This is a genomic window from Saccharopolyspora griseoalba (genome assembly GCF_042665275.1).
In the GTDB taxonomy this organism is placed as follows: Bacteria; Actinomycetota; Actinomycetes; order Mycobacteriales; family Pseudonocardiaceae; genus Saccharopolyspora; species Saccharopolyspora griseoalba.
The window spans coordinates 278,560-336,230 of sequence record NZ_JBHTCJ010000005.1; the positions used below are offsets into that span (position 1 = coordinate 278,560).

At 71.4% G+C, this 57,671-nt stretch carries 47 protein-coding genes, 2 tRNA genes and 1 pseudogene (2 of these 50 only partly in view); 21 read left to right on the forward strand and 29 right to left on the reverse strand.

The features are described 5' to 3' along the window. The 3 genes from ACFQRI_RS12455 to ACFQRI_RS12465 all read right to left on the reverse strand — a co-directional run. On the reverse strand, positions 1-411 hold the beginning of the coding sequence (locus ACFQRI_RS12455) for a TIGR03960 family B12-binding radical SAM protein (RefSeq protein ID WP_380667884.1). Its footprint begins 1,554 nt before the window's first position; only the first 411 of its 1,965 coding nucleotides appear in the window; it begins with the start codon at positions 409-411; its stop codon lies off the left edge, out of view. A 267-nt stretch (positions 412-678) separates the two neighbouring features. Continuing rightward, positions 679-1,089 (reverse strand): nucleoside-diphosphate kinase, encoded by a 411-nt coding sequence (ndk, locus tag ACFQRI_RS12460; protein WP_380667886.1) that lies wholly within the window; start codon positions 1,087-1,089, stop codon positions 679-681. A gap of 96 nt (positions 1,090-1,185) precedes the next feature. After that, positions 1,186-2,721, reverse strand: a complete 1,536-nt coding sequence (locus ACFQRI_RS12465; protein WP_380667888.1) for an alkaline phosphatase D family protein — start codon at positions 2,719-2,721, stop codon at positions 1,186-1,188. Between the two features lie 145 nt (positions 2,722-2,866). Between ACFQRI_RS12465 and ACFQRI_RS12470 the strand changes: the two genes are divergently transcribed. Then, entirely contained in the window at positions 2,867-3,967 is a 1,101-nt protein-coding gene (locus ACFQRI_RS12470; RefSeq protein WP_380667890.1) for a zinc-binding dehydrogenase, read from the forward strand. A gap of 70 nt (positions 3,968-4,037) precedes the next feature. On the opposite strand, the gene ACFQRI_RS12475 is transcribed toward ACFQRI_RS12470, so the two are convergent. The 5 genes from ACFQRI_RS12475 to ACFQRI_RS12490 all read right to left on the reverse strand — a co-directional run bounded on the left by ACFQRI_RS12475 (position 4,038) and on the right by ACFQRI_RS12490 (position 10,365). After that, complete coding sequence (locus tag ACFQRI_RS12475) at positions 4,038-4,502, reverse strand: DUF4233 domain-containing protein (protein ID WP_380667892.1); 465 nt, start codon at positions 4,500-4,502, stop codon at positions 4,038-4,040. Continuing rightward, a complete protein-coding gene (gene folC, locus ACFQRI_RS12480) occupies positions 4,499-5,866 on the reverse strand; it encodes a bifunctional tetrahydrofolate synthase/dihydrofolate synthase (RefSeq protein ID WP_380667894.1) in 1,368 nt (455 codons plus the stop codon). Before folC ends, ACFQRI_RS12475 begins: the two co-directional genes overlap by 4 nt. 227 nt (positions 5,867-6,093) lie before the next feature. Next, positions 6,094-8,745 carry a valine--tRNA ligase gene (locus ACFQRI_RS12485; RefSeq protein WP_380667896.1) on the reverse strand — a complete coding sequence of 884 codons (2,652 nt, stop codon included), beginning with the start codon at positions 8,743-8,745 and terminating at the stop codon, positions 6,094-6,096. Positions 8,746-8,869: 124 nt separating this feature from the next. Next, positions 8,870-8,986, reverse strand: a complete 117-nt coding sequence (locus tag ACFQRI_RS27115) for an MFS transporter small subunit (protein ID WP_417750619.1) — start codon at positions 8,984-8,986, stop codon at positions 8,870-8,872. Continuing rightward, complete coding sequence (locus tag ACFQRI_RS12490; RefSeq protein WP_380667898.1) at positions 8,983-10,365, reverse strand: L-lactate MFS transporter; 1,383 nt, start codon at positions 10,363-10,365, stop codon at positions 8,983-8,985. The genes ACFQRI_RS27115 and ACFQRI_RS12490 overlap by 4 nt, the downstream gene beginning before the upstream one ends. Positions 10,366-10,431: 66 nt before the next feature. Here ACFQRI_RS12490 and fdhD point away from each other — a divergent pair, with 66 nt between their 5' ends. Together fdhD and ACFQRI_RS12500 are read left to right on the forward strand one after the other, a co-directional pair. Next, positions 10,432-11,268, forward strand: coding sequence for a formate dehydrogenase accessory sulfurtransferase FdhD (gene fdhD / locus ACFQRI_RS12495; RefSeq protein ID WP_380667900.1), 837 nt, complete (start codon positions 10,432-10,434; stop codon positions 11,266-11,268). Positions 11,269-11,329: 61 nt separating this feature from the next. After that, entirely contained in the window at positions 11,330-12,178 is an 849-nt protein-coding gene (locus ACFQRI_RS12500) for an alpha/beta hydrolase (RefSeq protein ID WP_380667902.1), read from the forward strand. 133 nt (positions 12,179-12,311) lie between these two features. Here ACFQRI_RS12500 and ACFQRI_RS12505 read toward each other — a convergent pair whose 3' ends face one another. The 5 genes from ACFQRI_RS12505 to tig all read right to left on the reverse strand — a co-directional run bounded on the left by ACFQRI_RS12505 (position 12,312) and on the right by tig (position 17,603). Next, positions 12,312-12,950, reverse strand: coding sequence for an RBBP9/YdeN family alpha/beta hydrolase (locus ACFQRI_RS12505; RefSeq protein ID WP_380667904.1), 639 nt, complete (start codon positions 12,948-12,950; stop codon positions 12,312-12,314). 196 nt (positions 12,951-13,146) lie between these two features. Further along, entirely contained in the window at positions 13,147-14,427 is a 1,281-nt protein-coding gene (clpX, locus tag ACFQRI_RS12510) for an ATP-dependent Clp protease ATP-binding subunit ClpX (RefSeq protein ID WP_380667906.1), read from the reverse strand. Between the two features lie 248 nt (positions 14,428-14,675). Further along, positions 14,676-15,305 carry an ATP-dependent Clp protease proteolytic subunit gene (locus tag ACFQRI_RS12515; RefSeq protein ID WP_380667908.1) on the reverse strand — a complete coding sequence of 210 codons (630 nt, stop codon included), beginning with the start codon at positions 15,303-15,305 and terminating at the stop codon, positions 14,676-14,678. 40 nt (positions 15,306-15,345) lie between these two features. After that, a complete protein-coding gene (locus ACFQRI_RS12520; RefSeq protein WP_380667910.1) occupies positions 15,346-15,972 on the reverse strand; it encodes an ATP-dependent Clp protease proteolytic subunit in 627 nt (208 codons plus the stop codon). Positions 15,973-16,229: 257 nt separating this feature from the next. Beyond that, a complete protein-coding gene (tig, locus tag ACFQRI_RS12525) occupies positions 16,230-17,603 on the reverse strand; it encodes a trigger factor (RefSeq protein ID WP_380667913.1) in 1,374 nt (457 codons plus the stop codon). Positions 17,604-17,776: 173 nt separating this feature from the next. Here tig and ACFQRI_RS12530 point away from each other — a divergent pair, with 173 nt between their 5' ends. After that, complete coding sequence (locus ACFQRI_RS12530) at positions 17,777-18,679, forward strand: sucrase ferredoxin (protein WP_380667915.1); 903 nt, start codon at positions 17,777-17,779, stop codon at positions 18,677-18,679. On the opposite strand, the gene ACFQRI_RS12535 is transcribed toward ACFQRI_RS12530, so the two are convergent. Continuing rightward, complete coding sequence (locus ACFQRI_RS12535) at positions 18,666-18,860, reverse strand: hypothetical protein (protein ID WP_380667917.1); 195 nt, start codon at positions 18,858-18,860, stop codon at positions 18,666-18,668. The two genes, ACFQRI_RS12530 and ACFQRI_RS12535, sit on opposite strands and share 14 nt — an antisense overlap. Positions 18,861-18,994: 134 nt before the next feature. Further along, positions 18,995-19,068, reverse strand: a tRNA-Pro gene (locus ACFQRI_RS12540). 128 nt (positions 19,069-19,196) lie between these two features. Here ACFQRI_RS12540 and ACFQRI_RS12545 point away from each other — a divergent pair. The 5 genes from ACFQRI_RS12545 (at position 19,197) to ACFQRI_RS12565 (ending at position 23,824) form a co-directional block, all read left to right on the forward strand. Continuing rightward, a tRNA-Gly gene (locus tag ACFQRI_RS12545) sits at positions 19,197-19,267 on the forward strand. A 369-nt stretch (positions 19,268-19,636) separates the two neighbouring features. Continuing rightward, on the forward strand, positions 19,637-21,100 hold the full coding sequence (locus ACFQRI_RS12550) for an MDR family MFS transporter (RefSeq protein ID WP_380667919.1): 1,464 nt from the start codon (positions 19,637-19,639) through the stop codon (positions 21,098-21,100). 60 nt (positions 21,101-21,160) lie between these two features. Continuing rightward, positions 21,161-21,787 carry a 2'-5' RNA ligase family protein gene (locus tag ACFQRI_RS12555; RefSeq protein WP_380667921.1) on the forward strand — a complete coding sequence of 209 codons (627 nt, stop codon included), beginning with the start codon at positions 21,161-21,163 and terminating at the stop codon, positions 21,785-21,787. Positions 21,788-21,827: 40 nt separating this feature from the next. Continuing rightward, entirely contained in the window at positions 21,828-23,027 is a 1,200-nt protein-coding gene (locus ACFQRI_RS12560; protein WP_380667924.1) for a GNAT family N-acetyltransferase, read from the forward strand. A 56-nt stretch (positions 23,028-23,083) separates the two neighbouring features. Further along, a complete protein-coding gene (locus ACFQRI_RS12565; RefSeq protein WP_380667926.1) occupies positions 23,084-23,824 on the forward strand; it encodes a hypothetical protein in 741 nt (246 codons plus the stop codon). 540 nt (positions 23,825-24,364) lie between these two features. Here ACFQRI_RS12565 and ACFQRI_RS12570 read toward each other — a convergent pair. Both ACFQRI_RS12570 and ACFQRI_RS12575 read right to left on the reverse strand, forming a co-directional pair. Then, entirely contained in the window at positions 24,365-25,174 is an 810-nt protein-coding gene (locus tag ACFQRI_RS12570) for an Fpg/Nei family DNA glycosylase (RefSeq protein ID WP_380667928.1), read from the reverse strand. Between the two features lie 107 nt (positions 25,175-25,281). Further along, on the reverse strand, positions 25,282-25,596 hold the full coding sequence (locus ACFQRI_RS12575; protein WP_380667930.1) for a hypothetical protein: 315 nt from the start codon (positions 25,594-25,596) through the stop codon (positions 25,282-25,284). 97 nt (positions 25,597-25,693) lie between these two features. On the opposite strand from ACFQRI_RS12575, the gene ACFQRI_RS12580 reads away from it, so the two are divergent. The 5 genes from ACFQRI_RS12580 (at position 25,694) to ACFQRI_RS12600 (ending at position 32,378) form a co-directional block, all read left to right on the forward strand. Then, positions 25,694-26,482 carry an MBL fold metallo-hydrolase gene (locus ACFQRI_RS12580; RefSeq protein WP_380667931.1) on the forward strand — a complete coding sequence of 263 codons (789 nt, stop codon included), beginning with the start codon at positions 25,694-25,696 and terminating at the stop codon, positions 26,480-26,482. A gap of 99 nt (positions 26,483-26,581) precedes the next feature. Beyond that, positions 26,582-27,133, forward strand: a complete 552-nt coding sequence (locus ACFQRI_RS12585) for a YbaB/EbfC family nucleoid-associated protein (RefSeq protein ID WP_380667933.1) — start codon at positions 26,582-26,584, stop codon at positions 27,131-27,133. Continuing rightward, positions 27,130-27,459: a WXG100 family type VII secretion target gene (locus tag ACFQRI_RS12590; protein ID WP_380667935.1), complete on the forward strand. Its 330-nt coding sequence runs from the start codon at positions 27,130-27,132 to the stop codon at positions 27,457-27,459. Before ACFQRI_RS12585 ends, ACFQRI_RS12590 begins: the two co-directional genes overlap by 4 nt. A gap of 9 nt (positions 27,460-27,468) precedes the next feature. Next, positions 27,469-31,521 carry a WXG100-like domain-containing protein gene (locus ACFQRI_RS12595; protein WP_380667937.1) on the forward strand — a complete coding sequence of 1,351 codons (4,053 nt, stop codon included), beginning with the start codon at positions 27,469-27,471 and terminating at the stop codon, positions 31,519-31,521. Next, positions 31,518-32,378, forward strand: a complete 861-nt coding sequence (locus tag ACFQRI_RS12600; protein ID WP_380667939.1) for an immunity 49 family protein — start codon at positions 31,518-31,520, stop codon at positions 32,376-32,378. Before ACFQRI_RS12595 ends, ACFQRI_RS12600 begins: the two co-directional genes overlap by 4 nt. A gap of 22 nt (positions 32,379-32,400) precedes the next feature. On the opposite strand, the pseudogene ACFQRI_RS12605 reads toward ACFQRI_RS12600, so the two are convergent. The 3 genes and pseudogenes from ACFQRI_RS12605 to ACFQRI_RS12615 form a co-directional block, all read right to left on the reverse strand. Further along, positions 32,401-32,469 (reverse strand): annotated as a pseudogene (locus ACFQRI_RS12605) (endonuclease V); the annotation flags it as partial. A 213-nt stretch (positions 32,470-32,682) separates the two neighbouring features. Next, a complete protein-coding gene (locus ACFQRI_RS12610) occupies positions 32,683-33,345 on the reverse strand; it encodes an endonuclease V (RefSeq protein ID WP_380667941.1) in 663 nt (220 codons plus the stop codon). Positions 33,346-33,443: 98 nt separating this feature from the next. Beyond that, positions 33,444-34,061 carry a mycothiol-dependent nitroreductase Rv2466c family protein gene (locus ACFQRI_RS12615; protein ID WP_380667943.1) on the reverse strand — a complete coding sequence of 206 codons (618 nt, stop codon included), beginning with the start codon at positions 34,059-34,061 and terminating at the stop codon, positions 33,444-33,446. Positions 34,062-34,287: 226 nt separating this feature from the next. On the opposite strand from ACFQRI_RS12615, the gene pepN reads away from it, so the two are divergent. Further along, positions 34,288-36,864, forward strand: a complete 2,577-nt coding sequence (gene pepN / locus ACFQRI_RS12620) for an aminopeptidase N (protein ID WP_380667945.1) — start codon at positions 34,288-34,290, stop codon at positions 36,862-36,864. Between the two features lie 111 nt (positions 36,865-36,975). On the opposite strand, the gene ACFQRI_RS12625 is transcribed toward pepN, so the two are convergent. Beyond that, positions 36,976-37,470 carry a DUF5130 family protein gene (locus ACFQRI_RS12625; RefSeq protein ID WP_380667947.1) on the reverse strand — a complete coding sequence of 165 codons (495 nt, stop codon included), beginning with the start codon at positions 37,468-37,470 and terminating at the stop codon, positions 36,976-36,978. Next, positions 37,457-37,717: an aa3-type cytochrome oxidase subunit CtaJ gene (gene ctaJ / locus ACFQRI_RS12630; protein ID WP_380667949.1), complete on the reverse strand. Its 261-nt coding sequence runs from the start codon at positions 37,715-37,717 to the stop codon at positions 37,457-37,459. Before ctaJ ends, ACFQRI_RS12625 begins: the two co-directional genes overlap by 14 nt. A 342-nt stretch (positions 37,718-38,059) precedes the next feature. Here ctaJ and ACFQRI_RS12635 point away from each other — a divergent pair, with 342 nt between their 5' ends. Next, complete coding sequence (locus ACFQRI_RS12635; RefSeq protein ID WP_380667952.1) at positions 38,060-38,311, forward strand: hypothetical protein; 252 nt, start codon at positions 38,060-38,062, stop codon at positions 38,309-38,311. A gap of 15 nt (positions 38,312-38,326) precedes the next feature. On the opposite strand, the gene ACFQRI_RS12640 is transcribed toward ACFQRI_RS12635, so the two are convergent. After that, positions 38,327-38,974 (reverse strand): HNH endonuclease, encoded by a 648-nt coding sequence (locus ACFQRI_RS12640; RefSeq protein WP_380667954.1) that lies wholly within the window; start codon positions 38,972-38,974, stop codon positions 38,327-38,329. Positions 38,975-39,240: 266 nt separating this feature from the next. On the opposite strand from ACFQRI_RS12640, the gene ACFQRI_RS12645 reads away from it, so the two are divergent. The 5 genes from ACFQRI_RS12645 to ACFQRI_RS12665 all read left to right on the forward strand — a co-directional run bounded on the left by ACFQRI_RS12645 (position 39,241) and on the right by ACFQRI_RS12665 (position 45,427). Next, positions 39,241-41,349, forward strand: coding sequence for a prolyl oligopeptidase family serine peptidase (locus ACFQRI_RS12645; protein WP_380667956.1), 2,109 nt, complete (start codon positions 39,241-39,243; stop codon positions 41,347-41,349). A gap of 137 nt (positions 41,350-41,486) precedes the next feature. Beyond that, positions 41,487-42,464 carry a mechanosensitive ion channel family protein gene (locus ACFQRI_RS12650; protein WP_380667958.1) on the forward strand — a complete coding sequence of 326 codons (978 nt, stop codon included), beginning with the start codon at positions 41,487-41,489 and terminating at the stop codon, positions 42,462-42,464. A 123-nt stretch (positions 42,465-42,587) separates the two neighbouring features. Beyond that, positions 42,588-42,962: a globin gene (locus tag ACFQRI_RS12655; protein WP_380668065.1), complete on the forward strand. Its 375-nt coding sequence runs from the start codon at positions 42,588-42,590 to the stop codon at positions 42,960-42,962. Further along, complete coding sequence (locus tag ACFQRI_RS12660; protein WP_417750620.1) at positions 42,953-44,053, forward strand: alpha-amylase family glycosyl hydrolase; 1,101 nt, start codon at positions 42,953-42,955, stop codon at positions 44,051-44,053. The genes ACFQRI_RS12655 and ACFQRI_RS12660 overlap by 10 nt, the downstream gene beginning before the upstream one ends. A 90-nt stretch (positions 44,054-44,143) precedes the next feature. Beyond that, positions 44,144-45,427, forward strand: a complete 1,284-nt coding sequence (locus ACFQRI_RS12665; protein WP_380667961.1) for an acyltransferase family protein — start codon at positions 44,144-44,146, stop codon at positions 45,425-45,427. A 168-nt stretch (positions 45,428-45,595) separates the two neighbouring features. Here the strand turns inward: ACFQRI_RS12665 and ACFQRI_RS12670 are convergent, their stop codons facing one another. The 6 genes from ACFQRI_RS12670 to ACFQRI_RS12695 all read right to left on the reverse strand — a co-directional run. Further along, positions 45,596-46,237, reverse strand: a complete 642-nt coding sequence (locus ACFQRI_RS12670) for a DUF8010 domain-containing protein (protein WP_380667963.1) — start codon at positions 46,235-46,237, stop codon at positions 45,596-45,598. Next, positions 46,230-46,652, reverse strand: coding sequence for an acyl-CoA thioesterase (locus tag ACFQRI_RS12675; protein ID WP_380667965.1), 423 nt, complete (start codon positions 46,650-46,652; stop codon positions 46,230-46,232). Before ACFQRI_RS12675 ends, ACFQRI_RS12670 begins: the two co-directional genes overlap by 8 nt. 61 nt (positions 46,653-46,713) lie before the next feature. Next, positions 46,714-51,666 (reverse strand): NAD-glutamate dehydrogenase, encoded by a 4,953-nt coding sequence (locus tag ACFQRI_RS12680; RefSeq protein ID WP_380667967.1) that lies wholly within the window; start codon positions 51,664-51,666, stop codon positions 46,714-46,716. 141 nt (positions 51,667-51,807) lie between these two features. Next, positions 51,808-53,925 (reverse strand): hypothetical protein, encoded by a 2,118-nt coding sequence (locus ACFQRI_RS12685; protein ID WP_380667969.1) that lies wholly within the window; start codon positions 53,923-53,925, stop codon positions 51,808-51,810. A gap of 273 nt (positions 53,926-54,198) precedes the next feature. Then, positions 54,199-55,875, reverse strand: a complete 1,677-nt coding sequence (gene ettA / locus ACFQRI_RS12690; protein WP_380667971.1) for an energy-dependent translational throttle protein EttA — start codon at positions 55,873-55,875, stop codon at positions 54,199-54,201. Positions 55,876-55,983: 108 nt separating this feature from the next. Further along, positions 55,984-57,671, reverse strand: partial view of a bifunctional copper resistance protein CopD/cytochrome c oxidase assembly protein gene (locus tag ACFQRI_RS12695; protein WP_380667973.1) — the 3' portion only. Its footprint extends 334 nt past the window's final position; the window shows 1,688 of its 2,022 coding nt (coding positions 335-2,022); the start codon falls outside the window, past its right edge; it ends in the stop codon at positions 55,984-55,986.

A 57,671-nucleotide genomic window follows, 5' to 3' on the forward strand; every position in this document is an offset into this window, starting at 1 on the left:
CACCGCGTGCAGCGGGATGCCGGCGAGGTCCAGCGCGCTGAGCAGGTTCGTGTAGCCCAGCTCGGTGGCGAAGCTGACGCCCAGCACGTCGAAGGCGCCCACCGGGCGGTGCGCGTCGACGGTGAACTGCGGGATGCCGTGCTCCCGCATCAGCTCCTCGAGGTCCGGCCACACCGCGTAGGTGCGCTCGGCGAGCACGTCGGACTGCTCGTTGAGGACCTCGTAGAGGATCTGGATGCCCTGGTTGGGCAGGCCGACCTCGTAGGCGTCCGGGTACATCAGCGCCCAGCGCACGGCGGCGTCGTCCCACGCCTTGACCGTCGCGTTGAGCTCGCCACCCACGTACTGCACGGGCTTGGAGACCCGCGGCAGCAGCGGTTCCAACCTGTCGAAAACGGACTGCACACCCACGCGACCAGGGTAGAGGTCGAGCTCCCGACCATTCACCCGGGGCGAACGGCACGAACCGAATCGGCTGAGCTCCCCGCGAGCGGCGCTGCAGCGGCGCGATCAGCTCCGGGCCGCCCCGGGGAACCGGCACCGCGCGGGTTCTGAGCGGCTTTCCGGGTGAGGACGCCCCGACGCCGTGTTCGGCGTGCACGAGGAGGGGACCCGCAGCCCGGAAAGCCGCTCAGGTTCGCTACCCGCACCGCCCCGCAGGAGGAGCGAGGACAGCCCTCAGAGGTTCGGGAACCAGAGCTTGAGCTCGCGGGCGGCCGACTCCGCCGAGTCCGAGCCGTGGACCAGGTTGTACTGGACCTCCAGGCCGTAGTCGCCGCGGATGCTGCCCGGCGCGGCCTTCTCGACCGGGTCGGTGCCGCCGGCCAGCTGGCGGAAGGCGGCGATGGCCTTCGGGCCCTCCACGCAGGCGGCGATGACCGGGCCGCCGGTGATGAACTCGATGAGGCTCTCGAAGAACGGCTTGCCGTCGTGCTCGGCGTAGTGCTGCTCGGCGAGCTCGCGGTCGACGTTCTTGAGCTCCAGCGCGACCAGCTTCAGGCCCTTGTTCTCGATGCGGCTGATCACCTCACCGACCAGCCCGCGCTCGACGCCGTCGGGCTTGACCAGGACCAGAGTGCGCTCGCTCACGTTTCTTCTCCTTCATGACCGTACGAGCAGGCGCGACGACTCCGCGCCCGAATTGACCGCCAGCGTATCGACGCAGGTGATGCGCCCGGCACCGGGTCAGCGCTGCGGGGCGAGCTCGCGGGTGTGGAGCGACTCGCCGCGCTGGTCGCGCAGGTCGACGGTGAGGGTGCCGGTCTCGGCGTCGATGTTGACCTCGCCGAAGTGCTGGTAGCCCTCCATCGGCGAGGTCCCCTGCCGCTGCGGGGCGTGGACGAAGTCGACCTCGGGCCCGAAGGTCGGGTCCAGCTCGTTCGGCCCGTACGCACCGGCGTGCAGCGGGCCGGAGACGAACTCCCAGAACTCGTCGAAGCCCTCGAACGCGGCGCGCTCCGGGGAGTAGTTGATAGCCGCCGAGTAGTGCACGTCCGCGGTCAACCAGACCACGTTGCGCACCTCCCGCCTGCTGATCTCCTGCAGCACCCGCGCCAGCTCGGCCTCGCGGCCGTTGGGCACGCCGGGCAGGCCGTTGGCCACGCCCTCGATGACCTCGCCGTCCGGGACGATGATGCCCAGCGGCATGTCCGAGGCGATCACCTTCCAGGTCGCCCGGGACCTGGTCAGCTCGTCGACCAGCCAGCGGGCCTGGCGCTCGCCGAGGATCCGCTCCGGGGTCGCGCCCGGCGAGTTCGGGTCCCGGTAGCTGCGCATGTCCAGCACGAACACGTCCAGCAGCGGGCCGTGCGAGACCTTGCGGTAGACCCGGCCGTCGACGGCGTCCACGCGGCGCGCCGGCTGCCACTCGTGGAAGGCGCGGAACGCGCGGGCCGCGAGCACGTCCACCCGCTTCTCTTTGTAGTCCGGGTCGTCCAGGATCTCGCCCGGGTACCAGTTGTTGGTGACCTCGTGGTCGTCCCACTGCACGAGCTGGGGGACGTTGGCCGCGAACTCGCGCGCGTTGGCGTCGAGCAGGTTGTAGGCGAACTGGCCGCGGTACTCGTCCAGGGTCTCGGCGACCTTGGACTTCGCCGGGGTCACGATGTTGCGCCACACCCCCCCGTCCGGCAGCGTCACCGATTCCTCCAGCGGCCCGTCGGAGTACACGGTGTCCCCGCTGTGCAGGAAGAAGTCCGGGTTCCGGGCGGCCATCGCGCGGTAGATGGTCATGCCGCCGACGTCCGGGTTGATGCCCCAGCCCTGGCCCACCACGTCGCCGGACCACAGGAAGCGCAGGTCGCGACCGTCGCGCGGGACGGTGCGGAAGCTGCCGGTGACCGCTTCGCTGGCCACCCGCCCGTCGAGGTCCTCGGCGGTGACCCGGTAGTGCAGCTGGTGGCCCGGGGGCAGCCCGTCCAGCCGCACCTCGCCGGTCCCGTCGGTCTCCGGGGTGAGCACCGGGCCGGGCACGCGCCGGGCGTCGCGGAAGTCGGCGTGCCGGGAGACCTCGACGAACATCCGCGCCGGGCGGTCCGCGCGGGTCCACACCACGGCTCCGTCCGGACGGGGGTCGCCCAGCTGGGCGCCGTGGGTGAGCACGGGCCGGCCGGAGCGGGCGAAGGCGGTTCCCGGCAGCAGCATCCCGGCGGCGGCGAGTCCGGCGCCGGTGGCGCCGCGCCGGAGCAGATCGCGGCGAGTCAGGTGGTTTTCGGGGCTCATGGGTGATTTTCTAGCCCGCCTCGGCGCGCGGCGATCAACCGCTGGTCGACGTCGGGGTGAAGCTTTGGTGCCACCTGCTCGCCCCTGGTGCAGGTGTGATCGGCGCGATAGTTTCCCGCCGAACCGCTTGTGACGAGGAGGTCCGATGCGCGCCGCCGTGCACACCGCCGCCCGCGAACCGATGCGGATCGAGGAGCTGGCCGATCCGGTCCCGAAGGCCGGGGAGGTCGCCATCGACGTCCTGAGCTGCGGGGCCTGCCACAGCGATCTGCACGTGCTCAAGGGCGAGCTGCCGTTCCCCACCCCGAGCGTGCTGGGTCACGAGGTCGCCGGGGTGATCGCCGAGGTCGGCCCCGGGGTGCGCGACGTGGCGGTCGGCGACCGGGTGGTCACCAGCTTCATCATGCCGTGCGGCCAGTGCGGCCAGTGCTCGCGCGGGATGGAGGAGATCTGCGAGCGGTTCTTCGCGTTCAACCGCGGTCAGGGCAAGCTCTACGACGACGACACCCGGCTGCAGCGCACCGGCGGCGAGCCGGTGTGGATGTACTCCCAGGGCGGGCTGGCCGAGCGCTGCGTGACCCCGGTGTCCGCGGTGTACCGGGTGCCGGACAACGTGGAGCTGGCCGACGTGGCCTCCATGGGCTGCTCCACGATGACCGCCTACGGCGCCCTGCGGCACGCCGCCGACGTCAAGGTGGGCGACACCGTCGCGGTGGTGGCCGCGGGCGGGGTGGGCTCGGCGCTGATCCAGCTGGCGAAGGTCTTCGGCGCTTCGATGATCATCGCGGTGGACATCAGCGACGCCAAGCTCGCCGGCGCGCGCGAGCTGGGCGCCACGCACGTGGTCAACTCCGCCGAGGTCGACGCGCCCGCGGTGATCAAGGAGCTCACCGGCGGCCGGGGCGTGGACGTGGCCTTCGAGGCGCTCGGCGCGGTGCCGACCTTCGAGGTCGCCAGGGACTCGGTGGTCGAGGGCGGCCAGGTGGTGGTCGTGGGCATCGCCGCGCGCGGCACCACCGGGGAGTTCGACCTGGCCACGATCGCCCGGCGCAAGCTGCAGATCAAGGGCTCCTACGGCGCCAAGCCGCGCCGGGACATGCCGGTGCTGCTCGACCTGGCGGCGCGCGGCCTGATCCGCCCGCAGGACGCGATCAGCAAGCACTACCCGTTCGACCAGGTCCAGGAGGCCTACGACGCCCTGGCCCGCGGCGAGATCCAAGGCCGCGCCATCATCGACATCGGGTGAGGCCGCCGGGCGGTTCCGGGCGGAACCGCCCGGGTGAACCTCGGTCGCAGTCGATGCGCGGAGCCGCCGATCAGCTGGGGTCGGTGCCCTCCGGGTGTCCCGGAGGGTGCCCCAGCTGGTCGTAGAGCAGGCCTTCACGCATCCGGCGGGCGAGGTCGTTGCGCAGGTGGAGGATGTAGCCCCAGATCAGCGCGAAGATCAGGCCCATCACCCCGACGGCGGGGTGCACGAAGAAGCACAGGACCGCCGCGACCTGCAGGGCCAGCGCGAAGCCGAGGCCCCACGACCTGCGCTGCACGAAGGCCGCGACCAGCATCAGCACCGCCAGCACCGCGACGATCGCGAAGCCCGCGCTGGACACTCCCCCGCCGAGCTGCCAGATCACCGGCAGTCCCAGCAGGAAGGTCAGGAACTCCAGCGACAGCGTGGCCGCCATGATGCCGCGCAGCCCCTTCCAGGGGTCGCGCACTCCCTCCGGCGCTTCCGGCAGGCCCTTCTCGGAGTCCTCGGCCACGACCGCTCCCGTCTCGCTCACGCCGGTTCCCGGCCGAACAGTGCTCGCGCCTCTCCCGCTGTGACCACCGATCCGGTGATCACCACACCGCCGCCGGAGACGGCCTCGCTCGGATCGTCGGTCTCCTCGGCCAGCTGGATGGCGTGCTCGACCGCGTTGTCCAACCGCGGCTCGACCACGATCCGGTCCTGCCCGAAGATCTCCAGCGCGATCCCGGCCAGCTCGTCGGGGTCCAGCGAGCGCGGCGAGGAGTTGCGGGTGAGCACCAGCTCCTCGACGACCGGCTCCAACTCCGCCAGGATGCCCCGCGCGTCCTTGTCGCCGAGCACCCCCACCACCGCGACGAGCTTGCGGAAGGAGAACTCCGAGCTCAGCGCGTCGGCCAGCGCGCGGCTGCCGTGGGGGTTGTGGGCCGCGTCGACCAGCACCGACGGCGCGGCGCGGACCCGCTCCAAGCGCCCCGGCACCAGCACGCCGGCGAAGGCGTCGCGGACCCGCTCGACGTCGAGCTGGTGATCGGCGCCCGCGCCGAAGAACGACTCGACCGCGGCCAGCCCGATCGCGGCGTTGCGCGCCTGGTGCTCGCCGTGCAGCGGGAGGAAGATCTCGTCGTAGACGCCGCCGAGGCCCTGCAGCTTGAGCATCTGACCGCCGACGGCCACGGTGCGCTCCAGGACGCCGAACTCCTGCCCCTCGCGGGCCACGGTCGCCCCGACCTCGGCGACCTTGTTCATGATCTCCTGCTGCGCCTCGGCCTGCTGCGCGGCCATGATCACGATCGAGTCGGGCTTGATGATCCCGGCCTTCTCGCGGGCGATGCCGGCCAGGTCGGTTCCCAGGTACTCGGCGTGGTCCATGGCGACCGGGCAGATCACCGCGACCTGGGCGTCGGCGACGTTGGTGGCGTCCCAGCTGCCGCCGAGACCGACCTCGACGACCGCGGCGTCCACCGGCGCGTCCGCGAACGCGGCGAAGGCCATGCCGGTGAGCACCTCGAACTTGCTCATCTGCACGTCGCTCTGGTTGTCCACGATGGACACGTACGGCGCGACGTCCCGGTAGGCCTCGACGTAGCCCTCCGGGCTGATCGGCTTGCCGTCGATGCCGATGCGCTCGGTGGCCAGCTGCAGGTGCGGGCTGGTGTAGCGGCCAGTGCGCAGCTCCAGGCCGGTCAGCAGGGCGTCGACGATGCGGGTGGTCGAGGACTTGCCGTTGGTGCCGGCGATGTGCAGGACCGGGTAGCCGCGCTGCGGCTCGGCCAGCAGGTCGGTCAGCGCGCGGATCCGGTCCAGCGACGGCTCGATCTTGGTTTCCGGCCAGCGTTCGTTGAGCGCGGCCTCCACGACGCGCAGGTCCTGCAACGCCCCCGGGTCCATGCCGGTCAAGTCCCACTCCCCAACGAACGACGAAAATGCCGAGGTCGAAGTCTACGGTCCGGGGCGCGGCACCGGCCCGAGGCCTGCCCGAAAGCCCGCCGACGCGCCGAGCCGCGCGGTCCTACCCAGAACTGTGCACGATCCGCGCCCGTTCTGTCCCGCCGCTTCCGGCGGAACCGCGCCCGGGACGCGACGAGGCCCCTCCTCGATCGGAGGGGCCTCGTGCGCTGCTCCGGTCAGGACTCCGGAAGGGTCTCCAGGCGGGACTTGATGCGGGCGATGTCCGCCTCGGCCGTCTCGCGCCGGGCCTTGATCTTGTCCACGACCTCGGCCGGGGCCTTGGCCAGGAAGGACTCGTTGCCGAGCTTCTTGTCGGCTCCGGAGAGCTCCTTCTCGGCCGCGGCCAGGTCCTTGGCCAGGCGCTTGCGCTCGGCCTCGACGTCGATCGCGCCGGAGAGGTCCAGCTCCACGGCGACCGCGCCGCCGGCCAGCCCGACCTCGATGGAGGCCGAGGAGGTGAAGCCGTCGGCGGGCTCGGTGACCTTGGCCAGCGAGCGCACCGCGGGCACGTGCTCGTCCAGACCGAGCTCGGCCACGCCGGTGAGGCGGGCCGCGACCTTCTGCCCCGGCTTGAGGCCCTGGTCGGAGCGGAACCGGCGGATCTCGGTGATCAGCTTCTGGGTCGCCGCGATCCGGTCCGCCGCACCGCCGTCGACCTCCGCGCCGGAAGCCGCGGGCCAGTCCGCGATGACCACGGACTCCCGCCCGGTCAGCGCGGTCCACAGGGTCTCGGTCAGGAACGGGATCGTCGGGTGCAGCAACCGCAGCAGCGTGTCGAGCACCTGGCCCAGCACCTGCCGGGTCAGCTCCGCGCGCTCCTCGGAACCGTCGAACTGGACCTTGGACAGCTCCAGGTACCAGTCGCAGAACTCGTCCCAGGTGAAGTGGTAGAGCGCCTCGGTGGCCTTGGCGAACTGGAAGTCCTCCAGCATCTCGTCGACGAAGACAACCAGGCCGTCCGCCCGGTCCAGGATCCACCGGTCGGCGTCGGTGAGCAGCTCGCGCCGCAGCGGCGCGTCCGGCACCCGCGCGCCGTTCATCAGCGCGAACTTGGTGGCGTTGAACAGCTTGGTGCCGAAGCTGCGCGACGCCGAGACCCACTCCTCGCTGATCGGCGAGTCGGTGCCCGGGTTGGCCCCGCGCGCGAGGGTGAACCGCAGCGCGTCGGCGCCGTAGGTGTCCATCCACTCGATGGGGTCGACGGTGTTGCCCGCCGACTTCGACATCTTCTTGCCGTGCGGATCGCGGACCATGCCGTGCAGCGCGATGGTGTGGAACGGGATGGCCTCGGCCGGGTCCTCGTCCCGCATCGCGTACAGGCCCATCATCATCATCCGCACGACCCAGAAGAACAGGATGTCGTAGCCGGTGACCAGCACGGACGTCGGGTAGAACTTCTTCAGGTCGGCGGTCTCGTCGGGCCAGCCCATGGTCGAGAACGGCCACAGCCCGGAGGAGAACCAGGTGTCCAGGACGTCCTCGTCCTGGTGCCAGCCCTCGCCGGACGGCGGCTCCTCGTCCGGGCCGACGCACACGACCTCCCCGTTCGGCCCGTACCAGATCGGGATCCGGTGGCCCCACCACAGCTGCCGCGAGATGGCCCAGTCGTGCAGGTTGTCGACCCAGTCGAAGTACCGCTTGGACATCTCCGGCGGGTGGACCGCCACCCGGCCGTCGCGGACCGCGTCACCGGCGGCCTGCGCCAGCGGGCCGACCTTGACGAACCACTGCAGCGACAACCGCGGCTCGATCGGCTCCTTGGACCGCGAGCTGTGCCCGACGCTGTGCACGTACGGGCGCTTCTCGGCGACGATCCGGTCCTGCTCGCGCAGCGCCTCGCGCACCGCGACCCTGGCCTCGAAGCGGTCCATGCCGTCGAAGCGGGTGCCGGTGTTGGCGATGCGCCCCTGCTCGTCCATGACAGTCGGCATCGGCAGGTCGTGCCGCTTGCCGATCTCGAAGTCGTTCGGGTCGTGCGCCGGGGTCACCTTGACCGCACCGGAGCCGAACTCCGGGTCGACGTGCTCGTCGGCCACGATCGGGATCTTGCGGCCGGTCAGCGGCAGCTCGATCTCGGTGCCGACCAGGTGCCGGTAGCGGTCGTCGGCGGGGTGCACCGCGATGGCGGTGTCGCCCAGCATGGTCTCCACCCGGGTCGTGGCCACCACGATCGAGGCGTCGCCGTCGCCGTAGCGCATGGAGACGAGCTCGCCCTCGACCTCCTTGTGCTCCACCTCGATGTCCGAGATGGCGGTGCGCATCTCCGGCGACCAGTTGACCAGCTGCTCGGCGCGGTAGATCAGGCCCTCGTCGTAGAGCCGCTTGAAGATCGTCTGGACCGCGCGGGAGAGCCCCTCGTCCATGGTGAAGCGCTGGCGCGTCCAGTCCACGCTGTCGCCGAGGCGACGCATCTGGGACAGGATCGCCCCGCCGTGCTTCTCCTTCCACTGCCAGACGCGCTCCAGGAACTTCTCGCGGCCCAGCTCGCGGTGGTCGATGCCCTCCTCGCGGAGCTGCTTCTCGACCAGCGCCTGCACGGCGATGCTCGCGTGGTCCATGCCCGGCAGCCACAGCGCCTCGTAGCCCTGCATCCGGCGGCGCCGGGTGAGGATGTCCATCAGGGTGTGCTCGAAGGCGTGACCGATGTGCAGGCTGCCGGTGACGTTCGGCGGCGGGATGACGATCGAGAACGGCGGCTTGTCGCTGTTCGCGTCGGCGGTGAAGTACTCGGCGGCTACCCAGCGCTGGTACAGCTCGGCCTCTACGTCGGCCGGGTTCCAGGTCGACGGAAGTTCACGGTTCGCTGCAGCTGCTTGGGTCTGTGTCACACGCGGGATTCTACGAGTGCCCGTCTCGCCCCCTTGCCGGGCATGCCCGACACCGGACGGCCGGTTCGCGACGGGCGCGCGGAGTCGCCGGGGCGGCCGCGACCGCCCCGGCGACGGGTGCCGCTCAGCCCGTGAAGAGCTGGGTCACCTTCTGGATCAGCGACACCAGGCCGTACAGGAACGGGAGGGTCACCCACAGCCAGGCGACGACGAGCAGGGTCCGGCGGTTGGCGGCGTTCATCGGGCACCTCCCTGGACCGGTTCGTGGAACTTCGGGTTGACCGGGCGGATGAGCTCGTTGGCGACGAAGCCGACCAGCAGCAGGCCGATCATGATGTAGAGCGAGGCCGAGTACAGCGCCGGACCGGTGGCCCCGGCCGCCTCCTGCGCGTCGGCGACCGCGTTGACGATCAGCGGCCCGAAGATGCCGGCCGCCGACCAGGCGGTCAGCAGCCTGCCGTGGATCGCGCCGACCTGCATGGTCCCGAACAGGTCCTTCAGGTAGGCCGGAACGGTCGCGAAACCACCGCCGTAGAAGGACAGGATCAACATCGCGCACAGCACGAACACCGGGACCCCGGACGCGCCGAACAGCAGGATCCCGAGGTAGAGCAGCGCACCGCCGCCCAGGTAGAGCCGGTAGATGTTCTTGCGCCCCACCAGGTCCGAAGTCGACGACCAGACGAACCGGCCGGCCATGTTGGTCAGCGACAGCAGCGCCACGAAACCGGCCGCCGCGCCCGCGGCCACCGGCGTCGAACTGCCCGCGAAGAACCCGGTGATCATCGGCGAGGCCTTCTCCAGGATGCCGATGCCCGCGGTGACGTTGAGGCACAGCACCAGCCACAGCAGCCAGAACTGCGGCGTGCGCAGCGCGTTGTTCGCCGAGACGTCGGCGGTGGTGACCATCGCCTTCGACACGACCTGCGGAGGTGCGCCGCTCGGCTTCCAACCGGGGGCGGGCACCCGCACCAGCAGCGCGCCCAGCGACATGAACACCGCGTAGACCACGCCGTGCACCAGGAAGGTCTGCGCGATGCCCGTGCGGTCCTCGCCGAAGGCCTGCAGCATCGACGACGACCACGGCGAGGCGATCAGCGCGCCACCGCCGAAGCCCATGATCGCGATGCCGGTGGCCATGCCGGGGCGGTCCGGGAACCACTTCATCAGGGTCGACACCGGCGAGATGTAGCCGATGCCCAACCCGATGCCGCCCACGACGCCGTAGCCCAGCACCACCAGCCAGTACTGGCCGGTGCCCGCGCCGAGCGCGGAGATCAGGAACCCGGCGGAGAAGCACACCGCCGAGACCGTCATCGCCCAGCGCGGCCCGCGCCGCTCGACCGTGGTGCCCAGCACCGCGGCCGACAGCCCGAGCATCACGATGCCCAGCTGGAAGGGCAGGGCGCTGAGCGTCCCGCTCAGCCCGAGCGAGGACTCCAGCGGCGGCTTGAACACGCTCCAGGCGTAGACCTGCCCGATCGACAGGTGGACGGCGAGCGCGGCGGGCGGAACCAGCCAGCGGCTCCAGTCCGGTGGAGCGGTGATCCGGTCGGGGGACAGCAGGCCCTGCACCACGGCGCCTCCCGGCTTCGCGACGGTGATCAGCGCGCCGAGCATACTGTCCGGGACGGGGTTGAACGAGGTAGTAGTTCAAACCGAAACAATTGCCTCGAGGAGGGCCCGATGGGACGCGTGACAGTACGCCGACCGGTCCTGAAGATCACGGCGGACGGCAGCCGCAGCAGGCCGGACACCCTGGCCGCCGAGGAACCGCTGGAGATCCGGGTCAACGGCAAACCCCTGTCGGTGACCATGCGCACCCCGGGGCACGACGTGGAGCTGGCGCACGGCTTCCTGCTCACCGAGGGCGTGATCGGCGATCGCGAGGAGCTGGCCAGCGCGCGCTACTGCGACAGCCCCGGGCCGGACGGGCGCAACACCTACAACGTCCTGGACATCGCCCTGGCCCCCGGCGTCGCACCACCGGACGCCTCGGTGGAGCGCAACTTCTACACCACCTCCTCCTGCGGGGTCTGCGGCAAGGCCGCGCTGGACTCGGTCAAGCTGCGCACCCGGCACTCCCCCGCGACCGATCCGCTGTCGGTGACCGCCGAGACGGTCATCGGGTTTCCGGAGCAGCTGCGCGCCGCGCAACGCGTGTTCGACTCCACCGGCGGGCTGCACGCCGCCGGGCTGTTCGACGCCGACGGAGGGCTGCTGGTGGTGCGCGAGGACGTGGGCAGGCACAACGCGGTGGACAAGGCGCTGGGCTGGGCGCTGCTGGAGCGGCGAGTTCCGCTGACCGGCTGCGTGCTGATGGTCTCCGGCCGCGCTTCGTTCGAGCTGGTGCAGAAGGCCGCGATGGCCGGGGTGCCGATGCTCACCGCGGTCTCCGCGCCCTCCTCGCTGGCGGTGGACCTGGCCGAGGAGCAGGGCATGACCCTGATCGGGTTCCTGCGCGGCAGCTCGATGAACGTCTACACCGGGGCCGAGCGGATTTCGACGCCCGAGATCACGTGACGATCACGTCCCGCCTTGACATGATTGAGGCAGGTGTTCGAACGCGATCCGGAGGAGAAGCTTGCCGCATCGGGAACCGATGGGCCGCGCCATGTCGCGGCGGTTCGTGCTCACCTCCGGAGTCGCCGGTCTCGGCGCGCTCGGGCTCGGCCTGAGCACCGACACGGGCATCCCGGTCAACCAGGCCATGCCCCTGGGCGGCAACGTCTCGGTGGAGCAGATCCGCTCGCGCTCCCGCGGCCGCAGGGTCGACATGGTGGTGATGCACCCGAGGGGCATCGATCCCGAGGGGCTGCCGGTGTGCCTGATGCTGCACGGGCGCCACGGCGACGCGCTGGACCTGGTCGCCGGGATGCCCACGTGGCTGTCGGAGTCGTTCGAGCGCGGGATCGTCCCGCCGTTCACCGTGCTGGCCGTCGACGGCGGGCGCACCTCGTACTGGCACGACGACCCGATGACGATGCTGCTGGAGGAGGTGCCGGGCTGGCTGGCCGAGCGCGGCCTCGGCGGCCCCGGCGGGCGCATCGCGGCGGTCTCGGGCATCTCGATGGGCGGGTTCGGCGCGCTGCTCTACGCGCGGCGCCGCCGCGAGCTCGGCGACCCGGTCAGCGCCGCCGGGGTGATCTCACCGGCGCTGTTCACCAGCTGGAAGGCGATGCGCACCCGCAACGCCTTCCGCAACGAGGCCGAGTGGGCCTCGCTCGACCCGCTGCGGCACGTCGACGCCCTGGGGGACCTGCCGCTGGGCGTGTGGTGCGGCAACGCCGACCGGTTCATCAAGGGCACCCGGCGGTTCATCCAGCGGGCCCGCCCGGACGTCGCCTCGACCACCCCGGGCAGGCACAACCGCGCCTACTTCCGCAAGGCGATGCCCGAGCTCGTGGACTTCATCGGCCCCCACCTCGCCTGAGCTCGCGACCAGCCCTTCTCTCATCGGAAGTCCCGCCGACCGAGTGCGTCGCTCTTGTCATCAAAGGTCCCGCAGCCCGGGCGTCGCTTTTTCATCAAAGGTCCCGCGGGCCCGGGCTCGCGGGACGAGCGGGTCAGGCGAGGCGCAGGCGGGGTTGGGCGTGGTTGGCCGTGTAGGGGTCGGTGTCGTAGCGGTCGTTGAGCGGGACCGTGCCGTAGAGCGTCCAGCGCAGCACCGACGGCCAGGGTCCGTAACCCGCCGGGGTGTTGAGGTGCTCGCCGTCGAGGATCACGTCCATCTCGACCTGCAGCGCCTCGGCCAACGCGTGCGCGCGGTGCATCGGCAGGTACTCGTCGCCGGTGCCCACCACCAGCCGGGTGCTGCCCGCGGCGCGGCGCAGCGCGGCCGCGTCCGCCGGGTAGGGCGTCAGGCCCCGCGCCCGCTCGTGGCGCCACTCCTGGTCCGGCGGGGCCACCACGAGCACCCGGTCCGCCCTGCGCATCCCCTCGTCCGCGGTCGCGGCGTGGTGCAGCCACAGCGCCGAACCGCACGCGTGGGTGGCCACCACCAGCTCGGCCTCCGGCGGGACCGAGGCCAGCCGCCCGCGCAGCGCGGCCAGCCAGCGGTCCAGGTCCGGGCGGTCGGGGTCCGGGAGCGCGGGGAGCTCCACCGGCACGTCCTGCTCGCGCAGCCGACCGGCCAGCCACTGCTGCCAGTGCCACGGGCCGGCACCGGTCATCCCGTGAACCAGCAGGACGTGCATATCGCTCATGAGACGTTCTCCCGGAGTCGCTGTGCGGCTGCCATCCAATATCAACTATTTTCACTCGGCCCGCAGGACGCGGCACCGAGTGTCACCGCTTTCCGGGCGCGAATTCCGGTGAACTGCACGAACCCGGGAGCAGGTGCCGACACGACTACACCCCGCGCCCAATCGGGCACGGGGTGCAATCAGGACTTCGGGCGGCTCAGGCCGACTTCTCGCGGCGCTCCCGCCGACCCGCCTGCCGGGCCACGATCGTCGGGTTGACGTTCTCCCGCACGGTCTGCTCGGTGATCACGACCTTGGCCACGTCCGAGCGGCTGGGGATGTCGTACATGACCGGCAGCAGGACCTCCTCCAGGATCGCGCGCAGCCCGCGCGCCCCGGTGCCCCGCAGGATCGCCTGGTCGGCGATGGCCTCCAGCGCGGTCTTGGTGAACTCCAGCTCGACGTTGTCCAGCTCGAACAGCCGCTTGTACTGCTTGACCAGGGCGTTCTTCGGCTCGGTCAGGATCCGCACCAGCGCGGGCTTGTCCAGGTTGGTGACGCTGGCCTGGGTGGGAAGCCGGCCGATGAACTCCGGGATCAGCCCGTACTTGATCAGGTCCTCGGGCATCACGTCGGCGAAGTGGTCGGCGGCGTCGATCTCGCTCTTCGAGCGCAGGTCCGCGCCGAAGCCGACGCTGTGCTTGCCGACCCGCTCCTCGACGATCTGGTCCAGCCCGGCGAACGCGCCGGCCACGATGAACAGCACGTTCGTCGTGTCGATCTGGATGAACTCCTGGTGCGGGTGCTTGCGGCCGCCCTGCGGGGGCACGCTCGCGGTGGTGCCCTCCAGGATCTTCAGCAGGGCCTGCTGGACGCCCTCGCCGGAGACGTCGCGGGTGATCGACGGGTTCTCGCTCTTGCGGGCGATCTTGTCGACCTCGTCGATGTAGATGATGCCGGTCTCGGCGCGCTTGACGTCGTAGTCGGCGGCCTGGATCAGCTTGAGCAGGATGTTCTCCACATCCTCGCCCACGTAACCGGCCTCGGTCAGCGCCGTGGCGTCGGCGATCGCGAAGGGCACGTTGAGCATCTTGGCCAGGGTCTGCGCCAGGTAGGTCTTGCCGCAGCCGGTCGGGCCGAGCATCAGGATGTTCGACTTGGCCAGCTCGACGGACTCCTCACCACGCGCTTCCCGCTTCTCACCGGCCTGGATGCGCTTGTAGTGGTTGTAGACCGCGACCGACAGATTGCGCTTGGCCGGATCCTGCCCGATGACGTACTGGTCGAGGAACTCGTGGATCTCGTTCGGCTTGGGCAGCTCGTCGAGCTTGACCTCGCCGGCCTCCGCCAGCTCTTCCTCGATGATCTCGTTGCAGAGATCGATGCACTCATCGCAGATGTACACGCCGGGGCCGGCGATGAGTTTCTTCACCTGCTTCTGGCTCTTCCCGCAGAAGGAGCACTTCAGCAGGTCGCCGCCGTCACCGATACGTGCCATGACCGCTGACCCCGTCCCCTCCGGCGCACCCTCCGATAGCGCGCCTGACCGATATGTGCCTTCGACGGTACCTGCCGTTCCCCGCGTTCGGGGAGACTCGCAGCGTCCGCCACCGCCGCGCGTGCTGTGACCAGCGCCGCCCTCGGCGTGTCGCGGCGAGAACCCGGGCGTGGCGCGCACACCCGTCCCCAGCCTACGACCGGGAACGTCCCCGCCCACTCCCTGGGAACGGGCGGGGACGCATCGCATCAGGTCTGCTGCGACAGCTTCCGGTACGGCACGACCTCGTCGAGGATGCCGTACTCCACGGCCTGCTCGGCGGTGAGGATCTTGTCGCGGTCGACGTCCTCGCGCACCTGCTCGGCCGAGCGGTTGGTGTGCTTGCCCAGCGTCGACTCCATCAGCTCGCGCATCCGCTGCACCTCGGCGGCCTGGATCTCCAGGTCGGAGACCTGACCGTAGATGCCCTCGACGGACGGCTGGTGGATCAGCACGCGGGAGTTCGGCAGCGCCTGGCGCTTGCCCTTGGTACCACCGGCCAGCAGCACCGCGGCCGCGGAGGCGGCCTGGCCCAGGCAGATGGTGCGGACGTCCGGGCGGACGTACTGCATGGTGTCGTAGATGGCCATCATCGCGGTGAACGAGCCACCGGGGGAGTTGATGTACATCTGGATCTCGCGGTCCGGGTCGTCGGACTCCAGGAACAGCAGCTGCGCCATCACGTCGTTGGCGGACGCGTCGTCGACCTGGACGCCGAGGAAGACGATGCGCTCCTCGAACAGCTTGTTGTACGGGTTGGACTCCTTGACCCCGTACGCGGTGCGCTCGACGAACGACGGCAGCACGTACCGGGACTGCAAAGACTGGTAAGGGTTCACGACGGGTGACTCCTCGTTACTAGGTCCGGTCGGGTCGACGTCAGGCGCTCGGCAGGTTCGCGGCGCTGGCCACGTAGTCCACGAAGCCGTAGTCCTTGGCCTCCTGGGCGTTGAACCAGCGGTCGCGGTCCGAGTCCGTGATGATCTTCTCGACGGTCTGACCGGTCTGCTCCGCGATCAGCGCGGCCATCTCGCGCTTGTGCTTGGAGAACATCTCCGCCTGGATCGCGATGTCGGAAGCCGTACCGCCCAGCCCGGCCGAGGGCTGGTGCATCATGATCCGCGCGTGCGGCAGCGCGAAGCGCTTGCCCTTGGCGCCGGCGGACAGCAGGAACTGCCCCATCGAAGCCGCCATGCCCATGGCCACGGTCGTCACGTCCGGCTTGACCAGCTGCATCGTGTCGTAGATCGCCATGCCGGCCGTCACCGAACCGCCGGGCGAGTTGATGTAGAGCGAAATGTCGCGGTCCGGGTCCTCAGCCGCCAGCAGCAGCAGCTGCGAGCAGATCTGGTTGGAGATCGAGTCCTCGACCTGGGAGCCGAGGACGATGATCCGCTCCCGCAGCAGCCGCTCGTAAACCGAGTCGTTGAGCGAGAGTCCGTTGTTGCCGCTCCGCATGGACGGCGACTGCGCGTCGGACGCCGGAACAGTCAGGTGCTGCGTCACGTCTCCCTGCCTTCTCCCACAATTGGGCCCTTTGTCCACCCTGGTCACTCCGGTCGCCTCGGGTCCGCCGGCTCCGCTTCCACAGTGGACCCGGACGAACCAGCCGGGTGTCGTCCATGACCGCAGGTGATGGTGTTGCTTTCCCTACTCGGGTGATCCGCTACAACCGACCCTAACGAACGTGGGCGGCACCAGCTTCCCAGTACCGCCCACGTTCGCTCAGAGCTTGCGTTTCCAGTTGTCCCGCGTAACCCGGGTCACTCCGCCTTGGCGGACTCCGACGCCTCCGAGGACTCCTCGGACGAGGACTCCTCCGGGCCGAACAGCTCGTCCATGTCCAGCGAGTTGCCGGAGGCGTCGCTGACGGTGGCCTGGCGGACCACCGAGAACAGCGACTTGCTGCGGCGGACGTCGGCGTACATCGCGCCGATCTGGCCGGCCTCCTGAGCCTGCTGGACGAACTGGTCCGGGCTCATGCCGTACTGCTGGGCCTGGTAGATGATCCGCTGGGTCAGCTCCTCGTCCGAGACCTGCACGCCCTCGGCGTCGGCGATGGTGTCCAGCACCAGCTGGGTGCGGACCGCCTTCTCGGCTTCCTCGCGGGTCTCGGCGTCGAACTGCTCGCGGTTCTTGCCCTGCGTCTCAAGCCACTCTTCGAAGCGCTTCTCGTCGTGGTCGAACGGGTGCACCGCGTCGTGCTGGCGCGCCTCGATCTCCTGCTCGACGACCTTCTCCGGCAGCGGGACCTCGACGGTCTCCAGCAGGGCCTCCAGGACCTTGTCCCGGGCCTGCATGCCCTGCTCCATCTTCTTGACCCGGCTGACGCGGTCGCGCAGGTCGGCCATGAGCTCTTCGGCCGTGTCGAACTCGCTCGCCATCTGGGCGAACTCGTCGTCGGCCTCCGGCAGCTGGCGCTCCTTGACCGACTGCAGGGTGACCTTGACCTCGGCGTCCTTGCCGGAGTGCTCACCGGCCAGCAGCTGGGTCGTGAAGGTGTTGGTGTCGCCCTCGCTCGCGCCGATCAGCGCGTCGTCGATGCCGTCGATGAGCTGGCCGGAACCGATCTCGTAGGACAGGCCCGAGGTCTGCGCTTCCTCGACCTCCTGGCCGTCCACCGACGCGGACAGGTCGATGCTGACGAAGTCGCCGTTCTGCGCCGGACGGTCCACCCCGCTCAGCGTGCCGAAGCGGGCGCGCAGGTTGTCGAGCTCCTGGTTCACCGACTCCTCGTCGACCTCGAGGTCGTCGACGGTGACCGACAGCTCGCCGAAGGCCGGGACGGTGATCTCCGGACGGACGTCCACCTCGGCGGTGAACGCGACCTCGTCGCCGTCCTCGATCTTGGTCACCTCGATGTCCGGGCGGCCGAGGGTGCGCACCTCGTTGGTGTTCACGGCCTCCATGTACTTGGCCGGGACCGCGTCGTTGACGACCTGGTCGAGCACGGGCGCGCGACCAATGCGGCTCTCCAGCACGCGGGCCGGGACCTTGCCCGGGCGGAAGCCGGGGATGCGGACCTGCTGGGCCAGTTCCTTGTACGCGCGGTCGAAGTTCGGCTTGAGCTCGTCGAACGGCACCTCGACGTTGATCCGGACGCGCGTCGGGCTCAGGTGCTCGACGGTGCTCTTCACGTGGTCTCCTAGTGCGAACGTGCATGGTTCCCCGGGCTAGCTGCGGGCGCGGTGGAACACCACGACCAATGCCGGGCTGACCACCGAGTCTATTGCTTTCCAACCGGGCACACGGCCCGGGGTTCGGACAAGGCCGTCAGCGGGCCGCGCGTCCGGCGTGCTTGAGTGGGGGCGTGCGCTCCACCACCGCCGAGACCACCTGCGCAGGGCTGGCACGAGCCCTGGGCGAACCGCTGCCCGGGACGGCCGCGGTCGCCACCGCCTGGCTGTGCCTCGAGCAGCGCGGACCGTGGGGCCACAACGCGCTGCTGCAGAGCCACCTGGACCCCGACCTCGGGCGCGAGCTCGACCGGCGCGCGAGCGCGCACGGCGTGCGGGTGCAGCTCGTGCGCCGCCCCGGCCCGCACGCCGACACCGGCGGCCCCCGGCAGGTGCTGCTCGGCCACAGCGCGCCGGGCGGATGGCTGCGCGAGCGCACCGTCGACGACCCCGCCGAGCTGCTCGGCCTCGACTTCGCGCGGATCGCGGCCGGTCGGCACGACGGCTGGGGCGAACCCGCCGACCCGGTGCTGCTGGTGTGCACCAACGGGCGCCGCGACCGGTGCTGCGCGGTGCTCGGGCGCGAGCTCGTCGAACGGGTCGGCGAGCACCGCCGGGAGGCGATCTGGGAGACCACGCACACCGGAGGTCACCGCTTCGCCCCCGCCGCGGTGCTGCTGCCCACCGGTTACACCTACGGGCGGCTGACCAGCCACCAGGTCGACTCCGCGCTGGCCGCCGCGGCCGCGGGCAAGGTCTCCCTCGACGGGCTGCGCGGGCGGTCCGCGTGGAGCCGAGCGGGCCAGGCCGCCGAGATCGCCGTGCGCCGCGAGCTCGGCGAGGACCACGCCGACGCCCTGGAGGTCGGCGCCGCGAGCGAGACCGACGAGCACACCGAGGTCGAGGTGCACCACCGCGACGGTCGGTGCTGGCGCGTCGCCGTGCGCGCCGAGGAGCTCGACCCGCCGCGCGCGAACAGCTGCGGCAAGGACGCCGTGCGCCCCTTCGCGCTGCGGGCCCGCGTCATCCGGCGCTAGATCCCGTCGGGGTCACCGCCGTGTGGATCGAGCCGTCCGCCCCCGAGAGGGCCGGCGCCACCGGCGGCCCCGGGACCAGCAGCGACACCGCGATCAGACCCGCGACGGCCGCGCACAGCAGCGCGCACACCACCAGGACCGACCGCGGATTGCCGGGACCCACCGCCATCGCTTCACGCATGACCGGGAAATCGACCCTCAGCAGCTCACCGTTACCGCGCACCCCGCGGCCGCGCGACGCAGGTCACGCGGCAGGGCGGCCGGTGCGGAAGAGCGAAACCGGCCGCTCGCCGCAGCGAGCAGCCGGTCACCACGTCGGGGTGGCGGGATTTGAACCCACGACCCCTCGCACCCAAAGCGAGTGCGCTACCAAACTGCGCCACACCCCGTCCGACGTGCGACACACCCGGAAGCACCGGGTGCGTTGCGAGGAGCCTATCGCGACCCGTTAGAGTGGGGCACGCAAGGTCGCCGACGCCCGCGGCAAAGCCCGGCGGGAAGAGGCGAAACCGGCAACGCGGGCGTAGCTCAATGGTAGAGCCCCAGTCTTCCAAACTGGCTACGCGGGTTCGATTCCCGTCGCCCGCTCAACCGCGGGGCGAAGCGCGCGGGCCCAGTCCGGTCCGCGGCTTCGCCCCTTCGCCTTGCCCGCGGCGGGCCGAGCCCCCGCGGTGCGGCGATCGGCCCGGCCCGCACCGGAGGCGCGACGAACCCTCGCCGCCGATCGCTGCTCAGCTCGTCCGCGCATCGCGCTCCGCCGCGCGTCCTCCCGCGAAGCTCCGCGCCGACCCTTCGCGCTGCGATGCAGTTGGTTTTGTCGTGGAATAATTTTCCGCTGGGGGTTGTCGGGGAGTTGCGGGAGACTGGAGCCCTTCCCGGGACACCCCGGACGTCGGGGGTTCCACCCCGCCCGGCTCCCGCACTCCAGCGGTCCCGCTTTCGATCTTCGGGGGTTTCGTGCTGCGGCTCGAGTACAAGTGGTTGGTCGGCATCACGTTCGTGCTGGCCTTGATCATGCAGATCCTGGACGTGACGATCTTGAACGTGGCCCTGGCCACGCTGGGTCGGGAGTTCGGGGTCAGCGCTGGCGAGCTGCAGTGGGTCCTGACCTCCTACATGATCAGCCTGGCGGTGTTCATCCCCGCTTCCGGCTGGATCGCCGACCGGTTCGGGAGCAGGAAGACCTTCCAGCTGGCCGTGGTGACCTTCACCGTCGCCTCGGTGCTGTGCGGGCTCGCGACCGAGATGTGGATGCTGGTCGGAGCCCGGTTCCTGCAGGGCGTCGGCGGCGGCATGCTGGTGCCCGTGGGGCAGGCGATGATGTTCCGGGCCTTCCCCGCGCACGAGCGGGCCAAGGCCGGCGCCGTGCTGTCGATCCCGATCACCATCGCCCCGATGCTCGGACCGCTGCTGGGCGGTTTCCTCGTCCAGTACGCCAGCTGGCGGTGGATCTTCTTCATCAACGTGCCGGTCGGGGCGGTGGCCCTGCTGTTCACCGTCCTCTTCCTCAAGGAGGAGGCCACCCGCGATCCCGGCCGCTTCGACGTGCCCGGGTTCGTCTTCGCCGGGGCCGGGCTGGCCTCGCTGCTCTACGGGCTCGACCTGGGATCGCAGGAGGGCTGGACCGGGCTCCCGGTGTGGATCGCGCTCGGCGCCGCCGCGCTGCTGATCGCCGCGCTGGTCTGGCGGGAGCTGCGGGTGCGCAAGCCCATGCTGGAGCTGCGGCTGCTGGCCAACCGCATGTTCGGCATCGGCAACGTGCTGCTGATCTGCATGACCGGGGCGATGTTCGGCGTGCTGTTCCTCATCCCGCTCTACCTGCAGAACCTGCGCGGCTTCTCCCCGCTGTCGGCGGGCCTGGTGCTCATGCCGCAGGCCGTGGTCATGCTGCTCACCACCCAGGTGGTCAGCCGGGTCTACGGGCGCATCGGCCCCAAGCGGCTGGTGCTGGCCGGCTTCGCGGTGCAGATCGTCAACGGGCTGCTGCTGCAGCTGCAGGGCCTGCACACCTCGGTGTGGCTGCTGGTCGCCGTGCTCAGCGCCCAGGGCGTGGCGATGGGCCTGCTGATGACCCCGGTGCAGACCGCGACCTTCGCGCAGATCTCGGGTGCCTCGATGGGCATGGCCAGCTCCATGTTCAACGTCAGCAGGCAGGTCGCCACCGCGCTGGGCACCGCGGTCGTGGCCACCGTGCTCACCGTGCTCACCACCCGCGGGGCGGCGGGCGCGGACCCGTCCGCACCTGCGCAGATGGCCCAGGTGCAGATGGACGCCTTCCACGGCGCGTTCCTGGTCTCGGTGGTCTTCGCGGCGCTGGGTATGGTGCTCACACTGCGGGTGCGCGACGACGATGCCGCGGCCACTCTCGACCGCCCGAACGCCACCGCACGCAAGGGTGAACCCGAGCCGTCGAATCCGTGAGATAGGTCAAGCGCGCCCCACTTCCGGACTAGTCCGGGCACTATGTGAGGGGTGACCGACATGCCACATGCCGATCAGGTTCGAAACCACACCCGCTGGCGTCCCGGTTGGCACGCCGGCCGCACCGGCTACGCCTGGGTGCTGCCGCTGGCGGAGCAGCCCGGTTTGCGCAAGCTGGTCAACGACTACCAGTACGCGCTGCGGGATCTGCCCGGCTTCGACCTGGTCCCGCTGGAATGGATGCACATTCTGGTGCAGGAGGTCGGCTTCACCGACGAGATCGACGAGTCGCGCGTCCAGTCCCTGCTGGAGGCCACGCGCAGCCGTCTGACCGAGGTGCTGCCGCTGACCCTGGCCTTCCACCACGCCGTGGTGCTGCCGGAGTCGCTGGCCCTGCCGGCCGAGCCCCAGTCCTCGGTGATGGAGCTGCGGTCGGCGGTGCGCGCGGCGACCGCGGAGGTCCTCGGCGAGGACGGGGTGCCGCCGGAGCCCGAGGACATCGACAAGCACGTCAGCCTCGCGCACTCCACCACCGACGGTCCGGCGATCTTCGCCATCGCCACCCTCTCGGCCACCCAGGTCGAGCCGGCCACCGCGAAGATCCCGGCGCTGTCGCTGGTCAAGCTCAACCGCGATCACTCCAGCACCGAGTGGGAGACCATCGCCGAGGTCCCGCTCGGCGGGTAATCCGCTCGCCGCCGTCGGTGGGAAGCGCTAGGAAGGTCGCATGGCCGACCTCGACGCCCGCGAGCTCACCGATGCCGAGCTGGACGAGTTCCCCGCCGTCTTCGGCGCGGCGTTCCTCCAGGACACCGACGACGAGATCGAGCGCTGGCGGCCCCTGGTCGACCACATCCGCCCCATCGGGGTCTGCGACGGCTCGGAGCTGATCGGCGTCGCCGGGCACTACGACGAGGCGATCGCCCTGCCCGGCGGCGTCGTCCGCCCGGTCGCCGCGGTGACCACCGTGGGCGTCAAACCCGGCCACCGGCGACGCGGGGCGGCCACCGCCCTGATGCGCCGCCAGCTCGACGGGCTGCGCGCGGCCGGGGTTCCGCTGGCCGCGCTCCACGCCTCCGAGGGCGCGATCTACGGGCGCTACGGCTACGGCCCGGCCAGCACGTCGAACCACCTGGAGATCCCGCGCGGCGCGCGGTTCCGGCCGGGTGCGGAGATCGACGAGCAGCCGGTGCGCGAGCTCCCGCTGGAACGCGCGCGGGCCGAGTTCCAGCGGCAGCACGCGCGGATCTTCCCGCACCGCGCCGGTTGGTTGGCCCGCGACGGCGACGCCTGGGAAGCCCGCGAGCGGATGCGCCGGAGCGCCGGGAACCGGCCCGACCGATTCGCGCTGCACCCGCAGGGCCACGTCGTCTACCGCGGGAAACCGGACTGGACCGGCCGCGGCCCGAACTACGAGCTGGAGATCGTCGCGCTGGCCGCCGAGACCCCGCAGGCCTACGCCGCGCTGTGGCGCTACCTGCTGGACTTCGACCTCGCCGCCGAGGTGGTCTGGCCGAAGGCCGCCGCCGACGAGCCGATCGTGCACCTGCTGGCCGATCCCCGCGCCGCCCGTCAGCAGCACTTCGACGGGCTGTGGCTGCGGTTGATCGACGTCGCGGCCGCGCTGCCCGCTCGCGGGTACGCCGCCGAGGCCGACGTGGTGCTGGAGGTCTCCGACGACTTCTGCCCGTGGAACGCGGGCCGCTGGCGGTTGCGCACCGCGCCGGAGGTCGCGGTCTCGCGCACCGAATCCCCAGCGCAGCTGACCCTCGACGTGGCCGATCTGGCCGCGGCCTACCTCGGTGGCACCACGCTGACCTCGCTGGCCGCCGCGGGCCGGGTCCGCGAGCACGAGGCGGGCGCGCTGGCCGCGGCTTCGCGGGCGTTCGCGACCGACCGGCCGCCGAACTGCCCGGACGCCTTCTAGCCCCCCGGTGCGGCGAGTACCGTCGGAAGCAACGGCTCTGCCCACGGGAGGCAGCGATGACCGCACTGGTAGTCCTGCTGATCGCGCTGGTGCTCGTCATCGGCGCGATCTGGTGGTCCCGGCACAAGGTGCTGGAGCGGCGGCGCGCGCAGTTCGAGGACGACCAGGCCGAGGCCCGGCGCTGGACCGAGCGCCTCGGCGGCCAGGTGCTCAACCTCGTGGGCACCACCGAGCCCGCCAAGCAGGCGCTGGCCGATGCCGCCGAGCGGCACGCGGCGGCGGTGAGCCAGCTCCAACAGGCCACCAGCTCCCACCAGGCCCGCCTGACCACCGAGTCCGCCCTCGAAGGCCTCTACTACGTGCGCGCGGCGCGGCTGGCCATGGACCTCGACCCGGGGCCCGAGCTGCCCGCGCTCAACGGCCAGCGCTACGCGGGATCGGTCAGCGAGTTCCGCGAGGTCGAGGTCGACGGCGAGCAGCGGGTCGCGTCGCCGGAGCCGACCGAGCGCACCCCGCACTACTACCCCGGCGGCACGGTCGCCGGGCGCCCCGTTCCGCAGGGCTGGTACAGCGACCCGTGGTGGAAGCCGGCGATGGCGGCGGGGATGTGGACCGCGGGTTCCTACGTCCTGATGGGCGCGATGTTCGCGGGCATGACCACCGTCCCCGCCGAGGCCGCCAACGCCGATGCCATGTCCGCCGGCGATCCGGGTGCGGACGGCGGCGCGGAGGGTCTCGACGGGTTCAACGACGGCGGCGGGATGGACGGCTTCGACATCGGTGGCTTCGGCTTCTGATCCATCGCGGTGGCGGGACGGGGCTCGGCCCTCCCCGCCCGCCTCGGGGCAGCGAGCCGAGCAGGTTCCCGGCGAGGGCTTCGCCGTTCTGCGCGAGTCCCTTCACGGGCGCGGTTCCGCCGCACACCACGAGGTTGCACTCGCGGTTCGGCGCGAGGTCGCGCAGCAGCACGGCGGGTTCGGCGAAGGTGCGCGGGTCGACGGCGAAGTCCCCCGGTGGGGCCGCGCAGGGACCGGGATCGGGGACGTGCTGGTCCCGCACGCCGCGCATCAGGATGCGGAAGAACTCGCAGTACAGGTCCGGGGCTGCCGCTGAACGCCCCCGGGTTGGTGGCCGTGTCGCCGAAGGCCCCGGTCCAGGACGCCGTCATGTTCAAGCTCGGGATGACGGGGTTGTTCTGGTGCAGCGCCCCGACCATCGCGTAGAGGTCGCGCGGCGCGCTCGGGATCATCTCGTGCTGCGCGGTCTGCGCGCCGGGCAGGTTCGCGCTGGTGCGCGGCTGCCCGCGGTTGGTCCAGAACAGCAGCCCGTAGCAGCGATCAGCCGGCCTGGCAGGTGGGGCACCAGTAGAGCTTGCGCCCGACCAGATCCCCGGTGCGGATCTCGGTGCCGCACACCAGGCAGGGCATCCCGGCGCGGCGGTAGACGTAGACCTCCCCGCCGTGCCGGTCCTGGCGCGGAGCCCGGCCGGTGACCTCGGGCAGGTGCTCGTCGCGGACCGTGTCGATGCGCCCGACCCGCACCCCGTCGGCCATCAGCTCGACCAGGTCGGACCAGATCAGCTCCCAGCGCTCCCGGCCCAGCGAGCGCCCCGGGGTCATCGGCTCGATGCCGTGCCGGAACAGCACCTCGGCCCGGTAGACGTTGCCGACGCCGGCGAGGATCTTCTGGTCCATCAGCAGCGCGGCGACCGAGCTCCGCGACCGCGAGATCCGCTGCCACGCGCGCTCCGGGTCGGCATCGGCGCGCAGCGGGTCCGGGCCGAGCTTGCCGCGCACCGCGTCGGCCTCCTCGGCGGTGAGCAGCTCGCAGCTGGTCGGGCCGCGCAGGTCGGTCCAGTGCGTGGGGCCCACGACGCGCATCCGGACCTGCCCGCGGGGTTCCAGGACCGGCAGCTCGGCCTCGGTGAACGTGCCGTACAGCCCGAGGTGGACGTGCACGACGCGGTCGTCGCCGTAGAAGTGGAACAGGTGCTTGCCGTGCGCCTCGGCCTTCTCGAACACCGCCCCGCTGAGCGCCGAAGCGCTCCCGGCGAAGCGCCCCTGCGGACTGCTGACCTCGACCTCGTGCCCGGCGAACAGCTCGCCGTGCACCCCGGCCAACCGATGCAGCGTGTGCCCCTCCGGCAACGACCCTCCCCGCACCGAGCGGTTCCAGGCCGAACCGCCAACGCCAAAACCAACCCGACCAGTCTAGGAACGTCCTCGCGCGGTCCGGCCCCGGGCGCGGTCGCGCCTCAGATCAGCACCCACACCACCGCGGACTCCAGCAGGTAGGCCCCGGCGCAGCACAGCGCGACCACCAGCCCCCGCCGAAATGCCCGCTCCGCGCCGAACACCAGCCCCGTGAGCAGCGAGGCCAGGACCGCGACCACCGCGCCCGCGATCAGCCACAGGCCCGCACCGAGCGCGCAGTCCGGCTGCGGGCAGGTCGACCCCGGGCCCCCGATGAGCACCGGCGACAACGCCCGGTTCAGCGCGAACAGCGCGGCCACGACCACCGCGGTCACCACGACGGCCACCAACGACGTGCGGAAACGTCCTGCGATCACGTCCCCAGTGTGGCAAACCCGCTCCTCCCCCGGCAGCGATCGAGCCGGTTCGGGCGCGGATTCCGGCCGGGCCGCCACCCGCCCTAGGCTGAGCAGCATGAGCTGGGTCGAGATCGCGGAGGGGGTGCTGGTTCGGCGGCACGAGGAGTTGGACCTCTCCACGGGTCTGGTGCTCGGCGCGGAGTCGGCGCTGGTCATCGACACCCGCGGTGATCACCGGCAGGGCGCGGAGCTGGCCGGGGCGATCCGGTCGGTGACCGGGCTGCCCTGGCAGGTGGTGCTCACCCACGGGCACTTCGACCACTGCTTCGGGACCTCGGCGTTCCTGCCCGCACCGGTGTGGGCGCACGAGCGCTGCCCCGCGCACCTGTCGGCGACCGCGCACGCCCAGCGCGAGCGCTGGGTCGAGCACTACCGGACCGCGGATCCCGAAACCGCCCGCGCGCTCGCCGAATCCGCGCCCGGAGAGCCGGACCGCCTGGTGCGCGCCGCCGTCGAGCTCGACCTCGGCGGTCGAGCGGCGCGGTTGCTGCACCCCGGCCCCGGGCACACCGATCACGACCTGGTCGTCGAGATCCCCGACGCCGCAACCGCGTTCGTCGGCGATCTGGTCGAGCAGGGCGGCCCGCCGGACTTCGAGGACGCCCACCCGCTGCGCTGGCCCGCCGCGGTGGACGCCGTGCTCGCGCTGAAAGCCCGCACGATCGTGCCCGGCCACGGCGACCCGGTGGGCCCCGAGTTCGCCCGCGGTCAGCGCGACGAGCTCGCCCGGCTGGCCGAGCTCTGCGCCGCTCACCGCGCCGGGCGGTTGACGGCGCCTGAGGCCGTTCGCGATTCGCCCTTCCCCGCCGAAACCACGCGCGCCGCACTGCTCCGTTCGGACTAGCCGAGCGCTCCGTTGAGCCGCATTCCCCCGCGGAGCGGCACCGTTCGACCGCGCCGCACGTCAAACTCGGGCGAACGGGGATTCCACGGGAGGCCGAACATGTCCGACTTCGACGCGGCGAGCTCGGAGAAGGCCGCGCGCAACGCGGCGCTGCGCAACCAGATCGACGACATGCTCGCGGACCTCCGGAGGAGAACCGCCGACATCGAGCAGAAGCAGGACGAGGCGGCGCAGCGCACCTTCGAGGTGTCCTCCGAGGACGGCATGGTCACCGCGCGGGTCGACGCCACCGGAACCGCGCAGGAGGTGCGGTTGTCGGACAAGGCGTTCCAGCGCACCACGCCGGACAAGCTGGCCGCCGCGATCACCAGCGTCCTGCGCGAGGCCGCGGGGACCGCCCAGCGCGAGCTGCGGAGCACCTTCGCGGCCGAGGCCGACACCTCGAACGTGCCGGAGGTGCCGGGCATGCCCGCGCTGCAGGGCCTGCTGCGCGGCACCCCGCTGGTCGAACCGCCGGACCCCGAGGCCGAACGCGCCCGGCGCCGCAGCGAGGAGTCCGCGGAGCACCGGCCCGCGCCGCAGGTGAGCGCGCGGCCCGACTGGGACGACGACTGGGACTGGGACAACAGCCGACGAGGGGGCCGCCGATGAGCGGGAAGATGCGGATGCAGCCCGGCGAGATCCGCGCCGGGGGCAAGAAGATCGGCAACGCAGGCGACGATCTCGACGACGTGCTCAGCACGCTCGAGTCCGCGCTCGACTCCGAGGGCGAGTGCTGGGGCGGGGACGAGGCGGGCCAGAAGTTCGGCGGCGACTACACCGAGGGCCGCGACGGCGTGCTGGACAGCGTGAAGAAGGTCGTCAAGGCGCTCGGCGACATCGACGACAACCTGAAGGCCACCGCTGACGACACCGAGCAGGGCGATGCCCGCTCGGCCTCGGGCATCCAGCGGTCCGGCTCGGACATGCCGCGGTAGGGGGCCGAGTTGAGCATCGAGATGCCCGACGAGGTCAAGTGGCTGCTGCCGATCGTCGTCGGCCAGTCCTGGCCGGAGGGCGATGAGGACGCGATGCGCCGGATGGCCGACGCGTGGCGCGCCGCCGCCGACGGCATCGAGCAGGTCCGCGACTCGGCCAACGGCGGCGCGGCGCAGGCCGGCGGCGCCATGACCGGCAAGACCGCGGAGGCCTTCGACGAGCTGTGGAAGGACATCGGCGAGGGCGGCGAAGCGGCGCTGCCCAAGCTCAAGGAGGCGTGCGAGAAGCTCGCCAAGTCCTGCGACGACGCCGCGCTCGACGTCGAGCACACCAAGCTGACCATCATCGCCTCGCTGATCGCGCTGGCCATCCAGCTGGCAGCGATGGCAGCCGCCGCACCGTTCACCTTCGGAGCCTCCAGCGCGGGTGCGGCGGCGGCCCAGGTCGCCACCCGCAGCGCGGTGCAGGTGTTCTTCCGCCAGCTGGTCATGAGCATCCTGAAGAACGTCGCCATCGAGGTCGCCAGCTCGGTGGCCATCGAGTTCGCGGTGCAGGGCGTGCAGGTCGCGCAGGGCAACCGGGACGGCTTGGACGCGGGCAAGTTCGGCGAGGCCGCGGTCAGCGGAGCCATCGGCGGTGCGGTCGGCGGCGTCTTCGAGGGCGTGGGCAAGGGCATCGGCAAGGGCGCCGGCAACGCCGTCGGCGACGCCGCCGGGGACGCGGCGCGCGAAGCGGGCACCGCGGCCGGGCGCGCGGCCGGCGACGCCGCCGGGGACGCGGCGCGCGAAGCGGCCGAGAGCGCGGCGAAGGCCGTCGGCAAGGAAGCGCTCCAGGAGGGCGCGCTCGGCGCGCCCGAGGGCGCCACGCCCAGCGCCGCCGAGCAGCTGATCACCCAGGGCGAGGTCGACTGGGGCGACGTGGGCATGGGCGCGGCGTCCGGGGGCGTCACCGGAGCGGGCATGGGCGCGGCCGGGGCCGGGCTCGGCAGGCTCGGCGGCGACGTGGACGTGCCCGACACCGACGGTTCGTCGAGCTCGGACGGCGGATCGGGTTCGGACTCCGGCGGATCGAGCTCCGGCGACTCAGGTCCCGACTCGTCCTCCGGATCGGATTCGGCCCCTTCCTCCGGCGATTCGTCCTCGGGCGGATCGGGTTCCGGCTCGTCCTCGGCCGATTCGAGCTCCAGCGACGCGGCCTCGGGTTCGTCCTCGGCTGATTCGAGCCCCACTGGATCGGACTCCGGCTCGTCGGACGCCGATTCCAGCTCCAGCGCTCCGGACTCCGGCGCATCATCGGCGGGTTCGGACTCGTCGAGCGGGTCGGGTGCGGACGGCTCCGCGACCCCCACCAGCTCGGTGAGCTCCGATTCCGGGGGCTCTTCCTCGGGTTCCAGCGACGCCGCGGCCTCCTCGAGCAGCGGCGGGGGTTCCGCCAGCACGCCCGGCGACGTCGCGAGCGGTTCCGGCTCGTCGACCGGTTCGAGCTCCGGCGCGGATTCGCCCGCGACGCCCTCCGGGGCACCCTCGTCCGGTTCGGACGGGTCCGCGGCCTCGGGGACGGGGTCGAGCAACGGCTCGGCCGATTCGAGCACGTCCTCCGGCGGTTCGGCGGCATCGACCGCCTCGGGCTCCGACGCGCCGGGCGACGGTCCGGCGCGCAGTGCCGGCGACGCCTCGTCGGACACCGCAGGCGCACCCTCGGGCACCGGGACGTCGGCGTCCCAGCCGGATTCGAGCCCCGGGTCCTCCACCTCGGACGGCGCCGGTTCGGGCGGCGCGGCCGCGGCGTCCCCGTCCGGCGGGGCGCCCTCCGGCGGAGCGACGTCGATGCGCGGTTCGCTGTCGGCCGATTCCCCGGACGGCCCGGCGACCACGTCGTCGGCCTCCGAGTCGGGAACTGCGACCGCGCCGCCCGCCGGGACCGCAGCACCCAGCAGCCCCTCCCCCGCGGCGCCGAGCAACCCGACCGGCCCGAGCGGGCCCGCAGGCGGCGTGATGGGCGCTCCGCCCGCCGGTGGCGGCGGCCAGGGCGCCGGCGGCGGCAGCACCCCCTCGACCGGCCGGTCCGGCGGGGGCAGCGGCTGGACCGGAACCGCGGGCTCCCCCGGTGCGGCGGCGCGCCCGACCGGCGAGGCGGGCCCGAGCCCCGACTCGGGACGCCCGAAGGCCGCCGCGCGCGGCCCGGAGGCGCCCGCGCGACCAGCCGGACGCACCGACCTGCCCCAGCAGCGCGCCCCGCACTCCGCGGACGCGGCTCCGCACCGGGAAGCACCCACCACCCGGCCGGAGGGCACGCGGCCGGACGCGAACCGCCCCGCCCCGGACGGCGACCAGCGGCCTCCGCGCCCGGACGGCGACGGCCCGGCGGACCAGCCGCGGACCGATCCCGATCCCCGCGCGGACGCCGAGCCCGGCACGCCCGAGCGCCAGGACCAGGTCGCAGCGGCCGAGTCGACCCGCCAGCAGACCCCGGCCGGTTCGTCGTTCCACACCGACCCGAACATGCGCGAGCTCGCGGACAAGGTCCCCGACGACGGCGTCCACCACACGGCCGACGTCCACGCGCTGCCCGACGGCCGGGTCCGCATCGGCGATCACACCTTCTCCGCGAAGGAGTTCGCCGACGTGCTCCGCGACGACCCCGATTGGGACGGCAAGCCGATCCGCCTGCTCTCCTGCGACGCCGGGACCAGCGGCCTCGCCCGGGACCTCGCCAACGAGCTCGGCGTCCCGGTCACCGCCCCGCGCGGCCTGGCCTGGACCGACGGCAGCGGCCGCGTCTTCGCCTCCGACATGGGCCCCGACGGCCGCCCGGGCTGGCCCCCGAACGGCGGCTGGGACACCCACGACCCCGACGGCACCACGACGGAAGCCAGCAACGACGGCTTCCACCCGCCCCGGGACGGGGAGGACCCGGGCCAAGCCCCCGATGACGCCGAAGCTCGGGGTCAGAAGGGCGAAGGCGACTGGCGAGATCGACCCTACGAAGGGTCCGGCAGAACTCCTCGGGACAAGGTCAACGACCCCGGTTACATCGAACGGCACTACTACGAACGTGAGAAGGGCGGCCGGGTCGAGCTCGTCTGGAGGTCGCATCGCGAGGACGTGGACTCGAACGGCAACCCCCTTCCGGACCAGCGCGACGACAACGGCGACCTGAAGCGCAAGCGCACCGACGAATACGGGGAGCCGAAGCTCGACGTCAAACTCGTTGACGGCAAACCGGTCTTGGCCGATGACCTCCCCGCTCCCGAGCCCTTCTTCCCGAAGGGTTCCGACGCCGGTTCGTACCCGCGCGACGTCCAGCAACGCATCGAGCAGCAGATCGAAGCGAACATGGAACGCCACCGCCGCGACGGCGACGACCGCGCTCTGAGCCACGAGAACCGCCCCTCGATCGCGTCCGATGCCGACCGAGCACGAGCGCGGTACGACCAGGCGAAAACCGATGCGACCGAGTCCGGGGAAATCCAGCCCAACGCGTCGAAACTCGAGATCGAACGGGCACTGGACGAGGATGTGGTCGCGGACAAGAAGTACCACGCGACGATTCGCACGAAGCTCGGCGAGGAGACCGGCGAAGCGGTTGCGGACCGCTTCAGCAGTGACTTCATCGCGCGCACGTGGGGCGAAGGCGCGGAAACCGAGCCCGTTCAGAGCAACGTCGGATCAGCCGGCGGACGCAGCGGTGCGGACGAGTTCGACCAGATCCGCGAGCCCGTCGAGGGGGAGTTCCTCGTCACCGAGGCGAAGGGACCCTACGCGTCGTACGACGCACGCTGGGACATGACCGGGTCGCGGCGAGTTCAGCAAGGGCATCCGGCCTATTTCGACACGATCCTGTCGAAGCTCTTCATCTCGGATCCAGACCTCGCCACGCGGATTTCACTCGCTCGACAGCTCGACCTCGAAGACGGCCGCGTTCCTCCGCGCGTTCAATACATCGGCGTCCAAGCAACCATCAAGGGTGATAACATCGGCTACGAGGCCACTGAGTTCGATTTGGATCCTCCTCAGATGGACCCATTGCGAAACCAGAACGATGATGCGGGTGAGCGATGATTACCGTGGACAATCACCCTGCGGACACGCAGGAGGCCGCCGAGAAGCTCCCCGCGCTCACGAGTGGATTCAGCACGCTCGCCGCGGGAATCACCAAGGTTCCCAGTCAGCTCAACACGTTGGCCGACATCTCGCTCATTCGCCTCGGGCACCAGTGCTCGGTGGATCGGAGCGCCGAACTCCTGGACACCTGGAAGGCCCTCACGATTGCCGACCAGGCGCTGTCCGCCATCTTCGCCGTGGCGACCTCCGATGAGGACTCGGTCGACTGCCTCATCGACGACACGCGCTACGAGGTGCCTGCCACCGGACCGACGCACTACAGCAACGCGGACCGCTGGCAGACCGCGCTGTGGCTGGCAGTCATCAGCCGCGATTTCAAGCGAATTCGCGATCTGTGCGATGTGGAGGAATCCACGCTGCGGGCGCGGTCCGATGATTTCGACGAGTTCGTCTACCACTGGATCAAGGCTCTGCAGGCGTATTTCCTGAACGACGACGAACAGCTGCGGGCGGAGATGGAGGAATCATCCAGGCTGCTCGCGCCTGAACACGTCTCCAAAACGCCTTCCTCTTACCTGAGCAACATCTTCTACCCGCAGTTCATCGCCTTCCTGCGGCTTGGCGCTCGGGACAGCGACGGCTTCAGCCAAGCGCTCGCCGATTCCTTGCGTTCGCATCGGGAATTCTGGACCAGCTCGGATGATCAGGCGGCGAACCCGGTCGGCCAGGTTGCGCTCGCACCACTGGCATTCGCGTGCCTCGCGAACGATTCGGGGCTTCCGGTTGAGGTGTCCTCCGGCTACCTGCCATCCGGGTTCGTCGCGGGAGCGAGGACCGCCGAGTACCAGTTCTGACCGCCAGGCGGGCGAGGCCGAAGCGGCGCGGGTGGGCCAGGCCCTGGCCGTCGCAGACCAGCACGTCAAGCGCGACCGAGAGCCGCTGCAGCGATCCCGCCGAAGGACCCGGTCCCGGCTACGTTCAACCCGACCGCCACCCCGACAGGCCCGGGCAGCCGATCATGCGAAACTGCGAGCCTCGGCGGACGGATCTCGACCAGCGCGGGTCGATGATCAGGCAGAACACCTGGGCCGAAGATGACTTCCCTGCTCGAGCCCCGGATTGCTTCCGAGGGCGTCGGGCGGCGGAGCGCTGAGGAGCTCAACCGGCTCGGCGTCCCAATTGGTCCGCTGCTCGGGTGGTCTCCGGAAGGCGGTACTTCGGGGCCAGGCCGAGCACGAGGTCGCAGGCGGCGTCCAGGGCGTAGCGGTGGCCCACCGAGACGAAGACCGGTTTGACGTGCTCCTGCGTGCGCAGGGCCCTGCCCACCTCCTCGCCGTCCATCTCGATCGACGTCCAGGCGCCGCGCGGTTCGCCCGGCGGGTCGAAGCGGCCCATGGGGGTCTTGCCGACCCCGATGGCCGGGAGGTCGGTCAACACGCCGAGGTGGCAGGCGAGACCGAAGCGGCGCGGGTGGGCCAGGCCCTGGCCGTCGCAGACCAGCACGTCCGGCACGACCGAGAGCTGCTGCAGCGCCGCCAGCAGCGGCGGGGCCTCGCGGAAGGCGAAAAGACCCGGGACGTAGGGGAACTCGGCGCGTCCGCGGACGACGGTGCTGTCCACGACGGACAGCGCGGGCACGTCGAGGACGGCCACCGCGGCCACCAGCTCGTCGGAGGACTCGTCGTAGGCGACGTCCAGCCCCGCCGCGGTGCGGACCTCGGCCGGTTGGCCGTCGAAGCGCACCAGCGGGCGCAGGCGCTGCTGGACGGCCACCGCTTCCGACACCGTGGACGGCCGCTCGTGCTCGCGGACCTCGATCACGCGCCGAGCCCGGCCGTGCGCGCGACCGCGGTTGCCGCGCGCACGGCCGGCCCGCTCGGGAAAGCCGGGAAGAACCGTGACCTCCCCGTCATGCGCGGTCACCAGTCGAGCTGCGGGCTCTCCGTGCGGCTGCGCTTGAGCTCGAAGAAGTACGGGTAGCTGGCCATGGCGACCGCACCGTCGAAGATCTTGGCCGCCTCCTCGGGCTCCGGGACGCGGGTGATCACCGGGCCGAAGAACGCCACCCCGTCGACGTGCAGGGTCGGGGTGCCGACCTCGTCGCCGACCGGGTCCATGCCCCGGTGGTGGCTGGCCCGGAGCTCCTCGTCGTGCTCGGTGCTGCTCGCGGCGCGAGCCAGCTCGGCGGGCAGCCCGACCTCGGCCAACGAGTCCGCGATGACCTGGTCGTAGTCCTTCTCGCCCTTGTTGTGCAGGCGGTGGCCCAGCGCGGTGTACAGCGGCTCCAGGACCTCCTCGCCGTGGCCCTCGGCGGCGGCGATGCACACCCGGACCGGGCCCCAGGCCTTCTCCATCAGGTCGACGTACTCCTCGGGCAGGTCGCGCCCCTCGTTGAGCACCGCCAGGCTCATCACCCGGAAGTGCAGGTCGATGTCGCGGACCTTCGCCACCTGGAGGATCCAGCGCGAGGACACCCAGGCGAACGGGCACACCGGATCGAAGTAGAAGTCCACGCGCGGGCGGGCAGCGGCGGTCATCCCAGCCTCCATAGAGAGAAAGATCGTGTTGCCGGGCGTCTCGCACGACGCCCCGTCTTGAGGTACCAACCAGCGAGAGGGCGCTCGTCTTCCCGATCCGGCCGACACGCCGCGGAACGAGGGGCGTGTGCCCCGCAGCGGAGAACTACACCGACGTGATTTGATGCGAGCCGGGTCGCCAGGAGCGGCCGCTTCGAACTTGCCCCTACGAACGACGAGGTGATCCGTGGCACCGCCGAACCTCACCCGCGAACAGGCCGAGCAGCGCGCAGCACTGCTGGAGGTCCAGTCCTACGCGATCGAACTGGACCTGTCCGCTGGCGCAGGCGGCCCCGAGGTGGAGACCTTCGGTTCGACCACCACGGTTCGCTTCCGCAGCAACCGCGCCGGCGCCGACACCTGGATCGACCTGATGGCCTCGAAGGTGCGCAGCGCGGTGCTCAACGGCGTCGAGCTCGACCTCTCCGACTACGACGAGTCCACCGGCATCGCCCTGCCCGGGCTGGCCGAGGAGAACGAGCTCGTGGTGCGCGCCGACTGCGCCTACACCAACACCGGCGAGGGCCTGCACCGGTTCATCGACCCGGTCGACGGGGCGGTCTACCTCTACAGCCAGTTCGAGACCGCCGACGCGAAGCGGATGTTCACCTGCTTCGACCAGCCGGACCTCAAGGCGACCTACCAGATCACCGTGGACGCCCCGGAGTCCTGGAAGGTCATCTCCAACGCCGCGGCCGAGGTCGCCGAGAGCGGTTCCGGCGTCCAGCGGCACACCTTCGAGACCACCCGACCGATGTCGACCTACCTGGTGGCCCTGGTCGCCGGCCCCTACGCCGAGTGGCGGGACACCTTCCCCGGCGAGGACGGCCAGGACGAGATCCCGCTGGGCGTCTACTGCCGCGCCTCGCTGGCCGAGCACCTCGACGCCGAGCGGCTGTTCACCGAGACCAAGCAGGGCTTCGGCTTCTACCACAAGGCCTTCGGCGTGCCCTACCCGTTCGGCAAGTACGACCAGTGCTTCGTGCCGGAGTTCAACGCGGGCGCCATGGAGAACGCCGGCTGCGTGACCTTCCTCGAGGACTACGTGTTCCGCTCGAAGGTCACCGGCTACCTCTACGAGCGCCGCGCCGAGACCGTGCTGCACGAGATGGCGCACATGTGGTTCGGCGACCTGGTCACCATGCGCTGGTGGGACGACCTGTGGCTCAACGAGTCGTTCGCGACCTGGGCCAGCGTGCTCGCCCAGGTCAGCGCCACCGAGTACGACGCCGCGTGGACAACCTTCGCCAGCGTGGAGAAGTCCTGGGCCTACCGCCAGGACCAGCTGCCCTCCACCCACCCGGTGGCCGCCGACATCCAGGACCTGCAGGCCGTCGAGGTCAACTTCGACGGCATCACCTACGCCAAGGGCGCCTCGGTGCTCAAGCAGCTGGTGGCCTACGTGGGGCTGGAGAACTTCCTGGCCGGGCTGCGGGTCTACTTCGACCGCCACGCCTGGGGCAACGCCACCCTGAACGACCTGCTCCAGGCCCTGGAGGAGGCCTCCGGCCGGGACCTGTCCTGGTGGAGCGCGCAGTGGCTGGAGACCACCGGGCTGAACATGCTGCGGCCGCGCTTCAGCACCGACGACGAAGGCCGGTTCACCTCCTTCTCGGTGGTCCAGAACGGCGCCCGGCCGGGCGCGGGCGAGATGCGCACGCACCGCCTGGCCATCGGCGTCTACGACGACGAGGGCGGCAAGCTGGTGCGCCAGCACCGCGTCGAGCTCGACGTCACCGGCGAGACCACCGAGGTCGCCGAGCTCGTCGGGGTGCACCGCGGCAAGCTGGTGCTGGTCAACGACGACGACCTGACCTACTGCTCGCTGCGCTTCGACCCGGACTCGCTGGCCTCGGTGATCGACCGGATCGGCGACATCGACGAGTCGCTGCCGCGCGCGCTGTGCTGGTCCACCGCTTGGGAGATGACCCGCGAGGCCGAGCTCAAGGCCCGCGACTTCGTCAACCTGGTGCTGGGCTCCTCGGCCGAGGCGGGAATCGGGGCGGAGAGCCAGATCGGCGTGGTGCAGCGGGTGCTGCTGCAGACCCAGACCGCGCTGGCCTCCTACGCCGACCCGTCCTGGCAGGCCGAGGGCTGGAAGCGGTTCAGCACGCGACTGCTGGAGCTGGCCCGGGCCGCGGAGCCGGGGTCGGACCGCCAGCTGGCCTTCGTGAACTCGCTGGCCGGTTCGGTGCTCGGCGAGGAGCAGCTGACCGCGCTGCGCGGCTGGTTGGACGGCTCCGACCCGCTGCCCGGCCTGACCGTGGACACCGACCTGCGCTGGCAGCTGCTGCAGGCGCTGGTCGCGCACGGCAAGGCCGACGAGGCCGAGATCGACGCGCAGCTGGCGCAGGACCAGACCGCCACCGGCAAGCGCCGTGCCGAGCGGGCCCGCTCGCTGATCCCGGACGCGGAGGCCAAGGAGCGCGCCTGGCAGCGCGCGGTGCACGACGACCAGCTGCCGAACGCGATCAGCGACGCGATCATCGCGGGCTTCCAGCACCCGGCGCAGCGCGAGCTGCTCGCGCCGTACGTGCAGCGGTACTTCGCCGAGATCGACGAGGTGTGGGCCCGCCGCTCCAGCGAGCGCGCGCAGCCCACGGTGATCGGGCTCTTCCCGTCCTGGGCGGTGACCGACGAGACCGTCGCCGCGGCCGACGAGTGGCTGGCGGGCGACCGCCCGGCCGCTCTGCGCCGCCTGGTCTCGGAGGGTCGCGCGGGCATCGTCCGCGCCCTCGCCGCCCGCGAGTTCGACCGCTCGTGACGCCCCGTTTCGCCTGGAACCGCCCCGGGACCGCGCGGTTCCAGGCGAAACCGGTCCCGACGTGAAGAAGCCGCCCCGGAAGTCGGTTCCGGGGCGGCTTCGCGCGGTCGGTCAGTGGTGCTCGTGGGGCTTCTTGAACGAGGTGCCCGCCGCGTCGGCGAGCATCCGGATGCCGCTGATCATCCCGTCGATGAGGTCGTCCTCCTTGAACGAGGCGACCATGCTCATCGCGGCGAGCTGGCAGGAGCGATCCGGGATCCGCCGGTGCGCCTCCTCGCCGGTGACGATCTCGAACTTGCGCTGCCCCGGCGACACCGCGATCAGCGCGCCCTCGGACGCCGCGGACCCGAGGCCCGCGTGCAGCTCCTCGGCCTGCTTGCGGGTGTCCTCGCCGAGGTCGCCCAGGTAGATCGCGAACTCCAGACCGGTGCTGCGGCTGGCCTGCGTCATCGCGTCGTCCAGGCGGGCCAGCTGGCCCGGGCTGAACGGCAGGCGAGGGCGGTCGGGTTCGACGCGGCGCGCGATCGACATCCGCCCGGTGGGCATCAGCGCTTCGCCCTCGCCGGGCTCGCGGTCCTCGACGGGCGCCTTCTCACCAGTTGCCACGTGCACCTCCCCGGGCAGTGCTGGGCCGCGCGTCGTCCGGCACGGCCCCGCCTTCGACGTCCGTCGGCGCGGCGTTGTTCACGCCGGCGGGATTGGCCGCCCAGAAAACGGGCGCAAAGTTCCACTCCTCGCCCGCGCGGTACCGCGGCCGGGAGAACCTCGGCCACATCGCGATCAGCACGATCAGGCCGTAGATGGCCGCTGGGATCACCACCAGGGCGAGCACAGTCTCCGCGACAGTCAACACGGTCAGTACGGTAGCCGATCGCCGAGTTCCTGTGTGCGCGGCGACGCCGCGCACTTCGATCTTTCGCCGGCTCGCGAACAAGCTGATCCCCGAGCGAAACGGCACCCGGAGGAAAGAATTCCGTTCAGCTACCCACTGCATCGAAGTTAAGTGACCCGATTCACTTCGTTTCACTCATTCGCACGAACGTGGGCGGCCAAATGGAGTCGAACCGGACGGCTCCCAGACAGGTCGAGTTGGCGGCTTGTTACTCGCAGCTCGTGATCATAGCTTTTCACCTGTATGGGTCTTGAATATTTGATCACACCCGTTTTGGACACGGAGAGCTCACGGAGGCACGCCATGTCGATCTTCGAAACCGCCACTCAGGCCACCCAGATCACGCTTCCGGAGACCGGTCGGCCACTCGCTGAACACGGCGTGCGGATCAGCGCTCACGGCGTCCGGATCAGCCGGGGCGTGCGGATCTCCGGCCGCCACGGCGTGCGGATCAGCGGGCGCGGCGGCGTGCGGATCAGCAACCGGCGCGGGGTCCGCATCAGCGGCCGCAGCGGGGTCCGCATCAGCGGGCGCGAGGGGGTGCGGATCAGCTGACCCGAGCGCAGATCCTCAGGCCGCGGACTCTCCCAGGTAGGGCAGCCACAGCGGATCCGCGTCGTTCAGCCCGGCGAGGAGCCGCCAGTGCCTGCCGCGCGGCGCCTGCGGCGCCACCGGGAGCCGCCAGCCCAGCTCGCTGAGGGTCTTGTCCGCCTTGCGGTGGTTGCACTTGGTGCAGCAGGCGACGCAGTTCTCCCACGTGTGCGGCCCCCCGCGCGAGCGCGGGAGAACATGATCTATGGTTTCCGCTCGTGCGCCGCAGTAGACGCACCGGTGGTTGTCCCGCAGCATCAGCGCCGCGCGGGTCAGCGGAACCCGGCCGCGGTACGGCACGCGCACGAACGTGCTGAGCCTGATCACGGACGGGATCTCCACCGTGGTGTTCGCCGAGTGCAGCACCATGCCGGCGGAGTCCCCGTGGACCACCTCGGCCTTGCCGCAGACGACCATCACGATGGCGCGCCGCAGCGGCAGGGCGGTGAGCGGTTCGAAGGTCGTGTTGAGCAGCAGCACGCGGCGCTTGCGCCAGGAGGGCGTGTGACCGGGCGGCCGATCCGCCTGGGGTGGCCCCTGCCCGCGGGCCGGTGGGCACAACGGGGCCCGCGACGCGAGGCTCGTGGCCTTCCGCGCCGGTTGTCGGGTCGGTTGTCGGTCTGGCACGCGACCACCTCCACCGGTGTCGGCCAAAGTTCAGCACAGAAACCCAGCCGAACGCACGTGTGATTCGCCACGCCACGCCGGGTGATTCACCCCACCCCGCATTTTCGCAGGTGAGCACCATCGCGACCGCGTGCGAACCCCGAACTCCATTCTCGATCACCCGCCGCCGGGGCGCGAATGATCTCTCCGGGTGATTCCGCGCCGTTCGGCGGCCGCTCGCCGCGATGCCGCCGAACGGCTCCCCCGCGGCACGTATCGTCGCCGACGTGACCGACGTTCATGCGCACCTGAGCTATCCGAGAGCCGAACGCGACGACCTCGTCGAGGACCTGCACGGACACCGCGTCGCCGACCCGTACCGGTGGCTGGAGGACCCCGCCGACGAGCGCACCGAGGCCTGGTCCGCGGCCCAGGACCGGCTGGCCCGCGAGTGGCTGGACCGGTTGCCCGGACGCGAAGCGATCTCGTCGCGGCTCGCGTCGCTGCTGAAGTCCGGCTCGGTCGGCGTCCCGGTGTGGCGCTCTGGTCGCGCGTTCTTCAACCGCCGCCAGCCGGACCAGGAGTTCGGCGTCGTCGGCGTGCGCGAGCCCGACGGCACCGAGCGGGTGCTGCTGGACGTGACCGAGCTGGACCCGTCCGGGCTGACCACGCTGGACCGCTGGTCGCCGAGCCGCGAGGGCGAGCTGCTGGCCTACCAGATCTCGGTGGGCGGCGACGAGGAGTCGAAGCTCTACGTCATGGACGTGACCAGCGGCGAGGTGGTCGAGGGCCCGATCGACCGCTGCCGCTACTCGACGATCTCCTGGCTGCCCGGCGGCGCGGAGTTCTACTACGTGCGCAGGCTTCCCCCGGAGCAGGTGCCCGAGAGCGAGGAGCAGTTCCACCGCCGGGTCTACCGCCACCGGGTGGGCACCGATCCGGACGAGCACGACGTGCTGGTGCACGGCGAGGGCCTGGACCCGACCTACTACTACGGCGCCGGGGTCTCCGACGACGCGCGCTGGCTGATCGTCCACGGCAGCCCCGGCACCGCCCGCCGCGACTCGGTGTGGATCGCCGACCTGGCCGGCGACGGCGAGCTGCGCCAGATCGTGGACACCTCGGACGGCTACCGGGTCGGCGCCTGGGTCGAGCCGGACGGGCGGATGTACGTGATGACCACGCTGGACGCGCCGCGCTGGCGGCTGTGCGTCACCGACCCGGAGCGCCCGGAGCCGGAGAACTGGACCGAGCTGATCAGCGAGGCGCCGGACTCGGTGCTCGAGGACGTCGACCTGTTCGACCCCGGCGACGGGGACCCGCGGCTGGTGGCGCTGTGGACCCGGCACGCGGTCTCCGAGGTGACCCTGCACGACCCGGCCACCGGCGCGAAGACCGCCGACCTGCCGCTGCCCGGCACCGGCGAGATCACCGCGCTGCGCACCGTCGACCAGCGCACCACCCGGGACCGGGACAAGATCTGGATCGGCTGGACCGACTTCGCCACCCCGCCGTGCGTGCACGTCTACGACCACGCCACCGGCGAGGTGTCGCTGGAGCAGGCCGCCCCGGGCGCGGTGGAGCTGCCCGAGGTGCACACCCGGCAGGTGACCTACCGCTCGGCCGACGGCACCGAGGTGCGGATGTTCGTGCTCAGCCCGGTGGCCGAGCCGGACCGCCCGCGGCCGGCGTTCCTGACCGGCTACGGCGGCTTCTCGCTGTCCCGCACCCCCGGGTACATGGCCAGCGCTCTGGCCTGGGTGGCCGCGGGCGGCGTCTGGGCGCTGCCCGCGCTGCGCGGTGGCGGCGAGGAGGGCGAGCAGTGGCACACCGACGGGATGCGCGAGCGCAAGCAGCACACCTTCGACGACTTCCACGCCGCCGCCGAGCACCTGATCGACGCGGGCTGGACCACGGCCGACCAGCTGGGCATCTCCGGCGGTTCGAACGGCGGGCTGCTGGTGGGCGCGGCGCTGACCCAGCGCCCGGAGCTCTACCGGGCGGTCGTGTGCTCGGCGCCGCTGCTGGACATGGTGCGCTACGAGCGGTTCCTGCTCGGCCGGACCTGGAACGACGAGTACGGCACCGCGGAGGACCCCGAGGAGCTGGGCTGGCTGCTGTCCTACTCGCCGTACCACAACGTGACCGAGCACACCGCTTACCCGTCGGTGCTGTTCACCGTCTTCGAGTCGGACACCAGGGTCGACCCCAACCACGCCCGCAAGATGTGCGCCGCGCTGCAGCACGCGAGCGGCTCGGACCCGGCCAAGCGGCCGATCTTGCTGCGCAGGGAGACCGAAGTGGGGCACGCCGCCCGTTCGATTTCCCGTACCGTGGGGCTCGCGACGGACCAGCTCGCGTTCCTGGCGGACGCGACAGGTCTCACGTTCGACTGAGCCGGCGATAACGCCGGGCGAACCGAATTCGATGCAGTACGTGCGCGGCGGGGCGTGCACGTCCTTCGGACGGTGCTCGCCCGACAACCCCCGTCCCCGCCGGCCGCACCGCAAAACCCGTGGAGAACCCCGAATCCATGAACCTGCCACTGCTGACCCAACCCCCGACGTGCGAGCAGGACGCCCGCTGGTGCCACATAGTCCTGGACTGGACGAAGAACGAGTGGCTCGCCTCCTACGCGGACCTGCTCGTGGCCAAGCCGCTGCAGATCCTGACGATCGTGCTGGTCGCGCTGGTGATCCGCTGGATCCTGCACCGCATGATCACCCGCCTGACGCAGGGCAACGGCAAGCCCCCGAAGCTGTTGTCCCCGCTGCGCGAGCGACGTGGTGACAGCCTGACCGCCGAGCTGCTCTCCGAGCGCAGGCAGCAGCGGGCGCGCACGATCGGCTCGGTGCTGAAGTCGCTGGCCTCGTTCGTGGTCTTCGGCCTGGCCGTGGTCTACGTGCTGCAGGTGCTGGGCATCCAGATCGGCCCGGTGCTGGCGTCGGCCGGTGTGGTCGGTGTCGCGGTCGCGTTCGGTGCGCAGAACCTGGTGCGCGACTTCCTGTCCGGGATGTTCATGCTGGTCGAGGACCAGTACGGCGTAGGCGACGTGGTCGACCTCGGCGAGGCCACCGGCTCGGTCGAGGCGGTGGGCCTGCGGGTCACCACGCTGCGCGACATCAACGGCACCGTCTGGTACGTCCGCAACGGCGAGATCCTGCGGGTGGGCAACTCCTCGCAGGGCTTCGCGGTGGCGGTCGTGGACTTCCCGATCTCGCACAAGTCCGACGTGCAGAAGGCCATCGAGGTCGCCACGCAGGTGGCCACCGAGGCCGCCGGGAAGGAACCGCTGTCCAAGGACGTCCTGGAGCCCCCGCAGATGCTGGGCGTGGACTCGATCACCGCGGACACCGTGACGCTGCGGCTGACGGTCAAGGTCCGCCCCGGCAAGCAGTGGGCGGTGCAGCGCAGGCTGCGCGTGGACATCAAGCGGGCCTACAGCGACGAGGACATCGAGCCGCCCTACCCCGCGGGCCGGCCGGTGCCGAACCTGCAGAACCCCAGCTGATCACCAGCGGAAACCCTCGTAGGCGGTGCGCGCCCCCGGGGGTTTCCGCCTCGTTGTGACGTTTCGCATCGCCGTGGGGGCCGAGCGTTCACCCTCGCCTGAGAGGATGGGGTTGTGACTTCCGTGGATAGTTTCTACGAGCAGGTCGGCGGCGAAGCGACCTTCCACCGGATCGTGGCCCGCTTCTACGAAGAGGTGGCCAAGGACGAGCTGCTGCGACCGCTGTATCCCGAGGAAGACCTCGGTCCTGCCGAGGAGCGGCTGCGCCTGTTCCTGATGCAGTACTGGGGTGGCCCGCACACCTACTCCGACCAGCGCGGCCACCCGCGGCTCCGGATGCGGCACGCGCCGTTCAAGATCGGACCCGCCGAGCGCGACGCCTGGCTGCGCTGCATGCGCATCGCGGTCGACGAGGCCCAGTTGGCTCCGCAGCACCGCGAGCAGCTGTGGCAGTACCTCGAGATGGCCGCCAACAGCATGATGAACTCGTGGTTCTGACCGAACCGGACCGACAAGCAAAGGACCCGTTCATGCAGGTGGGCAACGGCCCCGACCTGGACGGCGCCCCCTGGTGGTGGGACGCCGTCTGCTACCAGGTCGATGTCGGCGCGTTCGCCGACGTGGACGGCGACGGCGTCGGCGACCTGGAAGGCTTGCGCGCCCGGCTGGGTTACGTGGAACTGCTCGGCGTGGACGCGGTCGTGCTGGCCGGGGTCGCCGGCGGCGACCCCAACTCCACCGAGCTCGCGGACCTGCTGGCCGAGGCGCGGGGGGCCGGCCTGCGCGTGCTGCTGGCCCTCGACGTCGATCCGGCTCGAACCGACCCCGGCCCGGTGCTGCGCCCGTGGCTGGACGCGGGGCTCGACGGCTTCCACCTCGCCCCCCGCAACGACCCGAACGACGCGGTGGCCGCGGTGCTGGCCGACTACCCGGACCGCGTGGTGATCGGCAGCGGCACCGGCAACTGGCACCTGCTGTTCGGCCTGGACCTGGCGGTGGCCGGGTTCTCGGCGGGCCCGGTGCAGAACGCGATCGACGCCGTGCTGGGTGGCGAGGGGCCGCGCCCGGCGTGGGCGATGGCCAGCCGGGACACCTCGCGGATCCGCGACCACGCGGCGCTGACCCCGGTGCGCGCGATGGCGCTGGTGCAGCTGGCGCTGCCGGGCGCGGTGTGCCTGCGGCACGGCGAGGAGCTGGGGCTGCCGGGCACCGAGCGGATCCGGATGCCCTGGGAGGGCGACCGCTCCCCGTTCGGCTTCTCCACTGCCCAGGGCGACTGGCCGTCGATCCCCGACGACTGGGTGGAGTTCACCGTGGAGGCCCAGCTGGAGGACCCCGACTCCACGCTGTCGCTCTACCGGCACGCCCTGGAGATCCGCAGCACCCACCCGGCCTTCGTCGGCGAATCGGTGGAGTGGTTCGGCGCGCCGGAGGACTGCTTCGCGTTCCGCCGGACCGGCAGCAGCCTGATCTGCGCGTTGAACACCTCGGCCGAGCCGGTTCCGCTGCCACCCGGTGAGCTGCTGCTGAGCTCGCGCCCGGTGGCCGGCGGCGCGCTCCCGCCGGGGACGGCCGCCTGGCTGGCGTGATCGACGCCTCACTCACCCGGACAGGTGGAGATGGCCGCCGCGCCGCTATGTAGGTTGCAGGCGACCGCCACCGAGACACCGTGAGAAGCCATGACCACCGTTGCGCCCCGATCCGGTTCAGCGCAGGCCACCCGCGCCGGGCGACTGGTCGGGGTCGACGTCGCCCGGTTCTTCGCCGTCTTCGGGATGTTCTGCATCCACTTCGCCGTCCCGTTCACCACGGGCGCCGTGCACGACCGGATCAGCGAGTTCGCCGGTGGGCGCTCGACCGCGCTGTTCACCCTGCTGGCCGGGGTGTCGCTGGCGCTGATGACCGGGCGCCAGGAACCGCCGACCGGGGCGAAGCTGCGCGACGCCCGGCTGCGGGTCGCGGTGCGCGCCGGAATCCTGCTGGTGGTCGGCTGGATCCTGGTCAAGGCGACCGAGGACACCGGCTTCCTGCTGACGGTGATCATCCCGTTCTACGGGATGTACTTCCTGCTGTCGGTCCCGTTCCTGCGGATGCGCTCGCGCGGTTTGATCACCGCGGCGGTCGTCGCCGTGCTCGCCGGGCCGCAGCTGTCGTTCGTGCTGCGCGGGTGGGTCGAATCCGACACCCCGCTGGCCGGGCTGGTGGCGATGGTCAACTCCGTCGACCCGGCGCACCAGTTCGCCGACGAGGGCATCTTCGACCTGCTGCTGCTCGGCTTCTACCCGGCGATGTCCTACATGCCGCTGGTGCTGGCCGGTCTGGCGGTCGGGCGGATGGACCTGCGCTCGACCGCGACGCGGGTGTGGATCGCCGCGGTCGGCCTGGTGCTGGCGCTGGGCGCCCGCTGGCTGTCCAAGGCGCTGGTGATCACCGAGCCGCCGGGGCCCAACGACGGGACCGTCGACGTCCACCACCCGGAGTGGCTGCTGGACGCCAGCTCGCACTCGGGCACCAGCTTCGAGATCGTCAGCGCCGCGGGCGTGGCGCTCGTCGCGCTGGCGGTGTGCCTGGCGGTCGCCGATCTCGCGGGCAAGTGGATCACGCCGCTGGCCAACGCCGGGTCGATGGCGCTGACCCTCTACGCGCTGCACGTGCTGGTGATGAACTGGCAGGTCGTGGTCGGCGGATGGCACCTGTGCGGCAAGCCGCAGTGGATGACCGAGCTGGCCACCGCGGGACCGAACCTCCCGCTGGACGACCCGGAGCTGCCGTCCTTCCCGCGCGACGCCAGCGAGCCCGAGGGCCTGGCGCGGTTCGTGAACATCTACATCGCGGAGATCTTCCTGATCTTCGCCCTGGCCTTCGCCAACCTCTGGCGCCGCTTCTTCCGCCGCGGCCCGCTCGAGGCCTTCACCAGCGACGCCGTCGTCTGGTGCATGAAGCGCCTGCAACCGCGCGCCTAGAACCCCGCCCGGCACCGCGGCGGTGCCGCGCCCGCGCACTTTCTCCTCGAAGGTCAGCAGGCGCGGGGCGCGGGCTCTTGATGGAAAAGTGCGCGCCCCCGGGCCGGTCTTCCGGCCGCGGAGCGCGCGCTCGCGAGCGCGGGCGCTGTGGCCCGGAGAGCGGTGGCCTCAGATCAGCAGCGGTAGGAGGGCGTGGCGGCGGCGGGTGACCGCGCCGTAGCGCGAGTCGAGGCGCAGCCAGGAATCGGTGGCGCTGACGCGGACGATCTCCGACTCCGACGGGCTGGGGACCAGGAAGCCCATGCCGGAGAGGACGAACAGGCAGCGCAGCGGGACCTTCACCTCCAGGCCCGAGCCGGAGACCGTGAAGACCTCCTGGTCCAGCAGCGAGGCCGGCGGGGTCCCCTTCGGGCCGACGTTCTCCTTGGCCACGCCGATGCCCCGCTCGGCGACCTCGCCGACCAGGGCCGCGGGCAGGTCGTCCACCCGGTGCCAGCCCTGCTGCGGAGGCAGCTCGGAGTGCCACATGATGTCCTTGGGCGGGCCCGGGTCCATCACCTCGCCGCCCGCCACGGTCAGCGTGGCCAGCAGCTCGTTGCCCGAGACCGTGACGTCCGAGGGGTCGACCTGTCCCACCACCGAACGGGTGCACAGCGCGTCGAACGGGGTCGCCGCCCACGCGTCCACCCGGTCGGTGCCGGGGCGGTTGCGCATCCGCACGAGGGCCTGGGAGTCCAACCGGACGGCGCGGGCGACGAACGCGCCCAGGTCGTCGCGTTCGGTGGCGTCCGGCATTCGCAGTTCAGGCACGGTGCGGCTCCAAATCGACCTGCCACTCGGACAGGAAATCGCGCTCCGGGGCGGTGAGCCTGCGCGGGCGCCCCGCCTCCAGGTCGTAGGGGACCATCAGGGTTTCCGCGGTGCACACCGCTTCCTCGGCGAAGGCGGTGTAGTCCATGACGAACGACGCGGCCTTGAGGTCGCGCACCGAGATCCGCACCTGCAGCGACTTCGCCTCGTAGACCAGCGGGCTGTGGTAGTCGATCACGACGCGGCCCACCACCATGCCCTCGGCCATGCCCTGCAGGCCCCGCCGCTCCGCCTCGTTGAACAGCAGGTCGGCGCGCGCTTCCTCCAGCAGTGTGATCGTCCTGGCGTGGTTGACGTGACCGAACGCGTCCATGTCGGACCAACGCAGCGCCACTTCGGCTACGAACGCGCCCACCGGGGAAATCCCTCCTCACCGTGCGGGCGGCCCGCGGCGCTGGGCCGCGAGCCGCCCTCGTTCATCGGACCATGCTGCGCAGCTGGCGAACGGCCACCGACAAGGTGGCCAGGTCCAGCCTGCCGGAACCGGCGATCTGCTCCAGCGAGGAGTTCGCCCGCGCCAGCCGCGAGGAGTTCGCCGACTCCCAGCGCGCGATCTTCTGCTCGGGGTCGTCCTCGGGTTCGCTGGTGCGCAGGACGTCGATGGCGATCGCGCGCAGCGAGGCGTAGAAGTCGTCCCGCAGCGCCAGCCTGGCCAGCGCGTGCCACCGGCTGTCCCGCTCCAGGCCGTTGACCGCCTGCAGCATGAGCTCGAACCCGAGGTGCTCCCACAGGGCGTAGTACAGGTCGGCGCTCTCCTGCGGGCTGCGCTCGGCGCTCACGCCGGTGTCCCGCTCGGCGAGCTCGGCGACCTCCCGGATGTCCAGCAGCGCGAACGCGTCCAGCAGCACCGCGACCCGCTCGGCCAGGTCCACCGGCACGCCGGCCTCGATCCAGCGCTCGACCTTCTCGGTCACCGCCGCGGCGGCGTGCCCGCGCAGCAGCCCCCTAACCGACGGGAACAGCGCGCTGACCACGGGCCGGAACCGGGCGATCTCCGCGCCGATGGCCAGCGGCTGCGGCCGGTTGGTCAGCATCCAGCGCGAGGCCCGGTCGAGCAGCCTGCGGCTCTCCAGGACCAGCTCGTCGGCGACGGTCGCGGGGACCTTGCCGCCCAGCTCGTCGATGCGCCGCCACAGCTCGGGCAGGTCGAAGACCTCGGTGACCACCTCGAAGGCGCGCACCGCGTCGGTGCTGGACGCGGCGATCTCCTCGGAGAGCCGGTAGGCGTAGGAGATCCCACCCCCGTCGACCATCTCGTTGACCAGCATCATCGTGATGATCTCCCGGCGCAGCGGGTGCGACGGGATCGCCTCGGCGTAGCGCTCGCGCAGCGGCCGCGGGAAGTACTCGATCAGCCGGTTGCCGAAGGCCTCGCTGTCGGGCAGGTCGCTGGCCTGCACGTCCTGCTTGAGCTTGAGCTTGACGTGGGCCATCAGGGTGGCCAGCTCCGGCGAGGTCAGCCCGGCACCGGAGCGCTCCAGCTCGCGGAACTGCTTCTTGGTGGGCAGCGCCTCCAGCTCGCGGTCCAGGCCGGTGGTCTGCTCCAGCTCGACGACCTGGCGCGCGTGCACCGGCAGCATCGAGGCCGCGTGCGCGCGCGAGACGCCCAGCACCTCGTTCTGCGAGTGGTTGTCGGCCAGCACCAGCTCGCCGACCTCGTCGGTCATCTCGGCGAGCAGCTCGTTGCGCTGCGGCCCGGTGAGCCTGCCGTCGGCGACCAGCCGGTCCAGCATGATCTTGATGTTGACCTCGTGGTCCGAGCAGTCCACCCCGGCGGAGTTGTCCAGCGCGTCGGTGTTGACCTTGCCTCCGGTGCGGGCGAACTCGATGCGGCCCAGCTGGGTCAGGCCCAGGTTGCCGCCCTCGCCGACGACCTTGACCCGCAGGTCGGCGCCGTCGACCCGCACCGCGTCGTTGGCCTTGTCGCCCACCTCGGCGTGCGTCTCGGAGGCGGCCTTGACGTAGGTGCCGATGCCGCCGTTCCACAGCAGGTCGGCCGGTGCGAGCAGGATCTTCTTGATCAGCTCCGGCGGCGCCAGCGCCTCCACCGACTCGTCGATGCCCAGCGCCGCGCGGATCTTCGGGTTCAGCGGGATCGACTTCAGCGAGCGCGACCACACGCCGCCGCCCTCGCTGATCTTGGTCCGGTCGTAGTCGTCCCAGGTCGAGCGGGGCAGCTGGAACAGCCGCTGGCGCTCGGCGAAGGACACGGCCGCGTCCGGGTCCGGGTCGATGAACACGTGCATGTGGTTGAACGCGGCGACCAGCTTGATGTGCTCGGAGAGCAGCATCCCGTTGCCGAACACGTCACCGGCCATGTCGCCGACGCCGACCACCGTGAAGTCCTGCGCCTGGGTGTCGTGGTCGAACTCCAGGAAGTGCCGCTTGACGCTCTCCCACGCGCCCTTGGCGGTGATGCCCATCGCCTTGTGGTCGTAGCCGACCGAACCGCCGGAGGCGAACGCGTCGCCCAGCCAGAAGCCGTAGTTCTTGGCCACCTCGTTGGCGATGTCGGAGAACGTCGCGGTGCCCTTGTCGGCCGCGACCACCAGGTAGGTGTCGTCGCCGTCGTGGCGGACCACCTGGCGCGGCGGCTCGACCTGGCCGGCGACCAGGTTGTCGGTGAGGTCGAGCAGGCCGGAGATGAACATCCGGTAGCAGGCGATGCCCTCCTCCTGCGCGGCCTTGCGGTCCACCGCCGGGTCGCCGGTGGGCGCCGGCGGGCGCTTCACCACGAACCCGCCCTTGGCGCCGACCGGGACGATCACCGCGTTCTTCACCGCCTGCGCCTTGACCAGGCCCAAGATCTCGGTGCGGAAGTCCTGCCTGCGGTCCGACCAGCGCAGACCGCCGCGGGCCACCGAGCCGAAGCGCAGGTGCACGCCCTCCACCCACGGCGAGTAGACGAACACCTCGTACTGCGGGCGCGGCTCGGGCAGCCCCGGGATCTCCCGCGGCTCCAGCTTCAGAGCCAGGAACGGCCGCGCGCGGTCGCCGGCGTCCACGTAGTGGTTGGTGCGCAGCGTGGCCAGGATCAAGCTCAGGTAGTTGCGCAGGATCCGGTCCGCGTCGAGGCTGGTCACGTCGTCGATCAGCGAGCCGACCTGCTCGGTTAGCTCGGCGACCCGCGTCTCCCGCTCGGCCTCGGACAGCGCCGGGTCGAAGCGGGCCTCGAAGAGCTGCACCAGCGCGGTCGTGGTGGCGCGGTGCTCGAGGATCGTCTCCTCGATGTAGTCCTGGGTGTAGGCGATCCCGACCTGGCGCAGGTACTTGGCGTAGGCGCGCAGCACCGCGGCCTGCCGCCAGTCCAGTCCTGCGCGCAGCACCAGCGCGTTGAACCGGTCCACCTCGGCGTTGCCCACCCAGGCCGCGCGGAAGGCGTCCTCGAACCGCTGCCGCAGCGAGTCCAGCAGCTGCGGATCGGTGCTGTCCAGCAGGCCCGGCTCCAGCCGCAGGCCGAAGTCGTTGATCCAGTACTTGCGCCCGGTGTGCTCGAGCACCATCTCGTAGGGGCGCTCGTCGACGACCTCCACGCCCATGCTCTGCAGCACCGGCAGCACCCGCGACAGCGTCACCCGGCCGCCCACGTAGATCTTGAAGCGGCGCTGGCCCGCGCTGGCGTCGCGCGGCACGTAGAAGGACATGTCCAGGTCGTCCGGCCCGTCCAGCGCCTCCAGCCTGCGCAGGTCGGCCAGCCCCTTGGCGGCGGTGAAGTCCTCCTTGTAGGCCTCCGGGAAGGCCCTGGCGAACTGCAGGCCGATCTGGCTGGTGGCCTCGGCGGGCGCCCCGGCGCGCTGCTCGCCGCCGGACTGCTCGGCGTCGACCTCGGCGAGCATCTGGTCGTCCCAGGTGTGGATGGCCTCGTCGAGCCGCCGCTGGATGCGCCCGAGGTCCGGCTCCACCTGGTGGTCCGGGTCGGTGTGCACCACGAAGTGCACCCGCGCCAGGATCGACTCGCCGACCCGCGTGCTGTACTCCAGCCCGGTGCCGCCGAGCTCGTCGAGCAGCACCTCCTGCATGGCCAGCCGGGAGCTGGTGGTGTAGCGGTCCCGGGGCAGGTAGACCAGGCAGGAGAAGAACCGGCCGTAGGAGTCGCGGCGCAGGAACGGCTTGATCTTGCGCCGCCCGGCCAGCGCCAGCACGCCGGTGATGGTCTCCTGCAGCGTGTCGAAGTCGGTGGAGAACAGCTCGGTGCGCGGGTAGCTCTGGATCTCCTCCAGCATCCGCTGCCCGGAGTAGGACTCCAGCGGGAACCCGGCGCGGTGGATCACGTCGCGCACCCGGCGCTCCACGAACGGGATGTCCAGCACGTCCTCGTGCAGCGCGGTGGTGGTGAACAGCCCCAGGAACCGGTGCTCCCCGGTGACCTCGCCCGCGGCGTTGAAGGTCTTCACGCCCACGTAGAACGGGTGCACCGGGCGGTGCACTGTGGACGGAGCGCTGGCCTGGGTGAGCACCAGCAGCTTCTTCGACAGCGCCGCGGCCTGCGAACCGGGCCCCGCGGTCAGGCTGCGCGCGGCGACGCTGTCGCTGCGCAGCACGCCCAGACCGGAGGCCAGCACGGCCTGCAGGGCCGGGTCCTCGCCGTCCTCGCGCACCACCTCGTAGTGCCGGTAGCCGAGGAAGGTGAAGTGACCGTCGGCCAGCCAGCGCAGCAGCCCGGCGCCGTCGTGCACGTCCTCCTCGGCCAGCGGCGGCGGGTCCTGCTCCAGCTCGTCGGCCAGCGCCCGCGCGGTGGCGTGCATGCGCTCGGTGTCCTCGACCACCTCGCGCACGTCGTTGAGCACCCCGGCCAGGTCGTGGTTGAGGGTCTCCAACCGCTCCGGGTCGCTGACCTGGCCGATCTCGACGAACATCCAGCTCTCGGCGATGGCGTCGGCGGGCGGGTCGGCCGGGTCCGCGCTGGGCAGCACCTCCAGCAGCTCACCCGCGACGTCGCGGCGGACCACGACGATCGGGTGGATGATGCGCAGCACCTCGGCGCCGGCGCGACCCAGCTCGGCTATCAGCGAGTCGACCAGGTAGGGCATGTCGTCGGTGACGGTCTGCACGACCGTGGCCTGATCGCGCCAGCCGTCCTGCTCGCGGGTGGGGTTGAACACCCGCACCAGCGGGCGCCCCGCGACGCGGGCGGCGGCCAGGGCGTGATGCGTCTTCAGCGCACCGACCAGGTCGGTCGGGTCGTCGTCGACGAGTTCGTCGGCGGGCACGTGCCGGTAGTAGGCACGCAGCAGCTCGCGGAGTTCGGGTGCGAACTCCACGGCCCTGTCCAGCAGCCGCTGCTTGGCCAGTTCGGGGTTCTCGGACTGGTCACCGGACTCGGTGCTCACTTGTTCTCCGGTCGTCAACTGTCCGGGATTCGAGGTCATCTTCAGGCAGCTCCACGCATTACGGCACCTCGTTGTGCCAACGTCTCCACCTTAAGCCTGCCAGTTCCCCGGCCCGGGGCCGGGCACTCGCCCGTAGTCGCAGGTGAAGAAGGCCGCAAGGATCGATGACCGGCGGGTTTCTCAGCGCAACGGATCCGCCGCCGCGGTATCCAAACCGGGCTTGCGGTGGCGGGCGCCCGGGCCGTGATCCGGATCATCCGATGTGGACTCCCCGGCCGCGCCGGGGCTGCGGTGCGATCCGCCGGTTCCGGGCTCGCGGCTGCCCGCCTCGTAGGCCTTCATCGCCTCCGCCAGCAGGTCGCCGAGCCCGGCGTCGGCGCTGGGCTCGGGTTCCGGCGCGGGGTCGGGTTCCGGTTGCGCGGCGGCGGGTTCCTCGGCGTACCTGCGTCGGCGGCCGGGCTTGTGGTCGGCGGGGAGGTCGAGCCCGGCGCGGATCTCGGCGAGCGACTTGCCGCGCGAGCGGCGTCCGCCGACCTCTTCCTCGGCGGCGGGTTCGGGCTCCGGCTCCGCGGGTTCGGGTTCCGGCTCCGCGGCGCCGTAGGAGGCCAGGTCGATCCCCAGCTGCTCCAGCAGCGAGGTGGCCGTCGCGCGGGGCTCCGCGGAAACCGGCGCGGGATCGTCGTCGACCAGACCCGGAAGCTCGTCGTCCACCTCCTCCGAGGCGAGCGGGCCGGGGTCCGCGGGCAGCGGATCGCTCTGCCACTCGCGCTCCTGCTGCTCGGCGGTTCCGGCGGCGCCCCCGGTCAGCCAGGGCGGCTGGTCGGAGAGCGCGGCGAACTCCACCCGCAGCTCCGGCATCGCGGGCTCGACGGGCTCGGGATCGGCGAGTTCGGGCCCCTCCGGTCCAGGAGCGGCAGGTCCGGGACCTGGTCGCGGTCGCCGGCGGGAAGCCTCGGGCTGCTCGGCGCCGCCGGTCAGGCTCTCCAGCAACCGCCGGGCGGCGTCCTGGGTCTCCGCGTAGCCGCGCAGGTCGGACGGGTCGACCTCGGCGACCGGCTCGGGTTCGGGCTCGGGCTCGGCGACCGGCTCGGGCTCCGCGCCGCGCGACTCCCCGTCCACCGCCAGGCCGAGGAAGGCCGCCCAGTCCGGCTCGATCGACTCGACGGGCTCGTCCGGCTCGGCGGCGGGTTCGGGCTCCGGGGCCCGCGCCGGCAGCGCGGCCTCCGGCTCCGGATCGGCGCACCTGCGGCGGCGCGGGGGTTCGGGCGCGTCCGGCTCGGGAGCGCGGGGTTCGGGCGCGACGGAGAGCGTCCTGCCCGGTGCCACCCGCTTCGCGGTCTCCGGCGGGAACTCGGTGAGCAGGCTCATCCGCGCTTCGTGCACGCGGGAGCGCCAGCGGCGGTCGGCCGAGTAGGCCTCGCGCAGGGCGCGCAGCGCGGCCTCGCCCTCGGCGGCGCTCTCGTGCGCGCGGGAGAGGACGTTGAGGGCCTCGGCGCGCAGTCCGTCGAGCTCGTGCCGCTCGGCGATCGCGGCGGTCTCGCCCAGCACCCGCACCGCCGAGGCGTGGTCGCCCGCGGGCAGGTGCACGCGGGTGGCCAGGGCCAGCCCCAGCCAGCCCAGCGGACCCGCCTCGGCCGCCCGCACCGGACGGGAGAGCGCTTCGCGCGCCGACTCCACGGACTCGGCACGTCGCCCCAGGTCGAGCAGGGCCTGCACGCGCTCCAGCTCCAGCCGGGCGCGGACGCCGCCGCCGTCGGCCTCCGCATCGGTGAGCGCGTCCAGCAGCTCCAGCCCGGCATCGGCGGCCGCGACCGCATCGCCGAACTCGCTGATCCTGCGCAGGTGACCGGCGCGCGCCGCCCAGACCCGGGAGGTGAGCAGCCGGGTGACGTCCCGGTTGCTCGCGCAGCCGGCGTAGAGCCGCTCGGCCTCGTCGAGCACCCGGGTGCGCTCGTCGACGTCGCGCCTGGTCGGCAGCGCCGCGGCCATGGCCAGCAGGGCGTGCGCGCGCAGCCCGGGCTCGATGCGCTCGCGCTCCAGCTCGGCGCGCAGGATCCGCAGCGCCACCTCCTGGCTGCCCGCGCTCCCCGCGCACCAGGCCAGTTCGATCCGCAGCCGGGTCAGGACCTCCGGATCGCCCGCGGACTCGGCGTCGCGCACCGCCGCCAGCGCCCGGCCGGTCGCGGGCACGCCGCGACCCAGCCGGTTGCTGGCGAACACCGCCAGCGCCTCCGCGCTCAGGCGGGAGATCCGGTCACCGGTGCGCCTGGCGAGCGCGACCGCCCGATCACTGAGCACCAGAGCCACTTCCGGAACCCGCCACCGCATGTGCCACGCGGGGTCGAGGATTCCGGAAGCCGAATCGGGTTGCGGTGAAGCGGGCACGCTCGCCACGGCGCCTCCGATCTCAGTGCCTGTCCTTTTGAATTTGCTGCGCTACCGAGGTGCGACCGTCGCGGGCGCGGAGGCGCCGAGCGGCGCCGGGACGGTGCACGACCTCCCGGCGTCCGCGCGGCCCACCGGCTTCCGCTCCCCGCACCACCGGGCGGGACGCGCGCGTCGGGCAGGTCGTCAGCCGCGGGTCAGCTTGCGGTGGGTGACCCGGTGCGGGCGCGCCGCGTCTGCCCCCAGCCGCTCGATCTTGTTCTGCTCGTAGCCCTCGAAGTTGCCCTCGAACCAGAACCACTTGGCGGGGTTCTCCTCGTCGCCCTCCCAAGCCAGGATGTGCGTGGCGACGCGGTCCAGGAACCACCGGTCGTGGGAGATGACCACGGCGCAGCCCGGGAACTGCTCGAGCGCGTTCTCCAGCGAGCCCAGGGTTTCCACGTCGAGGTCGTTGGTCGGCTCGTCCAGCAGGATCAGGTTTCCGCCCCGCTTGAGGGTCAGCGCCAGGTTCAGCCGGTTGCGCTCACCACCGGAGAGCACGCCCGCGGGCTTCTGCTGGTCCGGGCCCTTGAAGCCGAACGCGCTCACGTAGGCGCGCGAGGGCATCTCGACCTGGCCGACCTGGATGTAGTCCAGGCCGTCGGAGACGACCTCCCAGACGTTCTTGTCCGGGTCGATGTTCGCGCGGTTCTGGTCCACGTAGGACAGCTTGACGGTGTCGCCGACCTTGACCACGCCGGAGTCCGGTTCCTCCAGGCCGACGATGGTCTTGAACAGGGTCGTCTTGCCGACGCCGTTCGGGCCGATGACGCCGACGATGCCGTTGCGCGGCAGGTTGAACGACAGGTCGTCGATCAGCAGGTTGTCGTCGAAGCCCTTCTTGAGGTGCTCCACCTCCACCACGACGTTGCCCAGCCGCGGCCCCGGCGGGATCTGGATCTCCTCGAAGTCGAGCTTGCGGGTCTTCTCCGCCTCGTTGGCCATCTCCTCGTAGCGGGCCAGGCGGGCCCGGGACTTGGTCTGCTTGGCCTTGGCGTTGGAGCGGACCCACTCCAGCTCGTCCTTGAGGCGCTTCTGCAGCTTCGCGTCCCGCTTGCCCTGGACCGCCAGGCGCTCCTGCTTCTTCTCCAGGTAGGTGGAGTAGTTGCCCTCGTAGGGGTAGGTGCGGCCGCGGTCCAGCTCCAGGATCCAGCCCGCGACGTTGTCCAGGAAGTACCTGTCGTGGGTGACGGCCAGGACGGCGCCCGGGTAGTTCGCCAGGAACTGCTCCAGCCACAGCACGCTCTCGGCGTCGAGGTGGTTGGTGGGCTCGTCGAGCAGCAGCAGGTCGGGCTTGCTCAGCAGCAGCTTGCACAGGGCGACCCGGCGGCGCTCACCTCCGGAGAGGTGCTTGACCTCCGCGTCCGGCGGCGGGCAGCGCAGGGCGTCCATCGCCTGCTCCAGCTGGGAGTCCAGCTCCCACGCGTCCGCGTGGTCGAGCTCCTCCTGGAGCTTGCCCATCTCCTCCATGAGCTCGTCGGTGTAGTCGGTGGCGAGCTGCTCGGCGATCTGGTTGAAGCGGTTGAGCTTCACCTTGATCTCGCCGACGCCCTCCTCGACGTTGCCCAGGACGGTCTTCTCCTCGTTCAACGGGGGTTCCTGCTGCATGATGCCCACGGAGTAACCCGGGCTCAGGAACGCCTCACCGTTGTTCGGCTGGTCGAGTCCCGCCATGATGCGCAGCACGGTCGACTTGCCAGCCCCGTTCGGCCCCACGACGCCGATCTTGGCGCCCGGGTAGAACTGGATGGTCGCGTTGTCGAGGATGACCTTGTCACCGTGCGTCTTGCGCACATTCTTCATGGTGTAAATGAACTCGGCCATGCCGTGAATCGTAGTTGCGCGCGGTACCCGACCTCTCAGCCGGTCCCTCAGCGGCAGCACGCGCCGTGACGAACCCCTCACCAGGGACGTCGCGTCAGCTCGCGAGCTCTACCGACGGCCGTCCCGCTTGGCGAGGTCCTGGAGCATCTCGTTGTAGGCCTGCAGGTCGGCGTCGCCGTCCTTGTCCGCCTTGCGATCGATCCGCCGGGCCTGCCTGCGGTCGGAGCGCGACCACTGGATGAGCAGCGCGAACAGCACAACGACCAGCGGCACCTCCCCGGAGGTCCAGGCGATCGCGCCGCCGAGCTGCTGGTTGGCCATCAGGTCGTGCATCCACGGCAGGCCCAGGGACCGGTAGAAGTCACCGGCGATGATCGTCTGGGACATCATCAGGATGATCCCGAAGAAGGCGTGGAAGGGCATCGAGGCGAACAGCAGCCCCACCTTGGCCAGTGGCGGCAGCTGGCGCGGCGCCGGGTCGATGCCGATCACCGGCCAGTAGAAGACGTAACCGGCCAGCAGGAAGTGCGCGTTCATCGCCAGGTGCGCCCAGTGCTGGTCGACGGCCAGCTCGAACAGCGGCGTGAAGTACAGCACGTAGAACGAGCCCACGAAAAGCGCGAACGCGACGAACGGGTTGGTCAGCACCCGGGTCACCGGCGAGTGCACGAACGCCAGGACCCACTCGCGCGCCCCGGGCGGGGCGTCCTTGCCCGCGGGCTTGAACACCCGCAGCGCCAGCGAGGTCGGACCGCCCAGCACGAGCAGCACCGGCGCCAGCATGGACAGCACCATGTGCTGGCCCATGTGCGCGGCGAACACGCCCATCGCGTACTTGCCCACGCCGCCGGAGGTGCCGATCAGCACGGACAGGCAGCCGAGCAGCCAGGCGAGCACTCGTCCGACCGGCCAGCGGTCCCCGCGCTGCCGCAACCGGTACCAGCCCCACAAGTACAGGCCCGCCGCGACCAGCGACAGCGTCCCGAAGACCAGGTCGAAGCGGAAGTCGAACAGCAGCCGCAACGTCGTCGGGGGCTCGTTCAGCGGGTAGCCGATGAGCAGCTCGGCGCGGCTGGGAACGGTGGTGTAGCCGCCGGGCGGCGGGGTCCGGCCCAGGGCGACCGCGGTGCCCAGCGTGGCGAACATGATCAGGACCTCGACGGCGCCGAGCCGCAGGAGCGCCGAGGCCTTCGCGCCCGCGTCGATCCTGCGCACGACGTTGCGCCGCTGGAAGTACCCGAACACCCCGAGCGCCAGCAGGCCCAGCAGCTTGAGCCCCACCAGCAGCCCGTAGGTGGAGCCGAGCAGATCGCCGAAGGGCACCCGAACCAGCGCGTTGATCACGCCGGAGGCGGCCATCGCGATCCAGGCCACCAGCGCGATGCGGGAGAACCGGGAGGCCACCAGCGGGAGGTGGGCGCCGCCGCGCGCGGCGTGCGCGATCAGCGCGACGAGCCCGCCGATCCAGATCACCGCGCCGTAGAGGTGCCACAGCAGGCTGTTGGTGGCCAGGTCGTGCGCTCCGCCGCTGGCCGAGTGCCCGGTGGCGATCAGCGGCACCAGCCCGGTCAGGCTCACCGCGAAGGCCGCGACCGTCCAGCCCCAGGACAGCACGACCCGGCACACCAGGGCGGTCAGGAAGGCGATCAGCGCGGTCAGCGCCCAGGCCTGCGCCTCGGCGAGCGCGTCGACCAGGCCGAGCAGGGTTTCGGTGTGCAGCACCTCCGAGACCGGCTGGCCGGTGGCGTCGGCGGCCAGGAACGGCACCATCAGCGCCGACCCGACGCACCACACGG

Coding starts and splice junctions, on each gene's coding strand:
- ACFQRI_RS12465 (WP_380667888.1), bottom strand. CDS start 2,721: ATGAGCCCCGAAAACCACCTGACTCGCCGCGATCTGCTCCGGCGCGGC.
- ACFQRI_RS12470 (WP_380667890.1), top strand. CDS start 2,867: ATGCGCGCCGCCGTGCACACCGCCGCCCGCGAACCGATGCGGATCGAG.
- ACFQRI_RS27115 (WP_417750619.1), bottom strand. CDS start 8,986: ATGAACGCCGCCAACCGCCGGACCCTGCTCGTCGTCGCCTGGCTGTGG.
- ACFQRI_RS12490 (WP_380667898.1), bottom strand. CDS start 10,365: ATGCTCGGCGCGCTGATCACCGTCGCGAAGCCGGGAGGCGCCGTGGTG.
- fdhD (WP_380667900.1), top strand. CDS start 10,432: ATGGGACGCGTGACAGTACGCCGACCGGTCCTGAAGATCACGGCGGAC.
- ACFQRI_RS12505 (WP_380667904.1), bottom strand. CDS start 12,950: ATGAGCGATATGCACGTCCTGCTGGTTCACGGGATGACCGGTGCCGGC.
- clpX (WP_380667906.1), bottom strand. CDS start 14,427: ATGGCACGTATCGGTGACGGCGGCGACCTGCTGAAGTGCTCCTTCTGC.
- ACFQRI_RS12535 (WP_380667917.1), bottom strand. CDS start 18,860: ATGCGTGAAGCGATGGCGGTGGGTCCCGGCAATCCGCGGTCGGTCCTG.
- ACFQRI_RS12555 (WP_380667921.1), top strand. CDS start 21,161: ATGCCACATGCCGATCAGGTTCGAAACCACACCCGCTGGCGTCCCGGT.
- ACFQRI_RS12560 (WP_380667924.1), top strand. CDS start 21,828: ATGGCCGACCTCGACGCCCGCGAGCTCACCGATGCCGAGCTGGACGAG.
- ACFQRI_RS12565 (WP_380667926.1), top strand. CDS start 23,084: ATGACCGCACTGGTAGTCCTGCTGATCGCGCTGGTGCTCGTCATCGGC.
- ACFQRI_RS12580 (WP_380667931.1), top strand. CDS start 25,694: ATGAGCTGGGTCGAGATCGCGGAGGGGGTGCTGGTTCGGCGGCACGAG.
- ACFQRI_RS12585 (WP_380667933.1), top strand. CDS start 26,582: ATGTCCGACTTCGACGCGGCGAGCTCGGAGAAGGCCGCGCGCAACGCG.
- ACFQRI_RS12590 (WP_380667935.1), top strand. CDS start 27,130: ATGAGCGGGAAGATGCGGATGCAGCCCGGCGAGATCCGCGCCGGGGGC.
- ACFQRI_RS12600 (WP_380667939.1), top strand. CDS start 31,518: ATGATTACCGTGGACAATCACCCTGCGGACACGCAGGAGGCCGCCGAG.
- ACFQRI_RS12615 (WP_380667943.1), bottom strand. CDS start 34,061: ATGACCGCCGCTGCCCGCCCGCGCGTGGACTTCTACTTCGATCCGGTG.
- ACFQRI_RS12635 (WP_380667952.1), top strand. CDS start 38,060: ATGTCGATCTTCGAAACCGCCACTCAGGCCACCCAGATCACGCTTCCG.
- ACFQRI_RS12650 (WP_380667958.1), top strand. CDS start 41,487: ATGAACCTGCCACTGCTGACCCAACCCCCGACGTGCGAGCAGGACGCC.
- ACFQRI_RS12665 (WP_380667961.1), top strand. CDS start 44,144: ATGACCACCGTTGCGCCCCGATCCGGTTCAGCGCAGGCCACCCGCGCC.
- ACFQRI_RS12680 (WP_380667967.1), bottom strand. CDS start 51,666: ATGACCTCGAATCCCGGACAGTTGACGACCGGAGAACAAGTGAGCACC.
- ettA (WP_380667971.1), bottom strand. CDS start 55,875: ATGGCCGAGTTCATTTACACCATGAAGAATGTGCGCAAGACGCACGGT.